This is a genomic window from Ramlibacter montanisoli, assembly GCF_013087525.1.
Taxonomy (GTDB): Bacteria; Pseudomonadota; Gammaproteobacteria; order Burkholderiales; family Burkholderiaceae_C; genus Ramlibacter; species Ramlibacter montanisoli.
The window spans coordinates 168,182-224,442 of record NZ_JABFCS010000001.1; the positions used below are offsets into that span (position 1 = coordinate 168,182).

At 70.5% G+C, this 56,261-nt stretch carries 45 protein-coding genes and 12 pseudogenes (2 of these 57 running past the window's edge); 34 read left to right on the forward strand and 23 right to left on the reverse strand.

What is annotated here, in order from left to right:
- A protein-coding gene (locus HK415_RS00830; RefSeq protein ID WP_171556423.1) for an SDR family NAD(P)-dependent oxidoreductase crosses the window boundary here: on the forward strand, positions 1–105 show its final stretch. The gene continues 633 nt to the left of window position 1, outside the view; 105 of the gene's 738 nt are visible here — the last part of the coding sequence; its start codon lies beyond the left edge, outside the window; the stop codon is at positions 103–105.
- A gap of 13 nt (positions 106–118) precedes the next feature.
- Here HK415_RS00830 and HK415_RS00835 read toward each other — a convergent pair whose 3' ends face one another.
- From HK415_RS00835 to HK415_RS00845, 3 genes and pseudogenes are all read right to left on the reverse strand, one after another.
- On the reverse strand, positions 119–1,033 hold the full coding sequence (locus HK415_RS00835) for a LysR family transcriptional regulator (RefSeq protein ID WP_171556424.1): 915 nt from the start codon (positions 1,031–1,033) through the stop codon (positions 119–121).
- Positions 1,034–1,077: 44 nt separating this feature from the next.
- Positions 1,078–2,767, reverse strand: a pseudogene (locus HK415_RS00840) (redoxin family protein).
- 60 nt (positions 2,768–2,827) lie between these two features.
- Positions 2,828–3,246, reverse strand: a pseudogene (locus tag HK415_RS00845) (organic hydroperoxide resistance protein).
- Between the two features lie 233 nt (positions 3,247–3,479).
- On the opposite strand from HK415_RS00845, the gene HK415_RS00850 reads away from it, so the two are divergent.
- From HK415_RS00850 to HK415_RS00900, 10 genes and pseudogenes are all read left to right on the forward strand, one after another.
- Positions 3,480–3,659 carry a hypothetical protein gene (locus HK415_RS00850; RefSeq protein WP_171556425.1) on the forward strand — a complete coding sequence of 60 codons (180 nt, stop codon included), beginning with the start codon at positions 3,480–3,482 and terminating at the stop codon, positions 3,657–3,659.
- A gap of 36 nt (positions 3,660–3,695) precedes the next feature.
- Positions 3,696–4,898 carry an MFS transporter gene (locus HK415_RS00855; RefSeq protein ID WP_171556426.1) on the forward strand — a complete coding sequence of 401 codons (1,203 nt, stop codon included), beginning with the start codon at positions 3,696–3,698 and terminating at the stop codon, positions 4,896–4,898.
- 51 nt (positions 4,899–4,949) lie between these two features.
- Positions 4,950–5,765 (forward strand): SDR family NAD(P)-dependent oxidoreductase, encoded by an 816-nt coding sequence (locus HK415_RS00860; RefSeq protein WP_171556427.1) that lies wholly within the window; start codon positions 4,950–4,952, stop codon positions 5,763–5,765.
- 28 nt (positions 5,766–5,793) lie between these two features.
- The gene (locus tag HK415_RS24250; RefSeq protein ID WP_309246532.1) at positions 5,794–6,513 is read left to right on the forward strand and encodes a GNAT family N-acetyltransferase; all 720 of its coding nucleotides are present in this window, start codon (positions 5,794–5,796) and stop codon (positions 6,511–6,513) included.
- Between the two features lie 93 nt (positions 6,514–6,606).
- Positions 6,607–6,987 carry a hypothetical protein gene (locus HK415_RS26000; protein WP_171556428.1) on the forward strand — a complete coding sequence of 127 codons (381 nt, stop codon included), beginning with the start codon at positions 6,607–6,609 and terminating at the stop codon, positions 6,985–6,987.
- A 59-nt stretch (positions 6,988–7,046) separates the two neighbouring features.
- Positions 7,047–7,400 carry a DUF4148 domain-containing protein gene (locus HK415_RS00880; RefSeq protein ID WP_171556429.1) on the forward strand — a complete coding sequence of 118 codons (354 nt, stop codon included), beginning with the start codon at positions 7,047–7,049 and terminating at the stop codon, positions 7,398–7,400.
- A 28-nt stretch (positions 7,401–7,428) separates the two neighbouring features.
- Positions 7,429–7,830 (forward strand): cupin domain-containing protein, encoded by a 402-nt coding sequence (locus HK415_RS00885; protein ID WP_171556430.1) that lies wholly within the window; start codon positions 7,429–7,431, stop codon positions 7,828–7,830.
- 55 nt (positions 7,831–7,885) lie between these two features.
- Positions 7,886–9,198 (forward strand): annotated as a pseudogene (locus HK415_RS00890) (epoxide hydrolase family protein).
- Positions 9,199–9,200: 2 nt separating this feature from the next.
- Positions 9,201–10,138 (forward strand): annotated as a pseudogene (gene trxB, locus HK415_RS00895) (thioredoxin-disulfide reductase).
- Between the two features lie 88 nt (positions 10,139–10,226).
- Positions 10,227–10,949: an SDR family oxidoreductase gene (locus tag HK415_RS00900; RefSeq protein ID WP_171556431.1), complete on the forward strand. Its 723-nt coding sequence runs from the start codon at positions 10,227–10,229 to the stop codon at positions 10,947–10,949.
- Positions 10,950–11,009: 60 nt separating this feature from the next.
- Here HK415_RS00900 and HK415_RS00905 read toward each other — a convergent pair whose 3' ends face one another.
- The 3 genes from HK415_RS00905 to HK415_RS00915 form a co-directional block, all read right to left on the reverse strand.
- Positions 11,010–12,590, reverse strand: a complete 1,581-nt coding sequence (locus HK415_RS00905; protein ID WP_171556432.1) for a GAF domain-containing sensor histidine kinase — start codon at positions 12,588–12,590, stop codon at positions 11,010–11,012.
- Between the two features lie 111 nt (positions 12,591–12,701).
- Positions 12,702–13,151, reverse strand: a complete 450-nt coding sequence (locus HK415_RS00910) for a DUF5329 family protein (protein WP_171556433.1) — start codon at positions 13,149–13,151, stop codon at positions 12,702–12,704.
- A complete protein-coding gene (locus HK415_RS00915) occupies positions 13,148–14,707 on the reverse strand; it encodes a phospholipase D-like domain-containing protein (RefSeq protein ID WP_171556434.1) in 1,560 nt (519 codons plus the stop codon). Before HK415_RS00915 ends, HK415_RS00910 begins: the two co-directional genes overlap by 4 nt.
- A 326-nt stretch (positions 14,708–15,033) precedes the next feature.
- On the opposite strand from HK415_RS00915, the gene HK415_RS00920 reads away from it, so the two are divergent.
- From HK415_RS00920 to lpdA, 4 genes and pseudogenes are all read left to right on the forward strand, one after another.
- Positions 15,034–16,269: a 3-methyl-2-oxobutanoate dehydrogenase (2-methylpropanoyl-transferring) subunit alpha gene (locus tag HK415_RS00920; RefSeq protein WP_171556435.1), complete on the forward strand. Its 1,236-nt coding sequence runs from the start codon at positions 15,034–15,036 to the stop codon at positions 16,267–16,269.
- Positions 16,270–16,327: 58 nt separating this feature from the next.
- Entirely contained in the window at positions 16,328–17,332 is a 1,005-nt protein-coding gene (locus tag HK415_RS00925; RefSeq protein WP_171563035.1) for an alpha-ketoacid dehydrogenase subunit beta, read from the forward strand.
- Between the two features lie 2 nt (positions 17,333–17,334).
- Positions 17,335–18,656 (forward strand): annotated as a pseudogene (locus HK415_RS00935) (dihydrolipoamide acetyltransferase family protein).
- 3 nt (positions 18,657–18,659) lie between these two features.
- Positions 18,660–20,058: pseudogene (gene lpdA, locus HK415_RS00940) on the forward strand (dihydrolipoyl dehydrogenase).
- On the opposite strand, the gene HK415_RS00945 reads toward lpdA, so the two are convergent.
- A complete protein-coding gene (locus HK415_RS00945) occupies positions 19,979–20,728 on the reverse strand; it encodes a GntR family transcriptional regulator (RefSeq protein WP_171556438.1) in 750 nt (249 codons plus the stop codon). The pseudogene lpdA and the gene HK415_RS00945 overlap by 80 nt on opposite strands.
- 147 nt (positions 20,729–20,875) lie before the next feature.
- Here HK415_RS00945 and HK415_RS00950 point away from each other — a divergent pair, with 147 nt between their 5' ends.
- The 3 genes and pseudogenes from HK415_RS00950 (at position 20,876) to HK415_RS00960 (ending at position 23,595) form a co-directional block, all read left to right on the forward strand.
- A complete protein-coding gene (locus HK415_RS00950) occupies positions 20,876–21,553 on the forward strand; it encodes an RraA family protein (protein WP_171556439.1) in 678 nt (225 codons plus the stop codon).
- Positions 21,550–22,589 (forward strand): annotated as a pseudogene (locus HK415_RS00955) (hydroxyacid dehydrogenase). The gene HK415_RS00950 and the pseudogene HK415_RS00955 overlap by 4 nt, the downstream one beginning before the upstream one ends.
- Positions 22,590–22,617: 28 nt before the next feature.
- Positions 22,618–23,595: a tripartite tricarboxylate transporter substrate binding protein gene (locus HK415_RS00960; RefSeq protein ID WP_171556440.1), complete on the forward strand. Its 978-nt coding sequence runs from the start codon at positions 22,618–22,620 to the stop codon at positions 23,593–23,595.
- 50 nt (positions 23,596–23,645) lie between these two features.
- Here the strand turns inward: HK415_RS00960 and HK415_RS00965 are convergent, their stop codons facing one another.
- The 3 genes from HK415_RS00965 to HK415_RS00970 form a co-directional block, all read right to left on the reverse strand.
- Positions 23,646–23,987: a cyclophilin-like fold protein gene (locus HK415_RS00965; RefSeq protein WP_171556441.1), complete on the reverse strand. Its 342-nt coding sequence runs from the start codon at positions 23,985–23,987 to the stop codon at positions 23,646–23,648.
- A gap of 129 nt (positions 23,988–24,116) precedes the next feature.
- Positions 24,117–24,248 (reverse strand): hypothetical protein, encoded by a 132-nt coding sequence (locus HK415_RS25825; protein ID WP_256373034.1) that lies wholly within the window; start codon positions 24,246–24,248, stop codon positions 24,117–24,119.
- Positions 24,212–25,423 carry an alpha/beta hydrolase gene (locus HK415_RS00970; RefSeq protein ID WP_309246533.1) on the reverse strand — a complete coding sequence of 404 codons (1,212 nt, stop codon included), beginning with the start codon at positions 25,421–25,423 and terminating at the stop codon, positions 24,212–24,214. Before HK415_RS00970 ends, HK415_RS25825 begins: the two co-directional genes overlap by 37 nt.
- Here HK415_RS00970 and HK415_RS00975 point away from each other — a divergent pair.
- Positions 25,359–26,252, forward strand: coding sequence for a LysR family transcriptional regulator (locus HK415_RS00975; protein ID WP_171556442.1), 894 nt, complete (start codon positions 25,359–25,361; stop codon positions 26,250–26,252). The two genes, HK415_RS00970 and HK415_RS00975, sit on opposite strands and share 65 nt — an antisense overlap.
- 31 nt (positions 26,253–26,283) lie before the next feature.
- On the opposite strand, the gene HK415_RS00980 is transcribed toward HK415_RS00975, so the two are convergent.
- Complete coding sequence (locus tag HK415_RS00980) at positions 26,284–27,834, reverse strand: class I adenylate-forming enzyme family protein (RefSeq protein ID WP_171556443.1); 1,551 nt, start codon at positions 27,832–27,834, stop codon at positions 26,284–26,286.
- Between the two features lie 121 nt (positions 27,835–27,955).
- On the opposite strand from HK415_RS00980, the gene HK415_RS00985 reads away from it, so the two are divergent.
- Both HK415_RS00985 and HK415_RS00990 read left to right on the forward strand, forming a co-directional pair.
- Positions 27,956–29,677: a 2-hydroxyacyl-CoA lyase gene (locus tag HK415_RS00985; protein ID WP_216369702.1), complete on the forward strand. Its 1,722-nt coding sequence runs from the start codon at positions 27,956–27,958 to the stop codon at positions 29,675–29,677.
- Between the two features lie 10 nt (positions 29,678–29,687).
- Positions 29,688–30,419, forward strand: coding sequence for a GntR family transcriptional regulator (locus tag HK415_RS00990; protein WP_216369703.1), 732 nt, complete (start codon positions 29,688–29,690; stop codon positions 30,417–30,419).
- Here HK415_RS00990 and HK415_RS00995 read toward each other — a convergent pair.
- The 4 genes and pseudogenes from HK415_RS00995 to HK415_RS01010 all read right to left on the reverse strand — a co-directional run bounded on the left by HK415_RS00995 (position 30,416) and on the right by HK415_RS01010 (position 34,252).
- Positions 30,416–30,631 carry a CsbD family protein gene (locus HK415_RS00995; protein ID WP_171556444.1) on the reverse strand — a complete coding sequence of 72 codons (216 nt, stop codon included), beginning with the start codon at positions 30,629–30,631 and terminating at the stop codon, positions 30,416–30,418. The genes HK415_RS00990 and HK415_RS00995 overlap by 4 nt on opposite strands.
- 136 nt (positions 30,632–30,767) lie before the next feature.
- Positions 30,768–31,478, reverse strand: coding sequence for a ribonuclease activity regulator RraA (locus HK415_RS01000; protein WP_171563041.1), 711 nt, complete (start codon positions 31,476–31,478; stop codon positions 30,768–30,770).
- A 232-nt stretch (positions 31,479–31,710) separates the two neighbouring features.
- A pseudogene (gene araD / locus HK415_RS01005) lies at positions 31,711–33,237 on the reverse strand (L-arabinonate dehydratase); the annotation flags it as partial.
- 7 nt (positions 33,238–33,244) lie between these two features.
- Positions 33,245–34,252, reverse strand: coding sequence for a Bug family tripartite tricarboxylate transporter substrate binding protein (locus HK415_RS01010; protein ID WP_171556445.1), 1,008 nt, complete (start codon positions 34,250–34,252; stop codon positions 33,245–33,247).
- A gap of 49 nt (positions 34,253–34,301) precedes the next feature.
- Between HK415_RS01010 and HK415_RS01015 the strand changes: the two genes are divergently transcribed.
- Positions 34,302–35,018, forward strand: a complete 717-nt coding sequence (locus HK415_RS01015) for a GntR family transcriptional regulator (protein ID WP_171556446.1) — start codon at positions 34,302–34,304, stop codon at positions 35,016–35,018.
- Here the strand turns inward: HK415_RS01015 and HK415_RS01020 are convergent.
- From HK415_RS01020 to HK415_RS01035, 4 genes and pseudogenes are all read right to left on the reverse strand, one after another.
- Positions 34,967–36,477: pseudogene (locus HK415_RS01020) on the reverse strand (efflux transporter outer membrane subunit). The gene HK415_RS01015 and the pseudogene HK415_RS01020 overlap by 52 nt on opposite strands.
- A 16-nt stretch (positions 36,478–36,493) precedes the next feature.
- The gene (locus HK415_RS01025) at positions 36,494–39,724 is read right to left on the reverse strand and encodes an efflux RND transporter permease subunit (RefSeq protein ID WP_171556447.1); all 3,231 of its coding nucleotides are present in this window, start codon (positions 39,722–39,724) and stop codon (positions 36,494–36,496) included.
- A gap of 19 nt (positions 39,725–39,743) precedes the next feature.
- Positions 39,744–40,957: pseudogene (locus HK415_RS01030) on the reverse strand (efflux RND transporter periplasmic adaptor subunit).
- A 104-nt stretch (positions 40,958–41,061) separates the two neighbouring features.
- Entirely contained in the window at positions 41,062–41,880 is an 819-nt protein-coding gene (locus tag HK415_RS01035; RefSeq protein WP_171556448.1) for an alpha/beta hydrolase, read from the reverse strand.
- A 148-nt stretch (positions 41,881–42,028) separates the two neighbouring features.
- Between HK415_RS01035 and HK415_RS01040 the strand changes: the two are divergent.
- Together HK415_RS01040 and HK415_RS01045 are read left to right on the forward strand one after the other, a co-directional pair.
- A pseudogene (locus tag HK415_RS01040) lies at positions 42,029–42,942 on the forward strand (LysR family transcriptional regulator).
- A 173-nt stretch (positions 42,943–43,115) separates the two neighbouring features.
- Complete coding sequence (locus HK415_RS01045; protein WP_171556449.1) at positions 43,116–43,463, forward strand: DUF4148 domain-containing protein; 348 nt, start codon at positions 43,116–43,118, stop codon at positions 43,461–43,463.
- Positions 43,464–43,477: 14 nt separating this feature from the next.
- Here HK415_RS01045 and HK415_RS01050 read toward each other — a convergent pair whose 3' ends face one another.
- From HK415_RS01050 to HK415_RS24260, 4 genes are all read right to left on the reverse strand, one after another.
- Positions 43,478–45,046, reverse strand: coding sequence for an ATP-binding protein (locus tag HK415_RS01050; RefSeq protein ID WP_171556450.1), 1,569 nt, complete (start codon positions 45,044–45,046; stop codon positions 43,478–43,480).
- A 313-nt stretch (positions 45,047–45,359) separates the two neighbouring features.
- Positions 45,360–45,497 (reverse strand): hypothetical protein, encoded by a 138-nt coding sequence (locus HK415_RS01055; protein ID WP_171556451.1) that lies wholly within the window; start codon positions 45,495–45,497, stop codon positions 45,360–45,362.
- Positions 45,449–45,931, reverse strand: coding sequence for an AAA family ATPase (locus HK415_RS01060; protein ID WP_253262011.1), 483 nt, complete (start codon positions 45,929–45,931; stop codon positions 45,449–45,451). The genes HK415_RS01055 and HK415_RS01060 overlap by 49 nt, the downstream gene beginning before the upstream one ends.
- Positions 45,870–46,355, reverse strand: coding sequence for a winged helix-turn-helix domain-containing protein (locus HK415_RS24260; protein ID WP_253261716.1), 486 nt, complete (start codon positions 46,353–46,355; stop codon positions 45,870–45,872). Before HK415_RS24260 ends, HK415_RS01060 begins: the two co-directional genes overlap by 62 nt.
- A 125-nt stretch (positions 46,356–46,480) precedes the next feature.
- Between HK415_RS24260 and HK415_RS01065 the strand changes: the two genes are divergently transcribed.
- From HK415_RS01065 to HK415_RS01105, 10 genes and pseudogenes are all read left to right on the forward strand, one after another.
- Positions 46,481–46,714 (forward strand): hypothetical protein, encoded by a 234-nt coding sequence (locus HK415_RS01065; RefSeq protein WP_171556453.1) that lies wholly within the window; start codon positions 46,481–46,483, stop codon positions 46,712–46,714.
- The gene (locus tag HK415_RS24265) at positions 46,711–47,454 is read left to right on the forward strand and encodes a TolC family protein (protein ID WP_253261717.1); all 744 of its coding nucleotides are present in this window, start codon (positions 46,711–46,713) and stop codon (positions 47,452–47,454) included. Before HK415_RS01065 ends, HK415_RS24265 begins: the two co-directional genes overlap by 4 nt.
- Positions 47,448–48,125: a TolC family protein gene (locus HK415_RS24270; protein ID WP_309246534.1), complete on the forward strand. Its 678-nt coding sequence runs from the start codon at positions 47,448–47,450 to the stop codon at positions 48,123–48,125. Before HK415_RS24265 ends, HK415_RS24270 begins: the two co-directional genes overlap by 7 nt.
- Before the next feature lie 178 nt (positions 48,126–48,303).
- A pseudogene (locus tag HK415_RS01075) lies at positions 48,304–49,131 on the forward strand (efflux RND transporter periplasmic adaptor subunit); the annotation flags it as partial.
- A 118-nt stretch (positions 49,132–49,249) separates the two neighbouring features.
- Complete coding sequence (locus HK415_RS01080; RefSeq protein WP_171556454.1) at positions 49,250–52,342, forward strand: efflux RND transporter permease subunit; 3,093 nt, start codon at positions 49,250–49,252, stop codon at positions 52,340–52,342.
- Between the two features lie 34 nt (positions 52,343–52,376).
- Positions 52,377–53,768 (forward strand): patatin-like phospholipase family protein, encoded by a 1,392-nt coding sequence (locus HK415_RS01085; protein WP_171556455.1) that lies wholly within the window; start codon positions 52,377–52,379, stop codon positions 53,766–53,768.
- 82 nt (positions 53,769–53,850) lie between these two features.
- Complete coding sequence (locus HK415_RS01090) at positions 53,851–54,504, forward strand: MgtC/SapB family protein (protein WP_253261718.1); 654 nt, start codon at positions 53,851–53,853, stop codon at positions 54,502–54,504.
- Between the two features lie 15 nt (positions 54,505–54,519).
- Positions 54,520–55,113: an acyloxyacyl hydrolase gene (locus HK415_RS01095; protein WP_171556456.1), complete on the forward strand. Its 594-nt coding sequence runs from the start codon at positions 54,520–54,522 to the stop codon at positions 55,111–55,113.
- A gap of 15 nt (positions 55,114–55,128) precedes the next feature.
- The gene (locus HK415_RS01100) at positions 55,129–55,569 is read left to right on the forward strand and encodes a PRC-barrel domain-containing protein (RefSeq protein WP_171556457.1); all 441 of its coding nucleotides are present in this window, start codon (positions 55,129–55,131) and stop codon (positions 55,567–55,569) included.
- Positions 55,566–56,261, forward strand: partial view of an MlaA family lipoprotein gene (locus tag HK415_RS01105; protein WP_171556458.1) — the 5' portion only. 54 nt of this gene lie beyond the right edge of the window; only the first 696 of its 750 coding nucleotides appear in the window; its start codon is at positions 55,566–55,568; the stop codon falls past the right edge of the window. The genes HK415_RS01100 and HK415_RS01105 overlap by 4 nt, the downstream gene beginning before the upstream one ends.

A 56,261-nucleotide genomic window follows, 5' to 3' on the forward strand; every position in this document is an offset into this window, starting at 1 on the left:
CGGGTGGAGGAGATTGCCGATGCTGTGCTGTACCTGGCGGGAGCCGAGTTCACCACCGGCGTCGTGCTCCCCGTGGACGGCGGCGCGGCGGCCGGCAACTGCTGACGGATCCGCGCAATCAGTCCAGCTTCAGGTGGTGGTTGCGCTCGAACAGGGCCACCGTCCAGTCGATGAACACGCGTACCTTGGCGCCGAGGAATCGGTTGGGCCGGTACAGGACGTGGACGGGCACCGCCGGCGTGGTCCAGTCCTGCAGTACGGCGACGAGCTGGCCGGCGCGCATGGCGGGTTCGACCATGTACGCGGGGGCCTGCAGGATGCCCAGGCCGGCGAGCCCTGCTGCCAGGTAGGCGTTCGTATCGTCCACGCTCAGGCGCGGGTGCGGCGCGATCTCGATGTCCTCCGCGCGGCGCTGGAAGCGGAAGGGGATCGCCTTGCCGGTGCGGGTCGACACCAGTCCGAGCAAGCGGTGCTTCCCGTCCAGGTCGCCGGGCGCGGCCGGCGTGCCGAATGCGGACAGGTAGCCGGGCGATGCGCAGGTGACGAAGCGGAATTCGCCGACGCGCCGGGCCACCACGAACTGCTCCTCCACTGCCCCGACGCGCACGGCGCAGTCGACGTTGTCGGCGACCAGGTCCACGTAGCGATTGGTGATGCCCAGGTCCAGCTCGATCTCCGGATAGGAGCGATAGAACTCGGGCAGCGCCGGGATCAGCACGCTGGTCGCGATCGCCGTCGCCACGTCCACGCGCAGGCGGCCGGAGGGCCGCGCGATCGATTGCTTGGCCGTGGATTCGATGTCGGAGAGGTCCGCCAGCAGGCGGACCACCCGCTCGTAGTAGGTGGCGCCCTCCGCGGTCACGGTGACCGAGCGCGTGGTGCGGTCCAGGAGGCGCACCCGCAGCTCGCGCTCGAGCCCCTGGATCAGCCGGGTCACCGTGGGCTTGGGCAGGTCCATGGTTTCCGACGCCTTGGTGAAGCTGCCGGCTTCGACTACGCGCACGAAGGCGCTCATGGCAAAGAAGCGGTCCATGCCGGCCTTTCGTCAGCCCCGAAGGCGCCCGATGATAAGGCCCCTCACCCGAAGGTGAAAGCGTACGCCTCGGCGCCTTCGTCGAGGAACTCGATCTCGAACAGGCGCGCGGCACCGGGGCTGCGCTGGCGCACGAGCTGGTACAGCTTCTGCCGGTCGATGACGCCTTCGCCCTTCGCATCTGCATCGGTGCCGTGGTCCGCGCCCGCGGGCTGGCCGTCGATCAGGACCCGGAAGCGCACCGGCTTGCCGTCGGGGCCGGGGCCCAGCACCATGTGCAGGTCGCGCGCGTGGAAACGGTGCGCGATGCGCCCCTGCGGGCGGGCCAGCACGATGCGCTCGGCCTCGACGCGCCAGTGACCCCCGAGGGTCCATTGCCCCGTGCGCAGCCGTGGCTCCGGGGTGTAGAGGCTGTCGACGTCCTTCTGGATGCGCGTGCCGGAGAAGCCGCTGGCACGCTCGTAGCCGACGTAGGTTTCGCCGGAGCGCAGCGACGCGAGGTCGGGAGCGGCCTGGGTGCCCCTGGCTTCGGGCCGCACCGGTCCCCCTGCGGGGCGACCTGCCCCGCCTCGGCCAGCAGCGCGCGGATCGCCTGTTCCGAGCGCTCGTAGGCGTGCTCGCCGGCGACGTGGTGGCGCAGGCGGCCCTCGGCGTCGAAGAAGTGGAAGGCAGGCCACGACTGGTTGCGCAGTCCGCGCCAGACCTGGAAGCCGTTGTCCGTCGCCACCGGGTAGGTGATGCCCAGGTCGGCCATGGCCCGGCGCACGTTCGCGGCGGACTTCTCGAACGCGAACTCCGGCGTGTGGACCCCGATCACCACCAGACCCGCGTCGCGGTACTTCTCCGACCAGGCGCGCAGGTAAGGCAGGCTGCGCAGGCAATTGATGCAGGAGTAGGTCCAGAAGTTGACCAGGACCACCTTGCCGCGCAGCGATTCGGCGTCGAGCGCGGGGGAATTCATCCACCCGGTGGCCCCGGCGAGTGCCGACAGCGGTCCGGTGGACACCACGGGCCGCTCGCGGGCGGCGGCGGGCTGCGCTTCTCGAGGAGTTTCTGCTCCGTGGCCGTGGTCGCCGGAGAAGGAAGGCGCGCCAGCAGCGTCGCATCCAGCCCGAGCGCGGGAACGGCCACCCCGGCCAGGACGGCCGCTCCGGCGATGCGGCGCAGGCGGTCGGCCGCGGGCAGGAAGGGACGCAACGCGCCGCCGGCGCGTCGGCCGAACCACCACGCCCCGGCCAGTGCGGTGGCCGCGCCGCCCGCATACGCCAGCAGCAGCAGCGAAGTGCCCACGCCCGGGCCATGGAGGGCGGCGCCCGCGAGCAGCACGCCGAGGATGGGCCCCGCGCAGGGGAGCCACAGCAGCCCCGTGCCGATGCCGAGCGCCACGGGCGCGAAGCGGGAGCGTGCATCGCCGGACACCACGCGCTCACCCAGGCGCACGAGCGGGCGGGTGAGCCGCTCGGCCACTTGCGGCAGCAGGAGCGCGAGCCCGAAGAGGGCCAGCAACGCGATCGCCAGCCAGCGGACGGAGGAATGCAGGGTCACCGCCCACGCGCCGCCCACGGCCGCGAGCGTCGTGACGGCCGCGAAGGCCACGGCCATGCTGGCCAGCATGGGTGCCGTGTGCGAGCGGAACGAGCGGCCGCCATTCGCCAGCAGGAAGGGCAGGACCGGCAGGATGCAAGGGCTCAGCACTGTGAGCACGCCGCCGAGGAATGCGAGGACGATCAGCATGGTGTTCCAGGTTGGTGGTGCGCCACGCGCGCGCGGCGCGTGCCGCACCGGGCGCTTCGGTCAGACGAGACGGACCGCCACTTCGATGTTGCCGCGCGTGGCCTTGGAGTAAGGGCAGGTCTGGTGCGCGGCGTCGACCAGTTCCTGCGCGAGCCCGCGCTCGACGCCGGGCATGGACACGTTCAGGCGCGCCTGCAGGTAATAGCCGCCGGTGCCGTGCCCAAGGTCCATCTCCGTGTCCACCGCGAGATCGCCGGGGAGCTTGACGTTCCTCGCCTTCGCGGCGCCGCCGATCGCGCCGATGAAGCAGGCGGACCAGCCGGCGGCGAACAGTTGTTCCGGGTTGGTGCCCTTGCCGGTGCTGCCCGGCGTGGAGAGCTGGACGTCGAGGCGTCCGTCGGAGCTGCGCGAGGCGCCGTCGCGGCCCCCGAGGTGGTGTGGGTGTGGGCCGTGTAGAGGATCTTGTCGTTGCTGGACATGGTGTTCCTTGTGGGTGGGTGGATGGAGGGGAGACGAGATGGTGGGGGTGGGCGGACGCAGCAGCTCCCTTCATTGGTCGCAGTCGTGCATCCGCCTTTCGCCGGCTCAGGGCCCGCGCCGCCGGCGTGGACCGTGTTCCGCGGACGCGGTGATGCAGTGGCAATGCGTGGGAGTACGCCATTCGTATGCCACGCCGCCCCCGAAAAAGAGCAGCGCGATCCAGAGCTTTCGCATGTCAACCTTCGCTGGTGGTGAACGCCGCGCAGCTTGGGTCGAAAGCGCGGAGTTTCACCCCGCGCAGGAACCAATGGACCTTTTCACTTTTGCCAACAATGCCGCCCCTGGCGTGTTGCCGCGCTGGCAACAGATCTTTGTCGCGCCGGCCCTTTTTCATGCCGTGGACACCGCCTAGATTGCCCGGACCGCAACCGGAAAACGAGAGACCGCCATGAACGACCCAGCCATCACCTACCCCACGCCTCGCCGGCTCGATGCCACGCAGGCGCTCTGGCTCAAGGGCGCGATCCTCATGACCTTCCTCGCCGCCTCCACCGTGCCTTCGCCCTTGTACGCGCTGTATCGCGCGATGTGGGGCTTCTCCCCCGTGATGCTGACGGTCGTGTTCGCGAGCTACGCCATCGCCATGCTGCTGGCCCTGCTGGTGTTCGGCGCGCTGTCCGACTACCGCGGGCGGCGCGAGGTGGTGCTGGCCTCGCTCGTGCTGGAGATCGGCGCCCTCATCCTGTTCTGGCGCGCGGACTCGGTGGGCTGGCTGCTCGCCGCGCGGGTGCTCCAGGGGTTCGCCACCGGCATCGCCACCAGTGCGCTCGGAGCGGGACTGGTGGACCTGCACCGCGAGCGCGGCGCGCTGATGAACAGCGTGGCCCCGATGGTGGGGCTCGGCGTCGGCGGGCTGGGCTCCAGCGTGCTCGTGCAGTTCGCGCCGGCGCCGACCCGGCTCGTCTTCGACGTGCTGCTGCTGGTGTTTGCCGTGTTCCTGGTGGCGGCCGCCTTCCTGCCGGAAACGGCGCAGCGCCGCCCCGGTGCCTGGAAGTCGCTGCTGCCGTCGGTCGACGTTCCCGCGAAGGCTCGCGCCACGATGCTGCGCGTGCTGCCCGTGAACACCGCCCAGTGGGCCATGGCCGGGTTCTACCTTTCGCTGGGCCCGACGCTGGCGCGCACCGTCACGGGCGACGATGCGCCGGTGGTCGGGGGCTTCATGATCGCCGCCCTGTCCCTCACGAGCGCCGCGGCGATCGCGCTGGCGCGCCGCATCGCCCCGCGCCAGGCGAGTTCCGCAGGCGCCGCGGGGCTGGCCGTGGGCGTCGTCGTCACGCTGGCCGGCCTGCACTGGCGCTCGCCCGGCCTGGCGCTGGCGGGCACGGTCGTTTCCGGCGCCGGCTTCGGTTCGGCCTTCAGCGGGTCCCTGCGCAGCCTGGTCCCGCTCGCGCTGCCGGCCGAGCGTGCCGCGCTCATGGCCGCCTTCTTCGTCGCGAGCTACCTGGCCTTCAGCCTGCCGGCGATCGCGGCCGGACTCCTCACGAGCCGCCTGGGCCTGGAGCCCACGGCCATCGTCTACGGACTCGGCGCCGCCCTGCTGGCGCTGACGGTGTTCCTTCCCGCCAGGGTGCCTCGGCCGGCCGGCAAGTAGCGGGCCCGCACCTTCACAGCACGCAATGCATTTCCCTCACCGAGACACGACATGACCTCTTCCCCCATCCTTCCCGGCACCGCCATGATCACCGGTGCGTCCGGCGGCATCGGCGCCATCTATGCCGACCGGCTCGCCAGGCGCGGCCACGACCTGGTGCTGGTCGCGCGCAGCGCGGATCGCCTGCGCGCCGTGGCCTCGCGCATCGCGCGGGAGACCGGCCGCAAGGTGGAAGTGCTGGTTGCGGACCTCACCGCCAAGAGCGAACTCCTCGAGACGGAGCGGCGGCTGGCCGGCGATCCCGCCATCCGGCTGCTGGTGAACAACGCCGGCTTCAACATCGGCACGCCCTTCAGTGAATCGGACCCGGACCGGCTGGAGATGATGGTGCAGCTCAATGCCGTGGTGCTCACGCGCCTGTCGCGCATCGCCGCGCCCGCGTTCGTGGCGCGCGGAGGCGGCACCCTCATCAACATCGGCTCCATCGTTGCCGTCGCGCCGAAGATCCTCAATGGCGCCTACAGCGCGAGCAAGGCTTACGTGCTGAACCTGTCGCAGGCCCTGCACCACGAGCTCGGCGCCAGGGGACTGCGCGTGCAGGCCGTGCTGCCCGGCGCGACGCGGACCGACTTCTGGGACGCATCGGGCATCCCCGTGGACGCGCTGCCCCGGGAGCTGGTGATGTCGGCGGACGACCTGGTGGATGCCGCGCTGGCGGGGCTGGACCTCGGCGAGACCGTCACGATTCCCTCGCTGCCGGATGCCGCGGACTGGGAGCGCTTCGACGGCGCGCGCGAGGCCCTGGCGCCCCACCTGTCGCTCAGCCAGCCGGCCGAGCGCTACAGGGTCGTGTCGAAGAGCGCGTGAGGGCCTGCACGTGGAGACGGCCGCGCCGGTGACATTCCGCTCGATCCGTGCGAGCGACCTCGAGCTGCTGCGCGAGTTCGTGCGCAAGCTCTCGCGCGACACGGCGTACAGGAGGCTGCTGTCCGGGCGGACGCCGAGCGAGGAGGAGCTGGTGCGCTGGACCGCGATCGATCCCGCGCGCGAAGCGGCGGTGGTGGCCACCACCGGTCGCGGGCCGGACGAGCGCCTGGCGGGCGTCGCCCGCTACGTCATGGAATCGCCGGACGACACCGATTTCGCCATCGTGCTGGCGGACGCCTGGCAGCGGCGCGGCCTGGGCCGCGCCCTGCTGGAGCGCCTGGTTGCCATGGCGCGAGTGCATGGCGTGCGGCGCCTGAGCGGCCTCACGCTGTCCACGAACATTCCCATGCTGTCGCTCGCGCGCGCACTCGGCTTCCGTGCGCGGCGCCAGGCCGATGCCTTCACCACGATGCTCACCCTCGACCTTCCAGGAGAAGCGATGCCTGCCGCCTACCACCCCGTCAGCTGCGAATTCCACGATGTCCTCGAGGCCCTCGCGACCACGCGGCGGCGGACGCAGATCCGCTTCAACGGAAGCGATGGCCTCCCACAGCAGCGCGACGCGGTGATCCAGGACGTCTTCAGCCGCGAGGGCGCCGAGTACATCGTGATCAGCTCCGGCGAGACCTTGCGCCTCGACCAGCTGGTGGCGGTCGATGGCGCGCAAGCGGCGCAGGCCGCGCGCTAGACACCATCGTCCAATTGCGGGCGCGGCGATGCGATGCGATCTTCGGTCCGTGGCGCAACCGCTCCACCCATCCACCACCGAAAAGGAACTCGCATGAACCGCACCACCGCCATCGTCGCCGCCGCACTGGTCACCCTGTCCGGCGCCGCCTCCGCCAACACCGGGCTCGCCGGCGACATCACGATCGAGACCCGGCCCTTCACGTCCAGCCGCGCCCCCGACGAAGTCCGCGAGGAACTCCGCGCCTTCAAGAAGTCGGGAGTGAACCCCTGGTCCCGCAGCTACAACCCGCTCCTGCACTTCATGAGCCTCCAGACGCGCGCGCAGGTCACCGCCGAATACACCGCCAATCGCGAAGCCGTCGCGGAATTCAACGGCGAGGACAGCGGCTCCATGTACCTGGCCGAGACCGCCGCCGCGGCGCGCCGGGCCGCCCGCATGGCTGGCGCGCAGCGCGACCCCAGCCAGCAGTGAGCACGCCTTTCCACCCCAAGCCGGGCCTTCCTGCCCCCGGTTCACCCACAGGACCCACCATGAAACGCTTTCTCGCACTCTCCGCCATCGCCCTCGGCCTTGCCGCCGGACAGGCCGGCGCCCAGTCCATCCAGTTCCACGTTCCCTCGAACATCGAGCCGGTGCAGTCCGGGCTGACGCGCGCCGAAGTCATCGCCGACTACCACGTCTGGCGCCTGGCCGGCCTGCAGGACCTCACGCGCGGCGACATCGGCGTCGACACCAGCAGCTACCAGTACCGCAAGGCCCACGCCACCTACCTCCACCTGCGCCAGTCGCCCCAGTTCGCGCAGCTGGTGAACGAGCTGCAGCAGCGGCCGAATGCGCGCGTCGTGGCCGGCCCCGCGCATCCGCCGACGCACGCGGCCCAGTGATCGCGCCCGCATGGCAATGGAGATCCACATGAGACTCATCAGAGGCATGGCCGGCGCCGTGCTGCTCGCCGGCACCGGCCTGGCCGTCCACCCGGCGCATGCCCAGCAGCCCGGCTTCCACCGCCACGATGTCCTGCAGCACGACCTGAGCGTGCCGGGACGCGAGGTGGTCCAGGTGCGGGTCGACTTCGACCCGGGAGCGGTGTCGGTGAAGCACTCGCACCCCGGGGAAGAGATCGCGTACGTACTGGAGGGAACGCTGGAGTACGAGATCGAAGGCAAGCCTCCGGTCACGCTCCAGGCCGGGCAGGGGTTGTTCATTCCCGCCGGAGCGAACCACGTGGCGCGCAACGTCGGCAAGGGCAAGGCATCGGAGCTCGCCACCTACGTGGTGCGCAAGGGCCGCCCGATCTTCGTCGTCGCCGACTGAGCACCGTTGGAGGGACCGCGTTGGGACCTCTCCCGCAAGAAAAGGATCCACACCCATGACCGCACCCGCAAGCCTCCCGGCACCCGATCTCTCGCGCCGCACGCTCCTGTTCAACGGCGCTGCCACCGCCGCGCTCGCCGCGTTTCCTGCGGTCGCCATGGCTGCCGCGCCGGATGACGGCCGCCGGTATCGTGCCGACAGCATCCGCCCGTTCCGTGCGCAGATTCCCGCCGCGGACGTCACGGACCTGCGGCGGCGGCTGGCCGCCGCGCGCTGGCCGGATGCCGAGACCGTGCAGGACCGCTCGCAGGGCGTGCAGCTCGCCAAGCTGCAGGCGCTCGTCGGCTACTGGGGAGGCGGCTACGACTGGCGCAAGGCCGAAGCGAAGCTCAATGCCTTGCCGCAGTTCGTCACGCACATCGACGGCCTGGACGTCCACTTCATCCACGTGCGCTCCCGCCATCCGAATGCACTGCCGCTGGTCATGACCCACGGCTGGCCGGGATCGGTGTTCGAGCTGCTCAAGGTCGTGGGACCGCTCACCGATCCGACCGCCCACGGTGGTGCGGCGGAGGATGCGTTCCACCTCGTGCTGCCCTCGATACCCGGCTACGGCTTCTCCGGCAAGCCGACCGGCACGGGCTGGAATCCGGACCGCATCGCCCGTGCCTGGGACGTGCTCATGAAGCGCCTCGGATATGCCCGCTACGCCTCGCAGGGCGGCGACTGGGGTGCGATCATCTCCGACGTGATGGCGCGCCAGGCTCCCGAGGGGCTGGTCGGCATCCACGTGAACCGGGTGGAGCGCGCGACCACCGTTCCCCGGAGATCGCGAAGGCCCTGGGTGCCGGCGAGCCCGCGCCCGCGGGACTGACGCCGGAAGAGCGGGTGGTGTACGACGAGATCCGCGATTTCTACAAGAACGGCCTGGGCTACGCGGCGATCATGGCCACGCGGCCGCAGACCGTCGGTTACGGCCTGTCGGACTCGCCGGTGGCGCTCGCGGCCTGGTTCTACGACAAGATCGCGGACTGGGTGTACACGCGCGGCGAGCCCGAGAAGTCCCTGACCCGCGACGAGATCCTGGACAACATCAGCCTGTACTGGTTCACCAACAGCGGAACCTCGGGCGGGCGCATCTACTGGGAAAGCGGCGCCGGTGGCTCGAAGCCGGCACCGGTGTCGGTGCCCGCGGCCGTCACGGTGTTCCCGGGCGAGGTCTACAAGCCGCCGAAGGCCTGGGCGCAGCGCGCCTACCGCAACCTCGTGTACTACAACCGCGTCGACAAGGGCGGCCACTTCGCAGCCTGGGAAGAGCCGCTGCTGTTCAGTGCCGAAGTGCGCGCCGCGTTCCGCACCTTGCGCTGATCATGGCCAGGCACTCGAAGCTCCTGATCCTGGGCTCGGGGCCCGCGGGCTACACGGCCGCCATCTACGCCGCGCGCTCCAACCTGGCTCCGATGCTGGTGACCGGCATCGCCCAAGGCGGGCAGCTCACGACCACGACGGCCGTCGACAACTGGCCGGCCGACGTGCACGGCGTGCAGGGGCCGGAGCTGATGCAGCGATTCCTGGAGCACGCCGAGCGTTTCGGCACCGGCATCGTCCTCGATCACATCCACGAGGTCGACTTCAGCCGCAGGCCCTTCGTGCTCGCGGGCGATGGCGGCAGCTACACCTGCGATGCACTGATCATCGCCACCGGCGCCTCGCCCAGGTTCCTGGGCCTTCCCTCCGAGCGGCAGTTCCTGGGCAGGGGGTGAGTACCTGCGCGACCTGCGACGGGTTCTTCTACCGCGACCAGGTCACCTGCGTGATCGGCGGCGGCAGCACCGCCGCGGAAGAGGTCCTGTACCTGTCGAACATCGCGCGCAAGGTGTACCTGGTGCACCGGCGAGACCAGTTCCGCGCCGAGCCCATCCTGGTGGACAAGGTGATGCAGCGGGTCGCGCAAGGGAGGATCGAGCTGAAGCTGTTCGCGACGCTGGACGAGGTGCTGGGCGACGCGAGCGGCGTCACCGGCGTGCGGCTGAAAGACACGCGCACGGGCGGCACCGAGGACGTGACGCTCCAGGGCTGCTTCATCGCCATCGGCCACCAGCCGAACACCGGCATCTTCGAAGGCCAGCTGGAGATGAGGGACGGCTACATCGTCACCCGGTCCGGGCTGGACGGCTTCGCCACCATGACCAGCGTGCCGGGCGTGTTCGCCGCCGGCGACGTGCAGGACCACGTGTACCGGCAGGCGATCACCAGCGCGGGCACCGGCTGCATGGCCGCGCTCGACGCGCGGCGCTTCCTGGAGTAGGTGCAGCGCCATCCTGCACCTTGGTGCAATGGACCCGCGCCGACCCTTCAGGCCTGATGCACCCTTTCAGGCCTGCAAGGAGACAAGCATGCGAATCGATGGTGCCGTTGCATTCGTGAGCGGAGCGAACCGGGGCCTTGGCCTCGCGCTGGCACGCGAGCTGCTGGCGAGGGGTGCACGCAAGGTGTACGCCGGCGTGCGGTCTCCGGAGAGTGCGGGCGACCCGGTGCCCGGCCTGGTGCCCGTGCGCCTCGATGTCACTGATCCCGCATCGGTCGCCGCTGCCGCGGCGCAGTGTGGCGACGTGAACCTCCTGGTGAACAACGCCGGCATTGCGCGGGTGCTGGAAGGCACCCTGGATCCGGCGTGGATCCGCACGGCGCGCGAGATCCTGGAGACCAACTTCTACGGCATCGTGCTGGCCACGCAGGCGTTCGCCCCGGTCGTCGAGGCGAACGGCGGCGGCGCGATCCTCAACGTGCTCTCCGAAGTGACCTGGCATTCGCCGCCGCCGGTGTCCGCGTACGCGGCCAGCAAGTCCGCGGCCTGGAGCTTCACCAACGCGTCGCGGACGGACCTGCGGCCCAGGGGCATCCAGGTGCTGGCGCTGCACGTGGGTTTCATGGACACGGACATGACCCGGGGCTACGAGATGAAGAAGTCGAGTCCGCGCGAGGTTGCCGCCCGTGCGCTGGATGCGCTGGAACGCGGCAAGGAGGAAGTGATCGCGGACGAGCAGACGCAGTCCATCAAGGCGGCCCTGGGCAGCGAGGGCGCGCAGTACCTCGCGGCGCAGGCCGCGCAGCCGTGAGGGACAGCTACGTCGAGGTGATGCCGCCGACTTCGCCGAAGCGGTGTGGCAGCTCGCCTCTCAAGCGTCCTGATGCTTCGCTTCGGGCAGGGAGAACGAGAAGCTGGCCCCCGAATGACCTGGTGTGGCCCAGATACGTCCCTGGTGGCTTTCGACGATGGTCCGGCTGACGGACAGGCCGATGCCCATTCCGTTCTGCTTGGTCGTGTAGAAGGGCTCGAAGACGCGTTCGGCCAGCTCGGTGTCGAGCCCGAGGCCGGAATCCTTCACTGTGAGCAGGACGCGTCCACCCTCCTCGCGGGCCGTCCTGATCAGGAGCTCCCTGGGACGATGGTCGACGCGGCGCATGGATTCCAGCGCGTTGAGCAGCAGGTTCAGGATCACCTGCTGGACCTGGACCCGGTCGGCGCGCACTGCAGGCAGCGAGGAGGGCAGGTCCGTCAGCAGGATCACGCGGTGACGCTGCAATTCACCCAGCGAGAGGGCAATCACTTCCCGGCTTGACTCGCTCAGGTCGATCAGGTCGGTTCTCGAGGGCTTTCCGCCGAAGAGCGCGCGCAGGCGCGCGATCACGTCCGAGGCGCGGTTCGCATCCCGCAGGATCCGCTTGACCGTCTCCTCGGCGTTCTCCACCCTGGGTGGCACGGAGGACAACATGCGCAGGCCCGCGCCTGCGTTGCTGATGATGCCGCACAGCGGCTGGTTCACCTCGTGCGCGATGGAGGCAGCCAGCGTCCCCAGGCTCGTGACCCGCGCGACGTGTGCGAATTCCGAACGCACCTTCTCCAGCGCTTCCTCTTCCAGCACCCGCATGATGGCAATGCTGGCCAGGTGCGTGAACTGTGCGATCAGTTCCTGGTGAAGCGGCGTGGGTGTGGCGGGGCGAGCGTAGTGCAGGCCGAAGGTTCCCACGACCTTGCCGGTGCTCGAACGGATCGGCGTGGACCAGCAGGCGCGCACGCCGAAGGACAGCGCCAGCCTGCACCAGCCGTAGGAAGACCAGCGGGTTTCCGTGGCCACGTCGGCGCAAACCACTTGCTCGTTCAGGGTGGCCGCCATGGCACACGGGCCGTTTTCCACATCGACGGGCCGACCGTCGATGGATCTCGTGAACTCCGGGTCGAGGCTCGGGGACGCGCCTTGCTGGAGATGCGTTCCGCCGGCATCCACCAGGATGACGCTGCAGGTGCATTCATCCGTGACCTGCTCGAACACGCGGCACAGCGCGTCCAGCACGACCGGCAGCCGGCAGCCGCTGGCGACCATTTCGAGGAGCTTGTTCTCTCCCGCCAGCAGCGCCTGCGCGCGCTTGCGATCCTCGATATCCGTGTTCAGCCCGCACCACCCGTCGACGGCTCCGGAAGCGCCCATGGACGGAGCCACCCGGAACCGGTGCCATCGGTACGCGCCGTCCGACCGGCGCAAGCGCGCCTCCATCTCGCCTGCGCGTCCGGAGGCATGGATGCTCGCCCATTGCTGCTGGACGGCGGCGCGATCGTCGGGGTGGATCGCCTTCCAGCATCCCCGGCCGGAGGACTCCCCTGCGCTCATCCCCGTGTATTCACGCCAGCGCGCGTTCACGAAGTCCACGTCGCCATCCGCGCCCGCGGTCCATACCAGCCCGGGGATCGCGTCGACCACGTGATCGAGGTCGCCTGACATACGGAGCCCTTCGCGAAGCTGGCACCGCAGCGAGCATGCGCGCCTTCCCGCGGACCGTCCAGCACTTTCAGCCGGCTCCGGCGCTCGCGCTCAACGCGACGGTTGAGATGGCCGGTCGGCAGGCGGGGCCGGGGATGCTCTCTCCGGCAGGCCCGCTGCGCGGACCGCCGCGAGCTGGCCCGTCATCCACGCGGCGCCGGTCTGCTCCGGCGTCCCCTTGCACCGGACCTTGTAGGGCTGGCCCGTGGTCGAACTCGCGCTTGCCCCGAGGGTGATGAACTCTTCCGTCGTGAGCGCCGGGCGCGAACGCAGGATGTGGCGGTGCTTCATGCGCAGGTGTTCGCTGGCCCTGCCGGCATCGTGCCATTCCCCATGGCGGCGAAACTCGCAGCCGGATTCCGCCAGCCGTCGCAGCAGCGCCTCGACCTCGCCGGGGTTCGCCCGCGCGCTGGCCGGAAGCACAAGCAGCAGCCAGCAAAGGACCGCCACGGCGCGCCCGGGCCACGCGTGGTCGCAGTGCCTGGCGGATGCAGCGTTCATATCTCGCCTTCCGGGACCAGGCGGCCGAGCAGCGAACTCCTGACGCGCTGCCACAGGGATGTGCCGGGCTCGACATCCTGCACGTGCGGCGGCGAGGCGCGCCGGTCCACCCACTCGACGCCGGGTCCATCTTCCTTCAAGCGCAGGTGGTAAGCAGGGGCGGCTTCCATCAAGGACAACACCTCGGAAGCCAGCGCGGGGCAATCGAGGATGAGGCCCAGCTCCGTGTTGATCCGCTCTGAACGGCCGGTGAAGTTGAGGGAGCCGATGTACAGGTAGCGGTGATCGATCACCGCGAGCTTCGCATGGAGCCCGCTGGCGCTGATGCCGGAACCCTCTCTCTCGGCGGCAGGGGCCGCCGGGGCCACGAACTCCCGCAGGTCGACGCCTGCCTCGATCAGGCGCCGCCGGTAGCGGAGGTACACGGCGTGCGCCAGTGGTTCATCGGTGGAGGATGCGGAGTTCGTCAGGAGCCGGAGGCGGACGCCGCGGTTCCGCAGCCCCTCGATGCGGGCGAGGCCGACACGGCCACGCACGAAGTAGGGAGAGGCCACGTACAGGTCGTGCTGCGCCATGGCGAGCACGTCGACCACGCGGTGGTGCACCGTTCCGGTCGAGTCGGCGAGGTTCGCGCCGAGAACCTTGTCCGTGGTGTCGAAGAACAGCCGCGCCTTGCAGACCTGCAGGGACACGCTGCCGCCGGCGATCTGGCGGGCTGCGCTGGAGTCCATTGCGGACGCGCCACCCATGTCCGGGTGCCGGGACACCGGTGGCATCGGGCCGATCGCATCGGCGAATCGCGCGCGCCGGGCCGCGGCGGGAGAGTCGCCCCAGAACAGCGCGCCGGGGAAGGCGTGTTCGCTGTTCCAGTAGTGGTCGAAGCTGCCGGACATGTCCCGCACCACAGGACCGATCGCGAGGATGTCGGTGTCGAAGAAGCTCGACTGGCCGGCGGCGAGGTAGCGGTCCCCGATGTTGCGCCCGCCGGTGATCGCGGCGATGTTGTCGGCCACCAGCAGCTTGTTGTGCATGCGGTGCCGGATGCGCCTGTAGTCGCCCACCGAAGCCACGATGCGCCCGGCCAGGGATCCGCGACCGGCAGGAAAGGGGTTGAACAGCCGCACTTCGACGCCGTCGAAACCCGTGAGGCCTTCCAGGAGCGCCTCGAGGTCCGTGGTGTACAGGTCGTCGAGGAGGAGGCGCACCCGCACCCCGCGCAGGGCGGCATCGCGCACGGCGGCCAGCATGGTGCGGCCGGAACCGTCGGCGTTCCAGATGAAGTACTGCAGGTCCAGCGTCCGCTGCGCCTGGTCGATCAGGGCCAGGCGCACGTCCAGCGCATCCGCCGGTTCGCTCAGGAGCCGGAAGCCGTTCTGGCCCGCGGGCACGGAGCGCACAGCGAGGTCGGCCAGTGCCGTGCCCCCGGTCTCGCGCAGTGCGTGCGAGGCAGGCTGCACGTCCCTTGACGGCAGTGATGCGCAGCCGGCGAGGAGTGCCGCCAGGAGCAGAACGCAACAGCGGTGGCCGAGGGCGTACCTGACGAGGCGCAACTCCATCGTGCGGTCCTTGTGTCACCGGGCTGATCCAGGGCAGCACGGAAGGTTGGGAAGATGGGGCCAGTCTGGTTCCCGCCGGCGGGCGCTGCATTGCCTCCCCGGCAGATGCCGGAATCCGCCCTTCGCCCTAGGCCGCTGCCTTCCAGGATGGACGCTGCTGGCACGGCCCGCCCGCCCGGACCTGCCGCCGAGCCGCCCTGAAATCCCCTAGACTTCCCCGACCACGCGCGTACCCCCGCGTGGTCCAAGAGGAAAGTCAGCGGCTACCCGCCGCCGCCTTTCTCGCCGAAACTGTGGCGCGCCACCCGCGCCAGGAGACGACAGACATGAGCGAGCACCAGGCCCTGCGCCTGCACGTGCCGGAGCCCTCGGGGCGCCCCGGCTGCACGACCGATTTTTCCTACCTCCACCTCTCGGAAGCGGGTGCCGTGCGGCGGCCGCCGGTGGACACCACGCACTTCGATACGGCGGACCTCGCCTACCTGATGGTCCGCGTGCTCGATCGGGACGGGCAGGCGGTGGGCCCCTGGGCGCCGCAGCTTCCCACGGCGCAGATGCGCAAGGGGCTGCGCACGATGATGAAGACGCGCATCTTCGATGCCCGGATGGTGATCGCGCAGCGGCAGCGCAAGATTTCCTTCTACATGCAGGCGCTGGGCGAGGAGGCCATCGCGACCGCGCAGGCCATGGCGCTGGAGCCGGGCGACATGTGCTTCCCGACCTACCGGCAGCAGGGCCTGCTGCTCGGGCGCGACGAGGTGTCGATGGTGGAACTCATGTGCCAGCTCATGAGCAACGAGCGCGACCCGATCAAGGGCCGCCAGCTGCCGGTGATGTATTCGTTCAAGAAGGCCGGCTTCTTCTCGATCTCCGGCAACCTCGCGACGCAGTTCATCCAGGCGGTGGGCTGGGCCATGGCTTCCGCCATCAAGGGCGACACGCGCATCGCCTCGGGCTGGATCGGCGATGGCGCCACCGCCGAAGCCGACTTCCACACCGCGCTCACCTTCGCCCATGTCTACCGCGCGCCCGTGGTGCTCAACGTGGTCAACAACCAGTGGGCGATCTCGACCTTCCAGGCCATCGCCGGCGGCGAGGCCACCACCTTCGCCGCCCGCGGTGTGGGCTGCGGCATCGCCTCGCTGCGGGTGGACGGCAACGACTTCCTCGCCGTATATGCCGCGTCGCAGTGGGCGACGCAGCGCGCGCGGCAGAACCTCGGCCCGACGCTGATCGAGTGGGTGACCTACCGGGCCGGTGCGCACTCCACCTCCGACGACCCCAGCAAGTACCGGCCCGCCGACGACTGGGAGCGCTTCCCGCTGGGCGACCCGATCGAGCGGCTGAAGAAGCACCTGATCGGCCTGGGTGCGTGGTCGGAAGGGGAGCACCAGCAGGTGCAACTGGAGCTGGAGGCCGAAGTGGCGGCCGCCCAGAAGGAGGCCGAGAGCCACGGCACCTTGCTGGACGGGCACATACCGAGTCCGGCGACGATGTTCGACGACGTCTACGCCGAGATGCCGGAGCACCTGCGGCGCCAGCGCCAGGAACTGGGGATCTGACATGGAAGCCGCCATCCGCGAGAGTTCCGCCGCTGCCGAAACGGGCGCGCTCAAGTCCATGACCATGATCCAGGCGCTGCGCTCGGCGATGGACGTGATGATGCAGCGCGACGACAACGTGGTCGTGTTCGGCCAGGACGTGGGCTACTTCGGCGGCGTGTTCCGCGTGACCGAAGGCCTGCAGGCCAAGTACGGCAAGCCGCGCTGCTTCGACACGCCGATCAGCGAGGGCGGCATCGTCGGCATTGCGGTCGGCATGGCGGCCTACGGGCTGCGGCCGGTCGCCGAGATCCAGTTCGCCGACTACTTCTATCCGGCATCCGACCAGATCGTGTCGGAGGCGGCGCGCCTGCGTTCGCGCTCGGCCGGCGACTTCACCGCCCCGATGGTGATCCGGATGCCGTGCGGGGGTGGCATCTACGGCGGCCAGACCCATAGCCAGAGCCCGGAGGCGCTGTTCACGCATGTGTGCGGACTGCGCACCGTGATGCCGAGCAATCCGTACGACGCCAAGGGCCTGCTGATCGCGGCGATCGAAAGCGACGACCCGGTGATCTTCCTGGAGCCCAAGCGCCTGTACAACGGGCCTTTCGACGGCCACCACGACCGGCCCATGGTGCCGTGGTCCTCGCACGCCACCGGCAAGGTGCCCGAAGGCTATTACCGGGTGCCGCTCGAGTCGGCTTCGGTGTTCCGCGCCGGCGCCCAGGTGACGGTGCTGACCTACGGCACCATGGTCTGGGTCGCGGAGGCCGCTGCGCGCGAAAGCGGCGTCGACGCCGAGATCATCGACCTGCGGTCGCTGTGGCCGATGGACCTGGACGCCGTGGTCGCCTCGGTGAAGAAGACCGGCCGCTGCGTCATCGTGCACGAGGCGACGCGCACCAGCGGCTTCGGCGCCGAGCTGTCGGCGCTGGTGCAGGAGCACTGCTTCTACGAGCTGGAAGCGCCGATCGAGCGGGTGGCGGGCTGGGACACGCCCTATCCGCACGCCCAGGAATGGGCCTACTTCCCCGGGCCGGACCGCGTGGCCGCGGCCCTCAAGCGCACGCTGGAGGCCTGACCATGGGCATGTACGCGATCAAGATGCCGGACATCGGCGAGGGCATCGCCGAAGTCGAACTCGTGGCCTGGCGGGTGCAGCCCGGCGACCTGGTGAAGGAAGACCAGGTCGTGGCCGACGTGATGACGGACAAGGCGACGGTGGAGATTCCTTCGCCGGTGGCGGGAAAGGTGGCGGCGCTCGGTGGGGAGCCCGGCAAGCTGATGGCGGTGGGCTCGGAGTTGATCCGCCTGGAGGTGGAAGGAGCGGGGAACGTGAAGGACGCACCTTCCGCCATGGCTGCTTCTGGCTCCCTCCCCCTCCGGGGGAGGGCGGGGGAGGGGCGCAGGCGCCGCCGCAAGCTGCACGTGCCACGGAGCGCCCCCACCCCAACCCCTCCCCGGAGGGGGAGGGAGTAAGACCCGAAGCGCAGCCGCCGCTGCGCACGCCCGCGCCCATGCGCGCGCCCGGCGACAAGCCGATCGCCTCGCCCGCCGTGCGCCGCCGCGCGTGGGAGCTCGGCATCGAGCTGCAGTTCGTGCACGGCAGCGGCCCCGCCGGCCGCATCGTGCACGAGGACCTGGACGTCTACCTCGCCGCGCGCGGGCAGCCGGCCGCCGGCGCGGCGCCGCGGCAGCGCGAGCGCCACGGCGAGGAGGCGATCCCCGTCATCGGGCTGCGCCGCAAGATCGCCCAGAAGATGCAGGAAGCCAAGCGCCGCATCCCGCACTTCAGCTACGTCGAGGAGATCGACGTCACCGAACTCGAGGCGCTGCGCGGGCAGATCAACGCCAGGTACGCCGCGAGCCGCGGCAAGCTGACGCTGCTGCCCCTGATCGCCCGCGCCGTGGTGCTGGCGCTGGAGGAGTTCCCGCAGATGAACGCGCGCTTCGACGACGATGCCGGGGTGGTGACGCGCCACCGGCCGGTGCACCTGGGCATCGCCACCCAGACCGACAACGGCCTGATGGTGCCGGTGCTGCGGCACGCCGAGGCGCAGGACCTGTGGGGCTTCGCGCGCGAAGTCACGCGGCTGGCGGAAGCGGCGCGCAGCGGCAAGGCGGGACGCGAGGAGCTCACCGGCTCCACCATCACCATCACCAGCCTGGGCGCGCTCGGCGGCCTGGTGACGACGCCGGTGATCAACCACCCGGAGGTCGCGATCATCGGTGTCAACCGCATCGTCGAACGCCCCATGTTCCAGGGCACCGCGGTCGTGCCGCGGCAGCTGATGAATCTCTCGTCCTCCTTCGACCACCGCGTGGTGGACGGGATGGATGCCGCCCGCTTCATCCAGGCCGTGCGGGCGCTGCTCGAGCAGCCGGCCATGCTCTTCGTGGAGTAGCCGATGACGACCAACACCACCACGCTGCTGGTGATCGGCGGCGGCCCGGGCGGCTATGTCGCGGCCATCCGCGCGGGCCAGCTGGGCATCCCGACGGTCCTGGTCGAAGGCGACCGGCTGGGCGGCACCTGCCTCAACGTCGGCTGCATTCCCTCGAAGGCCTGGATCCACGCCGCCGACGAATTCGAGCGCGCCGCGGGCTTCGCGGGCCAGTCCCCGCTGGGCATCCACGCCGCGGCGCCCACCATCGACCTGGCGCGGACCCTGCAGTGGAAGGACGGCATCGTGCAGCGCCTGACCTCGGGCGTCGGCGCGCTGCTGAGGAAGGCCGGCGTGCAGGTGGTGAAGGGCTGGGCCCGCATCGTCGACGGCAAGACCGTGGAGGTCACCGGCCCGAACGGCGATCCGCAACGCATCCGCTGCGAGCACCTGCTGCTGGCGACGGGCTCCCGAGCCCGTACAGCTGCCGCACCTGCCCTTCGGCGGACCCGTGATCGGTTCCACCGAGGCGCTCGCGCTGGCGGCGGTGCCCAGGCACCTGGTGGTGGTCGGCGCGGGCTACATCGGCCTGGAGCTCGGCATGGCCTGGCGCAAGCTCGGTTCCGAAGTCGCGGTGGTCGAGGCGGAAGGCCGCGTGCTGCCCGCCTACGACGAGGAACTCACGCGGCCGGTGCTCGCCAGCCTGCGCCGCCTCGGCATCACCTTGCACCTGTCCTGCAGCGCGCAAGGCATCGCCGAGGGCGGCAAGGGCCTGCGGGTGCGCAGCAGCCAGGCCGACGAGTACGTGCTGCCGGCCGATCGCGTGCTGGTCGCGGCCGGCCGGCGGCCGCGCACGCAGGGCTTCGCGCTGGAATCGCTGGGGCTGGAAATGCGCGGCCGCGCCGTGAAGATCGACGAGCAGTGCCGGACCTCCATGCGCAACGTCTGGGCCATCGGCGACCTCACCGGCGAGCCGATGCTGGCGCACCGCGCCATGGCCCAGGGCGAGATGGTGGCCGAGATCGTTGCCGGTCGCCGGCGCCGGTTCGCGCCGGTCGTGATTCCGGCGGTGTGCTTCACCGATCCCGAAGTGGTGGTGGCTGGCATGGGCCCCAGCGAGGCCGCTGCGCAGGGACTCGAATGCCAGGTGGCCAGCTTCCCGTTCTCCGCCAACGGCCGGGCCATGAGCATGGAAGCCACCGAAGGCTTCGTCCGGGTCGTGGCGCGCAAGGACACGCACCAGGTCCTCGGCTGGCAGGCGGTGGGGCGCGGCGTTTCCGAGCTGAGCGCGGCGTTCTGCTACGCCCTCGAGATGGGCGCGCGGCTGGAGGACGTGGCGGGCATCATCCACGCCCACCCGACGCTCGGTGAGGCGGTGCAGGAGGCGGCGCTGCGCAGCCTGGGTCACGCCCTGCACATCTGAACGTAGATGCCCTGCGGGTCGCGCTGAACTCGCTGCGCTGCCGCTTGAAGCGGTGCGAGGCCACGCGCAGGTGCAGCTGCATCACCTGGCGCGCCAGCTCCGCGTCGCCCGCGCGCACCGCCGACGCCAGGTCGCGGTGGTGCTGCAGGCTCTGGACCTTGTCCTGCAGCGTGCTGATGAAGTGCGAGCGGATGACGATCGGCATGTCGATCAGGCCGGCCAGCATCGCGCGCAGCCGCGGCGAGCCGCTCGCCTCCAGGATGGCGCGGTGGAACGCGGAGTTCACCTGCTGCAGGCGTTCCGGCAGCGCGCTGCCGCCCCGGGCGATCGCGCGGTCCATCTCTTCGTTCAGCGCGTCCAGGCGATCCGCCAGGGCAGGGCCGCCGCGCCGGGCCGCCAGCTCCGCCGCATGCGACTCGAGCAGCCCACGCAGTTCGAAGGTCTCCTCGATGTCGTACTCGGTCCATTCCGCCACGCGCACGCCGCGGCCCGGATCCGCCGTCGCCAGGCCGTCGTCCACCAGGCGCTTGAGCGCGGCGCGGATCGGCGTGCGGCTGATCGCGAGCTCGCGCGCGATGGGCTCTTCCTTCAGTTGCGCACCGGGCGCGTAGGTCCCGCCGACGATGCGCTGCTTCAGGCTCTCGTAGGCCTTGTCGGAAGCGGCAGCCATGGTTTGTTCCTTTCCTGTACAGCCAGGGAGCCCGACGCCGGGCGTTTTCCCTCTATGCGTACTTACCCTCGAATCCAGCTCTGGTCCGGATTGTTCTTTTATTGTACATTTCTTCCGCCCCCACGAACCCCTGATTGCACACACCCCATGGTCGGACTCCAGATCCTCAAGCGCCGCCGGCAGGTCCCGGCGCAGCTCGTACAGGCCTTCAAGGGCCTGCCCGTCGCCAACATCAGCGACTGCATGACGCGCCTGACGGCGGGCGGTGCGCGCCTGCGCCCCATGCACAAGTCGGGCTACCTCGCCGGCCCCGCGCTCACCGTGAAGTGCCGCCCCGGCGACAACCTCATGATCCACAAGGCGCTGACCATGGCCCAGGCCGGCGACGTCATCGTCGTCGATGCGGGCGGCGACCTGACCAATTCGCTGTTCGGCGAGATCATGGTGGCCACCGCGCTGAAGATCGGCGTGGCCGGTGTCGTCCTCAACGGCGCCGTGCGCGACTCGGAGGAGATCGGCGAAGGCAGCTTCCCGCTCTATGCAGCCGGCGTGACGCACCGCGGTCCCTACAAGGACGGTCCCGGCGAAGTGAACGTGCCCGTTGCCATCGACGGCATGGTGATCCATCCGGGCGACCTGGTCCTGGGCGACCGCGACGGCCTGCTGTGCGTGCCCTTCGACGACGCGGAGGAAATCCTCGCGGCCACCCGCAGGAAGATGGAGCTGGAGAAGAAGATGCTGGCCGACATCGCCGCCGGCAAGCTCGACACGTCCTGGATCGACGCGACCCTGAAGCGCATCGGCTGCAACACGGAACCGCTGTGAGGGCCGACTACAAGCGCGTGGTCCGCACGGACCTCTGGATCGCCGACGCCTTCGACCAGCGGCTGGCCCGCGAGCCCGGCGTCTCGCTGCGCGTCTTCCCCGTGCGCGGCAACCCCGCCGCGGCCTGGGATGCGCTGGCGGGCGCCCACGTGTACCACATCTCCGCCGCCAAGGACGAACTGCCCAAGGAGTGGTTCGCCCGGGCGGAACTGCTCGCGCGCTGCCGGACCTGCTGTGCGTATCGTCCGGCGGCGCCGGCTACGACACCGTGGACGTGGCGGCCTGCACCGCGGCCGGCGTCGCCGTGGTGAACCAGGCCGGCGGCAACGCGGTATCCGTCGCGGAGCACACGCTCGGCTTCATGCTGGGCATCTCCCGCCGGATGCTGGAAGGCGACCGCCGCATGCGGCGCGAGGTCGGCTACCCGCGCGAGGAAGTGATGGGCCATGAAATCCAGGGCCGGACCGTGGGCCTGGTCGGCATCGGCCACATCGGCACCCGCGTGGCCGCACTGGCGCGCGCCTTCGGCATGGACGTCATCGCGACCGACCCCTTCCTGCCGGCCGAGGAGATCGCGCGGCGCGGCGCCAAGGCCGTGTCCTTCGACGAACTGCTGGCCCGCTCGGACTTCGTCTCGCTGCACTGCCCGCGCGACGCCGGCACCCTGAAGATGATGAACGCGGACACCTTCGGCCGCATGAAGAAGGGCGCCATCTTCATCACCACCCGCGCGGCGGGCATCCATGATGAAGCCGCGCTCGTGCAGGCGCTGCGCTCGGGCCACCTGGCCGGCGCCGGCATCGACGTGTGGGACCAGGAGCCGCCTCCGCTGGACCATCCGCTGCTGGCGATGGACAACGTGTACGCCACCTTCCACACCGCCGGCGTCACGCACGAAGGCCGCCGCAACGTCGCCGCCATCGGCGCGGAGCAGATCGCCGGCATCCTGCGCGGCGAGCGGCCCCCGCGCCTCATCAATCCCGAGGTCTGGCCCGTGTTCGAACAACGGCGCGCGCGGATCCTCGGCCAGGCCTGATCACCACACCAACTCCGGAGACATTCCCATGCAAGCCCTTTCCTTCCTGCGCCGGTTCGCGCCCGCGCTCGCCCTGTGCGCCGCGGCGATCGCGCCCGCGCATGCCGCCTATCCCGAGGCCCCGATCAAGATGGTCGTGGCCTATGCGGCCGGCGGCGGCACCGACATCATCGCCCGCCTGATGGCGCAGTACATGCAGAAGCACCTGGGCGGCAACGCCTCGGTGGTGGTGATCAACCGTCCGGGCGCGGGCGGCGGAATCGGCTTCACCGAGCTGACCAGCGCCCAGCCCGACGGCTACACCATCGGCTTCATCAACACGCCGAACGTGCTCACCATCCCGATCGAGCGCAAGTCGAACTTCCATTGGCAGAACTTCGACCTGCTGGGCAACATCGTCGACGATCCGGGCAACTTCTCGGTGCACGCGGACACGCCGATCAAGTCCCTGGCCGAGCTCGTCACGTATGCCAAGGCGAATCCCGGCAAGGTGACCTACGGCACCACCGGCATCGGCTCTGACGACCACCTCGCCGCCCTCATGTTCGAGCGCACCGCGGGCGTCAAGATGACGCACGTGCCGTTCAAGGGCGCCGCCGAAGTGCACAACGCCATCGCCAGCAAGCAGATCATGCTGGCCGCCATGAACATCGGCGAGGCGCTCCAGTACCAGAAGGGCGGCACGCCCTTGCGCCACCTGGGAACGATGAGCGAGAAGCGCTCGAACCTCGCGCCGAACGTGCCGACCTTCAAGGAGCAGGGCTACGACGTCATCATGGCGTCGCTGCGCGGCGTGGCCGCGCCGAAGAACCTGCCGCCCGCGGTGCGCGAGCAATTGGTGAACGCCGTCCAGAAGGCGGTTGCGGATCCGGAGTTCCAGGCCAAGGCGGCCGGCTACTTCGCGCCCCTGCGCTACCTGGCTCCTGCCGCCTACGCGGCGGAGCTGAAGGAGGACGAGGCGGGCTTCAAGCAGCTGTGGCAGGCCATGCCCTGGACGGACAAGTGAAGCTGGGTCTGCGAGCGCACGAGAAGATCGCTCCGTGACAGCTGCCTGGCCTACTTCTTCGTGAACACGGCGCGAACCTGCCCCGGGCCCAGCACCCGGGAGAGCGAGGCCGGATCGTCGATGCGGCCCAGGCGCGTGTACGAATAGGGCGAGTCGAACGTGACATAGAAGACGACCAGGGTGTCCGCTCCCCACAGCATGAGGTCGCCATTGCGGATCGTTCCCGGCCTGCTCGCCTTGGCCGGAAGCGGCTTCGGCAGTTTCACGTGCTTCTCGTTGCCGTTCAGGTCGGGCATGTCGAGCGTGAGCGGCAACAGTGCAGCGAACGCACGCGCGGCTTCGCTGTCGGCGAGCGTGACGGAGAACCTGCGTTCGCCGATGGTCATCCACATGCGTCGTTCCTCCGGTGTGTTAGCGTCCCCGGCGGCAGCCGCCGCCGGAAGGACGAATGCGTGCAGCAAGGCCAGGCAAAGTGCCGCTGCGGCGAAGGGTCGGGACTTCATGGCTCAGGCGGCCGTCTGCTACCGAAGACTTTGCTGGAAGAAGGCTGCCAGCCGGTCGAACGGAATCTTCTTCACGTCGTCATACAGGTCGACGTGGTCGGCATCCGGAACGATCACCAGCTCCTTCGGGCCGCTCGCCGCCTTGTACACGTCCTCCGAGTAGTAGCGCGAATGCGCGTTCGCGCCATGCACCAGCATGATCGGTCGGGGGCGATCATGTCGATGTTCGCCGCCATCGGAAACTCGAAGAAGGACATGGGCGTGGTGGCCGTCCACGCCGCCGCGGAGTTGATCGACCTGGCGTGGAAGCCGCGCGGCGTGCGGTAGTAATCGAAGAACGCGGCCAGGACCGGATCGGCATCCGCCGGAAGCTTCTCCGGAAGCACGCGGGTGCCCTTGACGATCTGTCCGTTCCTGTCGAAGGGGACTTCGTGATAGCCCACGGCATGCGTCCCCTTCGCGGCGTCCGCCCAGCGCTGCTGGCCCAGGTAGTCGATCACCTTCTGGCGTTGCTCTTTCGTATAGCCGTCCTTGTAGCTGCGGCTGATGCTGCGCGACATGTCGTACATCGAAGACGTCGCCACTGCCTTGATGCGGGAATCGCCGGTCGCCGCCGTCAGCGCCATGCCGCTCAGGCCGCAGATCCCCATGGCCCCGATGCTGTTCCGGTCGACGTCGGCAAGCAGGCCCACGTAGTCGACGGCGGCGCTGAAGTCCTCCGTGAAGAACTCGGGCGACGCCACGTTGCGCACCTCGCCGCCGCTTTCGCCGGTGAACGACGGGTCGAACGCCAGCGTGACGAAGCCGCGCTCCGCGAGCGTCTGGGCATAGAGGCCGGCCACCTGCTCCTTCACCGCGCCGAAGGGGCCGCTGAGGACCAGCGCCGGCAGCTTGTCGCCGCCGCGGTTCTTCGGGCGGTACAGGTCGGCAGCAAGGGTGATCCCGAACCGGTTCCTGAAGGTCACCTTGCGGTGATCCACCTGCTTGCCTTGCGGAAAGGTCTTGTCCCAACGCGCGGCCAAAGTGATCTTCCTGTTCGAGGGGTTCTGCGGGCTTGTCGCGGCAGCGGCCGCGGTCACCAGGGGAGCGGTGCCTAGCGCCAGGCCGGCTTGCAGCGTCCTGCGTCGCGAGAGATTCGAGGTCGTCATGTGCTTTCTCCTTCGTTCCTGGCGGCAAGTTTGCCGCCGGCGCCCGCGGGCGACTAGATAATGAATCCTGAAAGGATCCAGTAGCCAGGCTGATGAATAGGAGGAAGCCGGTATGGCCAGGAGGAACCTGAACGAACTGCTGGGCTTCGTGACCGTTGCGCGGGAAGGAAGTTTCACGCGGGCGGCGGCAACCCTGGGCGTCACGCAGTCCGCCCTGAGCCAGTCCATCCGCGGCCTGGAGGAACGCCTCCAGATCCGCCTGTTGACACGCACGACGCGCAGCGTGTCCCCAACCGAGGCCGGTGATCGGCTGATGCGCGCGATCGGGCATCGCTTCGACGAGATCGAGTCCGAACTGGAAGCACTGACCGCACTGAGGGACAAGCCTGCGGGCACTGTCCGCATCACCTCCGGCGACCATGTGCTGCATCGCGTGCTGCTGCCCAAGCTCACGCCGTTGTTGCGGGACTACCCGGACATCGCGGTGGAGTTCGACATGAACTACGGCTTCCGCGACATCGTGGCGGACCGGTTCGATGCCGGGGTTCGCATGGGAAACACCATCGACAAGGACATGATCGCCGTCCCCATCGGCCCGCCGCTGCGCATGGCGGTGGTCGCATCACCCGCCTATTTCGCCGCGAACCCGCCCCCGAAAGTGCCGCAGGACCTCACGACGCATCGTTGCATCAACCAGCGCATGCCGACCTCCGGCGGGCTCTACGTGTGGGACTTTGAGCGGCGCGGCCGCAAGGTGAACGTTCGCGTCGAGGGGCAACTGATTTTCAACACGTCGCCGCCGCAGGTGGACGCGGCGCTGGCCGGCCTCGGCATCACCTTGCTGCCGGAGGACGAACTGATGCCCGACATCGTCGCGGGAAGGCTGGTGCGCGTGCTGGACGACTGGTGCCCGAAGTTCTCGGGTTACCACCTGTACTACCCGAGCAGGCGGCAGCCTTCGCCCGCGTTTTCCCTCGTCGTGGAAGCCTTGCGCTTTCGCGCGTGACGCACGCGCTGCACGCGATCCTGGTCCCGCGTCAGCCCACCACGCGCTGGCGCAGCACCCGGTGCAGGATCTTGCCCGTCGCGGTACGCGGCATGTCGCCGTCGGCCACGAAGCTCACCACCGCGGGGCACTTGAAGCCCGCCAGGCGCTGCTTGCACCAGGCGCGCAGTTCCTCCGCGGTGGCCGGCTGGCCCTCGTGCAGCACCACCACGGCCTGCACCGCCTCGCCCCACTTCTCGTGCGGCACGCCGATGACGGCGACGTCCTTCACCGCGGGATGCGCCCCGAGCACGCCTTCCACTTCCGACGGGTAGACGTTCTCGCCGCCGCTGATGATCATGTTGCTCTTGCGGTCCACCAGCCAGATGTAGCCGTCGGCATCGCGCCGCGCCATGTCCCCCACCGTGCACCAGTCGCCGCGGAAGGCCTCGGCGGTCTTCCCGGGCAGCTTCCAGTAGCCGTCGAACACGTAGGAGGTGCGCGAATACAGCTCGCCGACCTCGCCGTCGGGCACTTCCTTGCCTTCCGGGTCGAGCAGGCGGATCGCGCCGCTGCCCGCCCACTCGCGGCCGACCGAGCCCAGCTTGTCCAGCTGTTCGTGGGGGCGCAGCAGCGTCACCCAGCCGTGCTCGGTGGAGCCGTACAGCTCGTAGAGCCTGCCGTTGCGGAAGAACTCGAGGATGCCCAGCTTGGTGTCGCGGCGCGCCGGCGCCGAGGAGATCATCAGCTTGCCGACCGCGGAGACGTCGTACTTGCGCTTCACCGCCTCGGGCAGCGCCAGCACCATGATGTAGTGGGTCGGCACCAGCGAGGTGAAGGTCACCTTTTCCTCGGCCAGCGTGCGCACCAGCGCCTCGGGGTCGAAGCTGCGGCGGTCGTCGACGACGATGGTGGCGCCCACGTGCATGAAGGTCGTGCCGAAATACAGCGAGTTGGCATGGCATAGCGGCATCACCAGCAGCCCCACGTCCTCGCGCGTGAAGCCCATCTCGAGCGCGGTGGCCAGGGCGATCAGGCTGCTGCCGCCATGCTTGCGGATCGCGCCCTTGGGCCGGCCCGTGGTGCCGGAGGTGTACATCAGGGCACAGACGTCCTCCTGGGTGACGGCGGGGAAGACGGCATCGGCCCGGCCCTGCGCGATCACCGATTCGTAGCTGCGCCAGCCGTCGTGCGGCGCATCGCCCAGCACGATGAAACGGGCCTTGGCCAGCGGCACCTCGGAGCGGATCGCGTCGACCGTGGCGCAGAACTCCGGCCCCGCGATCACGGCGCCGGCTTCGGCGTCATGGAGGATGTAGGCCACCTCCGGAGCGGACAGCCGGAAGTTCACCGGCACGGCCACCAGGCCGGCGCGCGCCAGTGCCACGTACAGCTCCAGCCATTCGATGCAGTTGGCCGCCACGATGCCGACGCGGTCGCCCTTGGCGAGGCCCAGGCCCTGCAGGCCGGAAGCCAGCCGCCCGGCCCGTGCGTCCCAGTCCGCGAAGGTCAGGCTGCGGTGCGAGTCCCGTGCCCCCAGCTTGCCGGGCGTCAGGCGCGCGTGGGTCGAGATGGCGTCGGCGATGGTGAGCAGTCGGGTCATGGGCGGGTCCGGGTTGATCGGTTAATGAACTCTGAATTCAGAATCCAGAATTCATGTATGATACGGGCCAGCGCCGGGCCTTGGCAAGGGCCGGGACATCGACCACCCCAAGGAGACCCCCATGCCCCTGATGCCCGTCCACGAACAGTCCGCCGCGGCCGTGATCGCGCGCTTCCTCAAGCAGCGCGGGGTGAAGCGCGTCTATGCCCTGTGCGGCGGGCACGTGATGCCGATCTGGATGCGGCTGGACGCCGAGGGCATCCGGATCGTCGACGTGCGCGACGAACGGGCGGCCGTCTACATGGCGCACGCCGATGCCCAGCTCACCGGCGGCTTCGGGGTGGCCCTGGTCACCGCCGGACCCGGCGTGACGAACGCCATGACCGGCATCGCGAACGCGCACGTCGCGCGCGTGCCGGTGCTGGTGCTATCGGGCACGCCGCCGCGGCCGCAGGAGAACCGCGGCGCGCTGCAGGACATGGTGCACACCGACCTGGTCCGCTCGGTCACGCGCTATGCGCGCACGGTGCGCGAGCCCACGCTGGTGCTGCAGGAACTGGACGAGGCGGTGTCGCGCGCAATGGGCAGCGGTGGCGACCCCGGGCCGGCCTACCTGGACTTTCCGGTCGACACCTTGCGGGCCGAAGTGCCGGCGGCCGTGCAACTGCCCGAACACTTCGCGCCCAGGAAGCCGCCGCGGATCGCGCCCGACGAGGAGGCGGTGCGGGCGGCGGTGGAACTGCTCTGGACGGCGAAGCGCCCGCTGGTGATCTCCGGCCGCGGCGCCCAGGGCGCGGGCGACGCGCTGGCGCGGCTGCTCACGGCCCTGAAGGCTCCCTACCTGGACACGGGCGAAAGCCGCGGGCTGGTGCCCGACGAGCATCCCTCGGTGGTGGCGGCCATGCGCGGCTCGGTCATGGGGCAGGCCGACGTCGTCGTGACGGTCGGCCGCCGGCTGGACTTCCAGCTCGCCTACGGCTCGCCCGCGGTCTTCGGCGCCGCGAAGTTCCTGCGCATCTCGGACGCCGCTTCCGAGCTGCGCGACAACCGCCGCGGCGCGGTGGAGCTGCTCGCCACGCCGGCGCTGGCGCTCGAAGCCATGCTGCGCATGGCGGGAGACCGGGTGCCCGCGACGGACACCGAATGGGCCGCGCAGCTGCGCCGGCAGCATGCCGAGCGCTCGGACAAACTGGTGAGCACCATGCGCACGGCCCCCGCGGGGGCCGACGGTCGCATGCACCCGAACCGCGCGCTGGCCGCGCTGCGCGATGCGCTGCCGAAGGACGCGATCGTGGTCGCCGACGGCGGCGACTTCCTGAGCTTCGCGCGGGTGGGCCTGCCCGCCTCGACCTACCTGGATCCCGGCCCGCTCGGCTGCATCGGCGTGGGCACGCCCTTCGGCATCGCGGCCAGCCTGGCGTGTCCGGACCGCACCGTGGTGGTGGCGACCGGCGACGGCGCCTTCGGCTTCAACGCGATGGAGGTCGACACCGCCGTGCGGCACAAGGCGCCGTTGCTGGTGATGGTCGCCAACAACGGCTCCTGGGCGATCGAGGTGCGCGACCAGCGCGAGACCCACGGCAAGGTGGTGGGCACGCAGTTGCAGTACGCGGACCACGCGGCCATGGCGCGCGCCTTCGGCATGCATGCCGAGCGCGTGGAGAGGGCCGAGGACCTGCCCGCCGCGATCGGGCGTGCGCTGGCGAACCGGCCGGCGCTGCTCGACGTGGTGGTGACGCCGGACGCCGCATCGTCGGATGCGAAGTCAGGCCTGGCCTGGGTGCCGGACCTGCAGCCGCTGCAGGCCTGGGACGAGGCCGAGCGCAAGTGGCGCAACGGTTAGCATCGGGGTCATGAAGATCCTCGCGGCGCAACCCAAGCTGGTCGAGCTGGTCCAGGACGCCATCCTGACCGAGATCGCCTCGGGTCGGCTGCCGCCGGGCAGCCGCATCATCCAGGAGCAACTGGCCCACGAGCTGGGCGTCTCGCGCCAGCCCGTGCAGCAGGCCTTGCTGGTGCTGCGCAACCTGGGCGTCCTGCGCGAAGCGCCGGGCCGCGGCCTGCAGGTCGCGCCGCTGGATCCGGACCACGTGCGCAACATGTACGACATGCGCGCCGTGATCGAGGGCCTGGCCTTCCGCAAGGCCGCCGAACGCAACGCGGAGCGCGCCGCCCGCGAGGGCCGCGGCTACATCGAGCGCGGGCGCGAAGCCGTGGCACAGGGCGACGTGGCGCGCATGATCGAGGCCGACATGGCCTTCCATGCCTTCATCTACGAGCTCGCGGCCAATCCCCTGATCGGCCCCGCGATGGAAACGCACTGGACCAACACGCAGCGCGTGATGGGCGAGGTGCTGATGCGCGACGAGCGCCCGCGCGACATCTGGGACCAGCACGAGGTGCTGCTGGCCGCGATCATCGCGAAGGATGGCCGCAAGGCGGAGCTCTCGCGCGCGAGCACATCCAGCAGGCGGCCGACTTCATGTTGCAGCGGATCGAACGGGAGACGGCGCCGTCGTGACACGGCGGGCGTGCCGCTGCACGCGTCCCGCCTGCCGCCTCCCGCGGGGGTGCCTGGCGGCTAGCGCCAGCGGGTGTCCGGATTGCGGGTCTCGAAATCCTTGATCTGGCGCTCGGCCTCGTCGCGCGCGACGCCGTGCCGTTCCTGGATCTTGCCCGCCAGCTGGTCGCGCTGGCCGGCGATCACGTCGAGGTCGTCGTCGGTGAGGCGGCCCCACTGCTCCTTCACCTTGCCCTTGAATTGCTTCCAGTTGCCTTCCATGCGGTCGTCATTCATCTCTATGGCTCCTTGTGGGCCGCGGATGCGGCTTCCCTGAGAAGATGGGTGCGGGGAGGCTGCCTTCCCATCAGGGTTCTTCCGCGCGCCGCGTCAGAGGGTTCGCACAGGGCGGGCCGCACGGCCAGCCCGGCAGTCAGCGGCTCTTTGCCTTCCGCCAAGCCTCGAAATCCTCCTTCGCCTGCGGATCGGTCGGGGGATAGAGCCCCAGGATGCTGCGCCCCGCCAGCACCTGCTCGCCCACGAAATCCTCGAACACCGTCATCTCCGTGGCCTCCTTCGCCACCTCGTCGGCGATGCCCGCCGGGATGACGACCACCCCTTCGCGGTCGCCCACCATCACGTCGCCCGGGAACACCGGCGCATCGCCGCAGCCGATCGGCACGTTGATGTCCAGCGCCTGGTGCTGCGTGAGGTTGGTGGGCGCGCTGGGCCGCTGGTGGTAGGCCGGGAAGGACAGCGCCGCGATCTCGGGCGAATCGCGGAAGCCGCCATCGGTCACCACGCCGGCGCAGCCGCGCACCATCAGGCGCGACACCAGGATGGCACCGGCGGACGCAGCGCGCGCGTTCCTGCGGCTGTCGAACACCAGCACCGCACCGGGCGGGCACTGTTCCACGGCGACCCGCTGCGGATGGTTGCGGTCGAGGAAGACGCCGATCGGGTTCAGGTCCTCGCGCGCCGGGATGTAGCGCAGCGTGTAGGCCTCGCCCACCATGTTGGGCAGCGTGTCGTTCAGCGGCCGCACGTCCTGGATGAACTGGTTGCGCAGGCCGCGCTTGAACAGGGCGGTGCACAGCGTCGCCGTGCTCACGCCCATCAGGAGGGCTTTCGTTTCGGGGTTCAGCGGCATGTGTATGTTCAGTAGATCGACGGCTCGTCGACCGGCGCGCCGAACTCCGTTTCCAGGTAGTCGAAGTCGCAGCCGTCATTGGCCTGCAGGATGTGCTGGCTGAACATGTAGCCGTAGCCGCGCTGGTAGCGGCGTGCGGGCGGCTTCCAGGCGGCGCGGCGCCGCGCCGCTCCTCGTCGCTCACTTCCATGTGGATGCTGCGCCTGGCCACGTCCACCGTGATCAGGTCGCCGGTGTGCACCAGCGCCAGGTTGCCGCCGATGTACGACTCCGGCGCCACGTGCAGCACGCAGGCGCCGTAGCTGGTGCCGCTCATGCGCGCATCGCTGATGCGCAGCATGTCGCGTACCCCCTGCTTCACCAGCTTGGTCGGGATCGGCAGCATGCCCCACTCCGGCATGCCGGGGCCACCTTGCGGGCCGGCGTTGCGCAGGACCATGACGTGGTTCGCCGTGACGTCCAGGTCCGGATCGTCGACCGCCTTCTTCATGGACGGATAGTCGTCGAAGACCAGCGCCGGGCCCGTGTGCTTCAGCAGGTGCGGCGCCACGGCGCTCGGCTTGATGACGCAGCCGTCCGGCGCGAGGTTGCCGCGCAGCACGGCCAGCGCGCCTTCGTCGTAGATCGCGTTCGACAGCGGCCGGATCACGTCGTCGTTGTAGACCTCGGCGCCTTCCAGGGTTTCGCCCAGGGTCTGGCCGCTGGCGGTCATCGCATCGAGGTGGAGCAGGCCGCCGTCCGCCAGGGTCTTCATCAGCCCGCGCATGCCGCCGGCGTAATAGAAGTCCTCCATCAGGTACTTGTCGCCGCTCGGGCGGATGTTGGCGATCACCGGCACCTTGCGCGAGTACGCGTCGAAGTCCTCCAGCGTCACCGTGCATTCGCCGCCCGCGCGCCGCGACATGGCGACCAGGTGGATGATGGCGTTGGTCGAGCAGCCCTCGGCCATCGCCACGGTGATCGCGTTCTCGAAGCTCTTGCGCGTGAGGATCTTCGCGGGCGTGAGGTCCTCCCACACCATGTCGACGATGCGGCGGCCGCAGTTGGTGGCCATGCGCTGGTGGTTGGCGTCCACCGCGGGGATGCTCGATGCGCCGGACAGCGTGAGCCCCAGCGCCTCGGTGATGCCCATCATCGTGGCGGCCGTGCCCATGGTCATGCAGGTGCCGGCGCTGCGCGCGATGCTGCCTTCGATCTCCATCCACTGGGTCTCGGTGATCTTGCCGGCGCGGCGCTCGTCCCAGTACTTCCAGCTGTCCGAGCCGGAGCCGAGCGTGTGGCCCTTCCAGTTGCCGCGCAACATCGGGCCGGCCGGCAGGTAGATGCTCGGGATGCCCATGCTCAACGCGCCCATCAGCAGGCCGGGGTGGTCTTGTCGCAGCCGCCCATGAGCACGGCGCCATCGATCGGGTGGCTGCGCAGCAGCTTCCTCCGCCTCGATGGCCAGCAGGTTGCGGTACAGCATGGTCGTCGGCTTGACGAAGCTCTCCGACAGCGAGATGGCCGGCAGTTCCAGCGGGAAGCCGCCGGCCTGCAGCACGCCGCGCTTGACCTCCTCCACCCGCTGCTTGAAGTGCGAGTGGCAGGTGCTGATGTCGCTCCAGGTGTTGAGGATGGCGATCACCGGCTTGCCCTGCCAGTCGGCGTGGTCGTAGCCGATCTGCATCGCCCGCGAGCGATGGCCGAAGGAGCGCAGGTCGTCGGGCGCGAACCAGCGCGCGGAACGGAGTTGGTCGTAGGTCTTGCGGGTCATCGGGCGATTATTCCTCCTTGATGCCCGCGACCTTGATGACGCGCACCCAGCGATCGAGTTCGTCGGCCACGAATTTCGAGTACGCGGCGGAACCCTGCTGCGGCACCACGAAGCCCTGCGACTCCATGCGCTGGCGAATCGCCGGCGAGTTCATGGCCGCGACCAGCGCGGCTTCGAGCTTGTCGACGATGGGCTTGGGCGTGCCCTTGGCCACCGAGATGCCGGACCACGAGAGCGCGCTGAAGCCGGGGAAGCCCGCCTCGTGGATGGTGGGCACGTCGGGGTACAGCGGGTTGCGTTGCAGGCTGCTCACCGCCAGCGCCTTGAGCTTGCCGGCCTTCACGTGCTGCAGCGCGACGTCCTGGTTGATGAACATCACGGGGATCTGGCCGCCCAGCAGGTCGGTCATCATCGGGCCGCCGCCGCGGTAGGGGATGCCGACCATGAACAGCGGCTTGCAGTTCTCCTTCCTCGGGCCGGTGCAGGTGCTGGCCGTCTGCTTGAGCAGCTCCATCGCCATGTGGCCCGATGCCGCCGGCGTGTAGCCGTAGTTCAGCTTGCCGGGATTGGCGCGGCCATAGGCCAGGAATTCCTGGAAGGTGTTGAAGGGCGCGGTGGGGTGCGCCACCAGCACGTTGGGCCCGGAGTGGACCTGCGTGAGGTGGATGAAGTCGTTGTTGGAGTGGTAGGGCACCTTGGAGTTGATGCCGTGCGCCACCGCGTTCTGGCCCACGCCCGTCTGGATCAGCGTGTAGCCGTCGGCCGGCATCTTGAGCGCGCGGTCCGTGCCGATCACGCCGCCGGCGCCGCCGACGTTTTCCACCAGCACCGGCTGCTTCAGCTGCCTGCCCAGCTCCTCGGACAGCATGCGCGCCATCACGTCGCTGGTGCCGCCGGCGGGGAAGGGGGAGATCAGCTTGATCGGCTTGCTCGGGTAGTCGGCCTGCGCGAATGCCGTCACGGGCAGCGCGCACGCGGCCGCGAGGGCCAGCTGGAGGATGGATCGTCTGCTCATGGTTTCTTCCATTCACGCCGTTGGGGAATACTAGTATCCTACTTGGCACATGGCCCGCCCACGTCCGCAGATTCCCTTACTCGCGCCGGCTGCCGCCCCCGATGAGCAGCGCGGCGCCATCGGCCGCAGCGCCTACCAGACCTTGCGCGGCGCGATCCTCGACTGCACCTTCGCTCCCGGCATGGCCCTGTCGGAACAATCGGTCTCCGAACAGCTGCAGATCAGCCGTGCCCCGGTGCGCGAGGCCTTTCGCCGGCTGGTGATGGAAGGGCTGCTGGAGTCGGCGCCGCAACGCGGCACCTACGTGGCCCGCCTGCACCGCGGCCGCATCGCCGACGCGATCTTCGTGCGCGAGGCCATCGAATGCCGCGCGGCCGAACTGGCGGCGAAGGCGCCGGTTGCGCAGCGGCGCGGCCTGGAGGCCATCGTGCAGCGCCAGGCGCGGGCGCAGGCGCGCCGCGACTACGGCGAGCACCTTGCCGCCGACGAGGAGTTCCACCACCGCATCCTGGAGCTCGCCGGGCATCCCCATGCCTGGCCTGCGCTGCGGCTGGCGCGGCTGGGCATGAACCGCATCCGGCACCTCGCCATTCCGGTGGTGGGCTCACCCCGGCTCGCCGTCGACCACCACCGCGCGATCGTGCGGGCGATCGTGGAGGGCGACGCCCGTTCGGCCAGCCGCCTGATGCGGCTGCACATCCACTCGCCGCTGGACTACCTGGAGGCGATCCGGCGCGAGCATCCGGAATACTTCGAGGACGGCTGAGGGGTCGCCGGGACTTGCCGCCTAGCGCGCGGCGGCGAGCCGGTGCTCGGCGCCGCCCTTCGCGGGCGCCTCGCCATCCCACCCCCGCCGATGGCGCGGATCAGCGCCACCGTCGCCTGGTACTGCGCCGAGCGCACCTGCAACGCCAGCCGCCGGTTGCGCAATTCGCTGCGCCGCGCATCGAGCAATTCCAGCTGGCTGACCATGCCGTTGCGATAGCGCGTTTCCGAGATCGCGCTGGCGCGGCGCGCGGCATCGACGGCGCGGCCCTGGGCCTGCGCCTGGTCGTTCAGCAGCCGCAGCGACGCGAGCTGGTCCTCCACTTCGCGGAAGGCATCGAGCACCTGCCCGCGATGCCGGGCCAGCTGCGCGTCCAGCTGGGCCTGCGCCTGCTGCACGCCGGCTTCGCGCTTTCCGCCGTCGAAGATCGGCAGCGAGAGCAGGGCGCCCACGCCCCAGGCGCGCGCGGACCACTTGAACAGGTCGGCCAGGTCGGCCGAGGCGAAGCCGCCGTCGGCGGTGAGCGCGATGTTCGGGAACCACGCCGCCTTCGCCACGCCCACGCGCGCCTGGGCCGCCAGCAGCGCGGATTGCGCCGCGGCCACGTCGGGCCGCCGCGTGAGCACGGTGGCCGGCACGCCTGCCGGGATGACAGGCAGCCGGGCCTCCCACGTGCCAGGTGCCAGCAGGAACGCCGACGCGTTCTGGCCGACCAGCACGGCCAGCGCGTGCTCCATCTGCGCGCGTTGCCGGTCGAGGCCCACGGCGTCGGCTTCGGTGCTGGCCAGCTCCGCCTGCACCCGCATCACGTCGAACTCCGCCACGTCGCCCGCCTGCTGCCGGCGCTGCGTCAGGTGCAGCGTGGCCTCGTAGGCCGCCACCGTTTCGCGCATGAGGGCGCGCTCCGCGTCGAGGGCGCGCAAGGACAGGTAGAGCTGAGCGGTCTCGGCCTGCACCAGCAGGCGCGTGCTTTGCCAGAGCGCCTCGCTCGCCTGCGCATCGAGCGCCGCCGCCCGCTGCGCCTGCGACAGGCGGCCGAACAGGTCGAGTTCGTACGACAGGCTCGCACCCGCCTGCAGCAGCGTGCCCGGCGTCGCGCCCTGCGCGGTGTTCGCGCCGGCCTGGCGCACGGCAGCGGCGCCCACCCCCAGCTGCGGCAGGCGGTCCGCCTGCGCGCTGCGCACGAGCGCGCGGGCCTGCGCCACGCGCGCGGCCGCTTCCTGCAGCGAGGTGTTGCGCTCGGCGGCCTGTTCGACCAGCCGGTCCAGTTGCGGATCGCTGAACGCTTTCCACCAGCTGCCGCGGTCCTGCGATTCGGTCGGCGCCGCCACGGTCCATTTCGCGCCTTCCCGGAACTGCGCGGGGGCGGGCGGGGGTCGGGCAGCGGCGGCAGCGCGGTGGCGCAACCCGCCAGCAGGAGCACGGCGAACAGCGGGGCGAGTGCGAAACGGTTCTTCATGGGAATCTCTCCGGGTTCAGTGCTGGTGCGGGGCCGCGGGCAGGGGGCGCGCGTCGGCGCCGCCGCCCGCCGGCACCGGCAGGTCGATGTGGGTGGAAGGCTGGTGCTGGCGCAAGGGCCGGTTGCCCGCCAGCCGGCGCAGCGCCACGTAGAACACCGGCGTGAGGAACAGCCCGAAGGCCGTCACGCCGATCATTCCCGCGAACACCGCCACGCCCATGGCCTGCCGCATCTCGGAGCCCGCGCCGGTGGACAGCACCAGCGGCAGCACGCCCATCACGAAGGCCAGCGAGGTCATGAGGATCGGGCGCAGCCGCAGCTTCGCGGCCTCCAGCGCCGCCTGCACGGGCGTGCGTCCCGCGAACTCCAGCTCGCGCGCGAATTCCACGATCAGGATCGCGTTCTTCGCCGACAGCCCCACCAGCACCATCAGGCCGATCTGGGTGAACATGTTGTTGTCGCCGCCGGAGATCCACACGCCGGTCATCGCCGCCAGCAGGCCCATGGGCACGATCAGGATGATGGACAGCGGCAGCGTCAGGCTTTCGTACTGCGCCGCGAGCACCAGGAACACCAGCAGGATGGCCAGCGGGAACACCCACACCGCGGAGTTGCCGGCCAGGATCTCCTGGTAGGTCAGGTCGGTCCACTCGAATGCCATGCCGGGCGGCAGCGTCTCGGCGGCGATGCGCTCGATGGCGGCCTGCGCCTGGTGCGAGGAGAAGCCGGGCGCGGGGCCGCCGTTGATGTCGGCGGTGAGGTAGCCGTTGTAGCGCATGGCGCGCTCGGGCCCGTAGCTTTCGCTCACCTTCATCAGCGCCGCCAGCGGCACCATCTCGCCGGTGGACGAGCGCACCTTGAGCGCGCCCACGTCCTCCGGCCGGGCGCGGTAGGCGGCGTCCGCCTGCACGCGCACCGAGTACGTGCGGCCGAACTTGTTGAAGTCGTTCACGTACAGGCTGCCCAGGTAGATCTGCATGGTGTCGAAGATGTCCTGCACCGGCACGCCGAGCTGGCGCGCCTTGGTGCGGTCGATGTCGGCCCACAGCTGCGGCACGTTCACCTGCCAGCTGGTGAACAGCCCGGCCAGCTCCGGCGCCTGCGACGCCTTGCCCATGAAGGCCTTCACCGCCGCATCCATCGCGTCGTAGCCGAGCGAGGCGCGGTCCTCCAGCTGCAGCTTGAAGCCGCCGGTGGTGCCTATGCCCTGGACGGGCGGCGGCGGGAACATCACGATGAAGGCGTCCTGGATGCCGCCGAAAGCCTGGTTCAGCTGCATGGCCACCGCGGCACCGCTCTGGTCGTCGCGCCGGCGCTGCTCGAAGGGCTTGAGCATCGCGAACACGATCCCCGAGTTGGAGCTGTTGGTGAAGCCGTTGATGGACAGGCCGGGGAAGGCCAGCGTGTTCTCCACGTTGGGGTTCTGCTGCGCGATCTCGCCCATGCGGCGGATCACCGCCTCGGTGCGGTCCAGCGTGGCGCCGTCCGGCAGCTGCGCGAAGCCGATCAGGTACTGCTTGTCCTGCGCCGGCACGAAGCCGCCCGGCACCGCCTTGAACACGCCGAAGGTGGCGACCGCCAGCACCGCGTAGAGGCCCAGCATCAGCGCCTTGCGGCCGATCACGCCGCGCAGCCCCTGGCCGTAGGCCTGGGCGCCGCGGCCGAAGGCGCGGTTGAAGCCGCGGAACAGCCAGCCGAGCCAGCGGTCCATGAAGCGGGTGAGCGCGTCGCGCGGCTGGTCGTGGCCGCGCAGCAGCAGTGCCGCCAGCGCCGGCGAGAGCGTGAGCGAGTTGATCGCCGAGATCACCGTGGAGATCGCGATCGTCACGGCGAACTGCCGGTAGAACTGGCCCGTCAGGCCGCTGATGAAGGCCAGCGGAATGAACACCGCCGCCAGCACCAGTGCGATGGCGATGATGGGGCCGGACACTTCCCGCATGGCCTGGTAGGACGCTTCCAGCGGCGTCAGCCCCGCCTCGATGTTGCGCTCCACGTTCTCCACCACCACGATGGCGTCGTCCACCACGATGCCGATGGCCAGCACCAGCCCGAACAGGCTCAATGCGTTGATCGAGAACCCGAGCAGGTGCAGCACGGCGAAGGTGCCCACCACCGACACCGGCACCGCCAGCAGCGGGATGATGGACGCGCGCCAGGTCTGCAGGAACAGGATCACCACCAGCACCACCAGCGCGATCGCCTCCAGCAGCGTCTGCACCACCGACTTGATGGAAGCGCGCACGAACTGCGTGGGGTCGTAGGCGATGCGGTACTCCACGCCTTCGGGCATGGTGCGGGCGATCTCCTGCATGGTGGCGCGCACCTGCGCCGAGATCTCCAGCGCGTTCGAGCCGGGGGCCTGGAACACGCCGATGCCCACGGCCGGCTGGTTGTCCAGCAGCGAACGCAGCGAGTAGTCGGCCGCACCCAGCTCCAGCCGCGACACGTCGCGCAGCCGCGTCACGGCGCCGCCGGCATCGGTCTTGACGATGATGTCGGCGAACTGGTCTTCGGTGGTCAGGCGCCCTTGCGCGTTGATCGACAGCTGGCGGTCGATGCCGGGCAGCCCGGGCGATGCACCCACCACGCCGGCCGCGGCCTGCACGTTCTGGCCGCGCACGGCGGCCACCACGTCGCCCGCGGACAGGCTGCGCTGCGCGACCTTCTGCGGATCGAGCCAGATGCGCATGGCGTACTCGCCGCCGCCCCAGATGCCCACCTGCCCCACGCCCTGGATGCGCTCGAGGCGGTCCTTGACATTGAGCACCGCGTAGTTGCGCAGGTAGTCCATGCCGTAGCGGCCGTTGGGCGACACCAGGTGCACGACCATCGTGATGTCCGGCGAGCTCTTGACCGTCGACAGGCCGAGTCGCCGCACTTCTTCCGGCAGACGGGGCTCGGCCTGGGACACGCGGTTCTGCACCAGCTGCTGCGCCTTGTCCGGGTCGGTGCCCAGGCGGAAGGTGACGTTGAGCGTGAGCAGGCCGTCGGTGGTGGCCTGGCTGCTCATGTAGAGCATGCCTTCCACGCCGTTGATGGCCTCCTCCAGCGGGGTGGCCACCGTCTCGGCGATCACCTTCGGGTTGGCGCCGGGGTAGTTGGCGCGCACCACCACCGTGGGCGGCACCACCTCCGGGTATTCGGAGATCGGCAGGCCGCGCAGGGCGATCAGGCCCGCAAGGAAGATCAGCACCGACAGCACGCCCGCGAAGATGGGGCGGTCGATGAAGAAGCGAGAGAAGTTCATGGCATCCGCTCCCTGAGGCTCACTTGGCGGCGACGGCCTGCGCCGCCGCTTCGGGGCGCGCCGCCATCTCCACCATCTGCGGCTGCACCACGGCGCCGGGGCGCACGCGCTGCAGGCCGTTGACGACGATGCGCTCGCCGGGCTGCAGGCCGCTGCGCACCACGCGCAGGCCGTCCACCGGCGCGCCGAGCGCGATTTCGCGGTATTCCGCCTTGTCGCCCGCGCCCACCACCAGCACGAACTTCTTGTCCTGGTCGGTGCCGACGGCGCGCTCGCTCACCAGCAGCACGCGCGCCGGCTTGGGCTGCCCCATGCGGATGCGCGCGAACTGGCCGGGGATGAGGCTGCCGTCCCGGTTGTCGAAGGCGGCGCGCACGCGGATCGTCCCGCTGCGTGCGTCGACCTGGTTGTCGATCAGCTGCAGCCGGCCCTCGTGGGCCTGGTCGCCGGCGGCGCCCGTTTCCATGCGCACCGGGATGCGCTCGATCAGCTGGCGCGCGCTGGCGCCGCTGGGCAGCTCGCGCAGCGCGCGCACGATGGTCTGCTCGTCGGCCTCGAAGCTCGCGTAGATGGGGCTGACCGAAACCAGCGTGGTGAGCACCGGCGCGCCCGGGCCGGCCGCGACCAGGTTGCCGACGGTCACTTCCAGCCGGCCGATGCGGCCGGCCACCGGCGCGCGCACCTGCGTGTACGACAGGCTCAGGCGCGCGGCCTGCAGCTGCGCCTGCGCCGCGCGCAGGTTCGCCTCGGCTTCGCGCAGCGCGTTGACGCGCTCGTCCACCTCGCGCTGGGCGATCGCGCTTTCCTCCCACAGGCGGCGCGCGCGGGCGTGCTCGCTGCTCGCGTTCGTCAGGCGGGCCTGCGCCGCGGCGACCTGCGCTTCCGCGCGTTCGGCTTCCGCCGCATAGGGGCGGGGTCGATGCTGACCAGCAGGTCGCCGCGCTGCACGATGGCGCCTTCGCGGAAGTGCACGGCCTGCACGGCACCGGCGACGCGCGAACGCACGTCGACGCGTTCGACGGCTTCGAGCCGGCCGGAGAACTCGTCCCAGGTGGTCACGTCGCGCTCGGCGACGGTGGCCACCGACACGGGGACGGCGGGCGGCGCGCTGGCGGGCGCACCGGCGCGGGCGCCGCCTTGCGGCGTGAGCACGATGGCGCTGGCGGCGGCGATGGCGGTCACGCTGGCGGCAATCCACCAGGGGTAGGACAGGCGTTGGATCAGTTTCTTCATTTCGGTTTCCTCGCGGAGCTTTCTGGAATCAGGGGACGAGTGCATCCCGGCCGTGCCAATGTCAGGCTTGCCACGATGGGAAGGTCAAGGGGGTGGCCGGGGCGCTAGCCGGGCGGGGGCATCGGCGGCTGGAAGAACTCGGTCAGCCAGCCTTTCGCCTGGCCGGCGCAAGGACAGTCGTCGGTCGCTGCCTGCTCCAGGGATTCGGGCCAGCCGGTGGGCACCTGCAGCATCGCGCAGGTGACGTCGACGCCGGCGGCGCGCAGGCGGCGCGCGTAGGTTCCGGCCTCGTCGCGCATGGGATCGTCCGCGCCGGTCAGCACCAGCGTGCGCGGCAGGTCCACCAGGCGCTGCGCGCGGCCGGGCACCGCATAAGGATGTTCCGCGTCCATGGGGCCGCGCAGGTAGTTCTCCCAGCCCTGCGCCCAGCGGCATTCGAGCTGTTCGCCCAGCTTGTCGCGCAGCGAGGGCGTGGCCGTGCACGGATCCAGCATGGGCGCGACCAGCACCTGGCCGGCGAGCGGAGGATGCCGGCGGTCGCGCGCCATCATCGCCACGGCCGCGGCCAGGTTGCCGCCCGCCTCCTCGCCCGCCACGTACAGCGGCGCATCGCGGCCGGCCAGGGCGGTGCGCTGGCGGTACAGCCATTCGAGCGTCGCGTAAGCCGCCTCCGCCGCATCCGGGAAGCGGTGCTGCGGGGCCAGCGGGTAGTCGAAGGAAGCGACCACTGCGCCGGCCGCAGCGATGAGGGTGGCGAGCTGCTCGCCGCTGTCCAGGTCACCCGTGGTGAAGCTGCCGCCATGCAGGTGCAGCACCAGGGGCAGGGTCTTGCCGCGCACCTTGGTGCCCCAGACGCGCACGTCCCGGCCCAGCCCGGGCACGGGGAGCGTGCGGAACGCGGTGGAGGACGCAGGAGCAGCCATGGGCATGAAGGATAGGCATGCAGGCTCTGCGGATAAAGGGGCCGGCCACCAGTTGTCTGTTTCCGGCCGGTGAACAATGGCGGCCTGGAGAAGAACCGGCCCACCAGGCCAACATACCAGCGCCCACCAGGCGCACAGGAGAGAGGGAATGGACAGGATCCAGGCCATGCAGGTGTTCGCGCGCGTGGTGGAAACCGGCAGCTTCACGCGCGCGGCCGAATCGCTGAACCTGCCGAAGGGCTCGGTCACAAGCTGGTGCAGCAGCTCGAGGCGCGGCTGAAGGTGCGGCTGCTGAACCGCACGACGCGGCAGGTCACCGTGACCGCCGACGGCGCCGCCTATTACGAGCGCACGTCCCGCGTGCTGAACGACCTGGAGGACATCGAGGCGAGCATGGGCAATGCGCAGGCGAACCCCAGCGGGCGCCTGCGCGTGGACGTGGGCACCTCGGTGGCGCGGCTGATCGTGATCCCGGCCCTGCCGGAGTTCTATCGCCGCTATCCCGACATCCAGGTTGACCTGGGCGTCACCGACCGGCCGGTGGACCTGATCAGCGACAACGTGGACTGCGTCATTCGCGGCGGCGAGCTGGTGGAGCAGTCGCTGGTGGCGCGCCGCGTGGGCAACATGCGGCTGGTGACGGTGGCGGCGCCCTCGTACCTGCGCGAGCACGGCACGCCGCAGCACCCCTCGGAGCTGGAGTTCGACGGCCACCGCACGGTGAACTACTTCTCCACCCGCACCGGCCGGCCGTATCCGCACGTGTTCGAACGCGACGGGGAAAAGCTGGAGTTGTCGGGGCGCTACCGGCTGGCGGTCAACGAGGCGAACGCGCACACGGCCGCCGTGCTGGCCGGCCTGGGCGTGTCCCAGGTGGCGCTGTTCGGTGCCGCGCCGCACCTGCGCAGCGGCGAACTGGTGCAGGTGCTGGCCGACTGGACGCGGCCCGCCATCCCGCTGCACATCGTCTACCCGCCCAACCGCCACGTCAGCGCCAAGGTGCGTGCCTTCGTGGAATGGGTGGTGGACCTGTTCGAGGCGCAGGACCACGTGCGCGCCTGAGCGGGCGCCACGCGGACCCAACCCGGACCGAACCGGGACCCTCGCGGGACGACGCCGCAACGCCCGATCCCTAGGCTACATGCATGGCCGAAATCCAGATCCCTTCGGTGTCCGCCCGGCACGGCCAAGCCGGGAAATGTCCGGACGCCGTGCATGTTCCAAAGGAAAACACCATGCAACGCCTCGTCATCACCGCCGTCCTCGTCGCCGGCTTCGCGGGCTCCGCCTTCGCCGAATCCCCCAACGCCGTCCCCGAGGCGCCCTTCGTGTCGACGAAGACGGTCGCCGAGGTGCAGGCCGAACTGGCCGCCTACCAGCGCGCCGGCGTGAACCCCTGGTCCGCCAGCTACAACCCGCTGCGCAGCTTCCGCAGCACGAACACGCGCGATGCGGTCACCGCGGACTACGTCGCTGCGCGCGAGCAGGTGCACGCCGTCACGGGCGAGGACAGCGGCGCGGAGTGGCTGCGCACGGCCGCCCGGCCCGCGCCGATTCCGCCGCGCGCGCTCGCGGGACGTTAAGCCTGGGAGGCGTCTTAGGGCGCGACCGATGCCACCGCGCGGATCTCCGCGATCCGCGGCGAGGGATCGCCCTCGTACAGCGCCAGCAGCTCGCGCAGCCGCGCGGGGTCGCTGGCCGGGTTGCGCCTTTGCTGCGCACCGGCCAGCGCCAGCAGTTCGAAGAAAGCGGATCCGTTAGCGCGCGCCAGTTCCAGTGCGGCGCGGATTGCTTCCGTGGCAGCCTCCTCCTCACCGGCCATCGCCAGCAGGTCCGCCCTTTGCGCCAGCAGGCCGGGCAGCACCATGTGCCCGCCGAGCCGCGTGGCCAGCGCGATGCCGGCCTCTGCCGACGCGCGCGCCTGCGCGACCTGGCCTGCTTCCAGGCAGGCCTGCACGTGGTGGTGGTGGTAGCCGCACAGGCCGAAGCGCATGCCGAGTTCCTCGGCGCTCTCGGCCGCCTCGCGCATCTCCCGCAGCCCTTCTTGCACCAGCCCGCGGGCGACGAGCGCCCGTCCGTGCAGCCAGGCGAAGTCGCTGCGGCCCGTGGGCAACCCATGCTCGCGGATCACCGCCAGCAGGCGCTCGGTGAGCTCGTACACGGTGTCGAACTCGCGCGCGAACGCGTGGAGGATCGCCTGCGCGGACAAGGCCGTGGTTTCGCTCAACGCATGCCGGTTGCACGCTGCGCGTGCGGCCGCGTGCTGCGCGAGTTCGCGCGCCCGTCGGGGCTGGCCGCTGAGCCAGCACGCCAGGGCCAGGCCGCTTTCCAGTGCGACGCCGGGATCCTGGACGAACTGCGAGGGCGCCAGGCGCAGTCCCTCGCGGGCGTGGATGTCCTGGGCGGCTTCCAGTTCGGCGAGCCCACCCCGGGTGTCGCCCTGGAGGATCTGGACAAAGCCCTCGGCCGTGCGTGACGCGAGACCCTGGCCTGCGTCGCCCGCGAGGGCGAGCCGCTTCATCTCGCCTGCGAGCGCGCGTGCCTGGGCGAATTCGCCCCGTGCGCAGTGCACCCACCAGGCGCCTTGCAGCGCGCGCGTCCAGGCCGGCGCCTGCTCCGCGCGCAAGGCGAGGGCGCGGCCGAACGCGGCCGCCACCTCCGGATCGGCCACCACGTGCAGGCGGGTCAGCGCCACGCCTTCCAGCACGCGCAATTCGAGTTCCAGTGCCGGCGCGAGCTGGCCCGCGGCCAGTGCCAGTGCGCGGCGCGCTGCCGCCAGCGCTTCGTGCGCCGCGCCGCGCTCGAGCGCGCGCGCCGACACGATGGCGAGCTGCTCCGCCGCGGACGTGGGCAACTGCCCCCGCTCGAAGTGCAAGGCGAGCTCCGCCGCCATGTCGGGTGCGGCCGCGGCATAGGCGGTGGCGAGCGCGGCCGCCCACTGGCGGTGCCACTGCATCTTCTGCGCGGCCGGCACGCTTTCCAGCAGCACCTGGCGGTACATCGTGTGGCCGAAGGCGTAGCGCGAAGCGATCCTGCCATCTGCCAGCGGCCGGGCCCCGGCCGATCGCAGCCAGCCCACGCGCCGGGTGGCGTCGTCCAGCAGCGCCTGCAGTGCGTCGGCCGGCGTGCCCAGCACCTCGGCCAGTGGAAGGTCGAGGAACTCCACGCCGCAAAGGCTCGCTGCCCCGAGCACGCGCCGGTAGTCGGGGGCAGCCGGCGGATCTGCGCATCGATCAGCCCCAGCACGTTGCGCGGCACGGTGAGCGCGCCGGGCTCCGGCACTTGCCAGCCGCCGCCATCGTGCCGCAGGGCGCCTGCACCCACCAGTTCGTCGACCACGTTGACGACGAACAGCGGCAGCCCCGCGGTGTGCAGGTGCAGCGAATGCACGAAGCTCTCCGGCGGGGCGGCACCGAAGCGCTGCGCCAGGTAGGCTCCGATGTCCGCTTCGGCCAGGAACTCCAGATCCACCTCCACGCTCAGGCGGCGCGTGCGTGCTGCTGGCGCAGGGCCGCGAGCGGATGATCCTCCAGGATCAGCTCGGTCTCCCGGAAGCTCCCGAGCAGCATCAGCGCCGCCGGCCCGCGGCGGTGCGCGAGGTAGCCGAGCAGCTGCACGGTGGCGTGGTCGCTCCAGTGCAGGTCCTCCAGCACCAGCAGCACGGGGCGTCGCGCGCCACGCGGTCGATCAGTTCGCCGAACTCGCGCAGCATGCGGTCCTGCGCGGCGCCGCCGGCTTCGTGCTGCAGCTTCAGGCGGTCCTCCTCGGAGAGGTACCAGGGCAGCTGCAGCAGCCAAGTGGGCGCCACCTCGCGCATGGTGCGAACCACCGCTTCGCCGCCGTCCGCCCGGCACAAGGCATTGAGCGCTTCCAGCACCGGCATGTAGGGCTCGCCGCTGCCGTAGTGTTCGATGCACTGGCCGAAGGCGACCCTGGCGCCGCAACCGCCCGTGAAGCGTTCGATCAGCGCGCTCTTGCCGGCCCCCGCTTCACCCAGCACGAACACCAGCTGGCGCTGCAGGCCGCGCGCCGCCGCCAGGCTGGCCTGCAGCCGGGCGAGCGCCGCGCCGCGGCCGACGAGCGATCCCGCTGCAGACCCGTCGGTTGGCCAGGCGATGGCCGACACGGCAGCAGGGCGCAGCAGCGGCGTCGTCCCGCACCGGGGCAATGAAGCGATAGCCGCGCCGCGGCGCGGTCTGGATGTAGCGCGATTCGCGCGCGTCGTCGCCCAGCGCGTGCCGCAGCTGGTTCACGACGTTCTTCAGTGCCGATTCGTTGATGTGCCGGTGTCCCCACACCGCATCGAGCAGCGCGTCCTTGGTCACCAGCTGGCCGGGGTGCCGCGCCAGTTCGCACAGCACCTGGAAGGCGCGCGGGGGCACGTCGACGGTCTCGCCGTTGCGATGCAGCTGTGCCTCCGCCTCGTCGATGCGGAACGGACCGAACTGCAGTCGCAGCGGCTGTACCTGTTCCATGGAGCGGATTGTGCCAGCGCCCCCGAGCGGCGCAGCGCCGGGCGCCGCGCGGATGACCGAACCGGGACCGAAGCGGGACCGCTGCAGGACGACACCCGTAGCGCCAGCGCAGAGACTTCGTCGCCATGGTGCTCAACCCTCATCCCATCTATCCATCCGCGGGCCGCTACGTACTGCGGCTGCACCGCGACGCGCGGCGGCAACAAGGGCAGTTGTTCGGCCGCATCGAACACGTGGCCAGCGGCGAAGGCACGGACTTCGCCACGGCCGCGGAGCTCCTCGACTGGCTGGCCAGCCACGCCGCGCAGGAATGCGACGGCACGCCGGGCAGCCACCCCAACCGCAAGGACCACCCATGAACCCGAACCGAAGGACCGCGCTCGCCCTGGCCGGCGCCGCCCTGGCGCTCGCGCTCGCCGGCTGCGCCACGCCCCGGGCGCAGTCGTCCGTCGAGATCCCCGCGCAGTTCGCCGCGGCGCCGGCGAGCGAAGGCGAATCCGAACTCGCCTGGTGGGACAGCTTCGGCGATCCGGTGCTGTCGGGCCTCGTGCGGGTCGCGGCCAGCGAGAACCGCGACGTGAAGATGGCGCTGCAGCGGGTGCGCGCCGCGCGCGCCGGCGAAACGATCAGCCGCTCGGCCCTGATGCCCAGCGTCGGCCTGCAGGCCTCCGGCGCCTACAGCGACACCGGGCGCGATGCGGCCTACAAGGCCGGCAACCCGGACACGCGCCGTGGCGCGGTGGGGCTGGACGTCTCCTGGGAGATCGACCTCACCGGCCGGCTGCGCGCCAGCGCATCGGCTGCGGCCGCGGAAGCGGAGGCGGCGGAGCACGGCACGCGCGGCGTGCGCCTGCTGGTGGCCAGCGACGTCGCCACCCATTACTTCACCCTGTCCGGCGCGCTGCGCCAGCTGGCGACCTTGCGTGCCATTGCCGCCGCCCAGGACGAGACGCTGCGCCTGGTCGAGGCGCGCCAGCGCGCCGGCCTGGCCAGCGTGTTCGACGTCGAGCGCGCCCGCACGCTGTCGGCGCAGTCGCATGCGGCGATCCCCCGCTGGAGACGGCCGCGGCCGTCTCGCGCCACCGCATCGCGGTGCTGACCGGCAGCCAGGCGGCGAAGGCCTCGGCGATCGTCCCATGGGACGGCGAGATCCGGCTGGCGCCGCCGCGCGCCGGTCAGCCTGCGGCGCTGCTGGAGCGGCGGCCCGACCTGCTGGCGCTGAAGGCGCAGCTCGAAGCCTCCAACTTCCGCCGCCAGCAGGCCGCGGCCGAATGGTTCCCGCGGCTGTTCGTGGGCGCGCTGTTCGGGCGCGACAGCCTGGAACTGAACAAGATCGACATCGGCGGCGCCCGCTTCACCCATGCCTCGGCGCTGCTGGCCATGCCGATCTTCAACGCCGGCCGCACCCGGGCGCTCAACGAGATCGCCGAGAGCAACCAGGGCGAGGCGTTGGCGCGCTACGAAGACGGCATCGTCCGCGCCCTGGAGGACGTGGAGAACGCGCTGGTGGCGGCGCGCGACGAGCGCCTGCGCGGCGTCTCGCTCCAGGCCGCGGCCGCTTCCGCGGATGCCGCGCTTGCCCGCGCGCAGTCGCTCTACGACCGCGGCCAGGTCGACCTGCTGCCGCTGCTGGACGCCCAGCGCACCCGCCTGGCCGTGCGGCTAGTCGCCAACGACAGCCAGACCCAGCTGCAACTCGCCAGCGTGCGCCTGTTCAAGGCGCTCGGGGGCGGCTGGCAGGTGTTCGAACCCGCTTCGCAAACCCATTGATCGCCTTCGAGGAACCGTCTTGAAAACCACTCACGCCACGGCCCTGCTGGCCGTCCCGCTGGCCGCCCTGCTGGCCGCCTGCAGCCCGAAAGCCCCGCCCGCCGACCCGCTGCGGCCGGTGAAGACCGTCGAACTGCGCTATGACGGCGCCCGCGACGCCAACCGCTACACCGGCACCGTGCGTGCCCGGCACGAGGTCGACGAAGCGTTCCGCGTCGGCGGCAAGATCGTGCAGCGCAAGGTCGACGTCGGCCGCGTCGTCCGCGAGGGCGACGTCCTGGCGGTGATCGACGACACCGATTACCGGCTCGCGCTGGACGCCGCGCGGCAACAGGCCGCCGCCGCCCTGTCGCAGGCGAAGCAGGCCGACTCGGACCGCCGTCGGCTCGCGGCGCTGCGCGCCGACGGATCGGTGAGCGATGCCGACGAGGAACGCGCCCGCACCGCCGCCCAGAGCACGGGCGCGGCCGCCGAGGCCGAGGCCCGCAAGCTCGAACTCGCCGGCAACCGCCTGAAGTACACCGTGCTGCGCGCCTCGCGCAGCGGCGTGGTGACGGCCGTGCGCTTCGAGGCAGGCCAGGTGGTCGCCGAGGGCCAGCCGGTCGTGGCGATCGCGGCCGAAGGCGACCCGGAGATCGTGGTGGACGTTCCGGAAGACCACCTCGCCGCCTTCCGCAAGGCGAAGTACAAGGCAACCTTGGCCAGTGCGCCCGGGGAAGCGTTCGACGTGGTGCTGCGCGAACTGGCGCCGCAGGCCGCCGCCCAGACGCGCACCTACCAGGCGCGCCTGAAGCCGACCTCGGCGCGCTACCTGCCGCTGGGCGCCACGGCGACCTTGGCGGCGGAGCGTGCCGTGTCGGGCACGCCGGTCGCCTCCGTGCCCGCAGCGGCCATCACCCAGACCGGCGGCACGCCCGCGGTGTGGGTCGTGCGCCGCAAGGCCGAGGAAGCCAGCGTCGAACTCGTGCCCGTGACGGTGCACGGTTTCCGCAACGACGACGTGCTGCTGTCCGGGCCGCGCGCCGGCGAGCTGGTCGTGACCGCCGGCGTGCAGAAGATGGCCCCGGCATGCGCGTGGCGCTGCCCGGCGGCGCCGCGGCGGCGGCCCACAAGGTGGCAGCGCAATGAAATCGTTCAACCTCTCCGCCTGGGCGCTGGAGCACCGCGCCGTCGTCCTGTTCCTGATCCTGGTGGTCACCATCGCCGGCGCGCTGGGCTTCACCAGGCTGGGCCAGCTGGAGGACCCCAAGTTCTCGGTGCCTTCCATGACGGCCGTCGTCATCTGGCCGGGCGCCACGGCGCAGCAGATGCAGGACGAAGTCCTCAACCGCATCGAGAAGAAGTTCGAGCAGGTGGACCACTTCGAGAAGGTGGTCACCTATGCGCGCCAGGGCTACGGCGGCATGACGCTCAGCGTCAGGGACGGCACCAGCAAGGCGGACCAGCGCGAAGCCTGGTACCAGGCACGCAAGAAGTTCTCGGACATCCGCAACGAGCTGCCCGAGGGCGTGATCGGACCGCTGTTCAACGACGAGTTCGGCGACGTGTACGGCCTGATGTACGCCGTCAAGGGCGAGGGCATCGCCATGGGCGACCTGGCGGACAGCGCCGAGGAGATCAAGCGCAGCCTGCTGAAGGTGCCCATGGTCAAGAAGGTCGACATCCACGGCAAGCAGGCCGAGCGCATCTACATCGAGTTCTCGCACGAGCGGCTCGCCACCCTGGGGATCACCCCGGCCATGATCGCCGAGAGCCTGCGCAACCAGAACAGCGTGCTGCCGGCCGGCTCGATCGACACCCGCACGGACCGCGTCGCGGTGCGCGTCACCGGCCAGTTCAGGACCGAGGAGGACATCCGCAACGTGCCCATCGCCGCCGGCGGCAAGCTGATCAAGCTGGGGGACTTCACCTCGGTGCGCCGCGGCTACGAGGAGCCGGCCAGCTACACGGTGCGGCACAACGGCCAGCCGGTGCTGATGCTCGCGGTGTCCATGACCGACGAAGGCAACGTGGTGGAACTGGGCAAGGCGCTGGAGAAGGCGGTTGCCAAGGTGCAGGCCGAGCTGCCGCACGGCGTGGACCTCGAGCAGGTGGCCGACCAGCCGACCACGGTCAAGGAAGCCGTGTGGGACTTCGAGCGGTCCTTGCTGGAAGCGCTGCTGATCGTGATCGCCGTCAGCCTGGTGAGCCTGGGCTGGCGCACCGGCATCGTGGTCGCCGCCTCCGTGCCGCTGGTGCTGGGCGGCGTGGCGGTGGTGATGCTGGCCATGGGCTGGAACCTGGAGCGCATCTCGCTGGGCTCGCTCATCATCGCGCTGGGCCTGCTGGTGGACGACTCGATCATCGCCATCGAGATGATGGTGGTGAAGATGGAAGCGGGCTGGGACCGCGTGAAGGCGGCTGCCTTCTCGTACTCGGCCACCGCGATGCCGCGCCTGACCGGCGCGCTGATCACCGTGGCGGGCTTCCTGCCGATCGGCCTGTCGCGATCGAGCACCGGCGAATACGCCGGCGGCATCTTCTGGATCGTCGGGGCGGCCGTGGTGCTGTCCTGGGTGGTCTCCGGCATCTTCACGCCCTATCTCGCCGTCAAGCTGCTGCCCAGGGACTTCGGCAAGCACCACCATGGCGGCGACCCCTACGACACGTCGTTCTACCGCAAGCTGCGCGCCGCGATCGACTTCGCCATCGAGAAGCGCTGGGTCGTGATCGGCGTCACCGCCGGCGCCCTGGTGCTCGCCTTCGCCGGCATGAAGTACGTGCCGCAGCAGTTCTTCCCGAACAGCTCGCGCCCGGAACTGGTCGTGGACCTGCGCATGAAGGAAGGTTCCTCCTTCGCGGCGACCTCGGAGCAGGTGAAGCGGATGGAAGAGGTGCTCGCCAGGGACGAGGACGTGCGCTTCTACACCGCCTACACCGGCGCCGGCTCGCCGCGCTTCTATCTCGCGCTCAGCCCCGAGCTGCCGAACCCGGGCTATGCCCAGTTCGTGGTGATGACCAAGGACCTGGAGGCGCGCGAACGCGTGCGCTCGCGGCTGCTGGCCGGCGCCGACGAACAGTTCGCCCAGGCGCGGGTGCGCGTCACCCGCCTGGAGCTCGGCCCGCCGGTGGGCTTCCCGGTGCAGTTCCGCGTGGTCGGCCCCGACACCCAGAAGGTGCGGGAGATCGCCCGCGAGGTGGAACGCATCGTCGCCTCCAGCCCCAAGGTGCGCGACGTGCAGCTGGACTGGAACGACCCGGTGCGCACGCTCAAGATCGACCTGGACCAGGACAAGGCGCGCGCGCTCGGCCTGGCGCCCGCGGAAGTGGCGATCGCCACCCAGACGCTGATGAACGGCGCGACGCTGTCGCACCTGCGCGAAGGCGAGGACCTGGTCGATATCGTGGCCCGCGCGGTGCCGGCCGAACGCACCAACCTCGAGACGCTGAAGGACGTGAACCTGCACACCCGCCAAGGCACGGTGGTGCCGCTGTCGCAGGTGGCCAGGGTCCGCTACGAGCTGGAGGAGCCGGTGCTGTGGCGGCGCAACCGCGACATGGCGATCACGGTGCGCGCCGACGTGAAGGACGGCGAGCAGGCAGTGTCGGTCACGCAGGAGATCCGGCCGCTGTTCAAGGACATCGAGGCGAAGCTGCCCTCGGGCTACCGCATCGACGTCGGCGGCGCGGTGGAAGAGAGCGACAAGGCGAACCGTGCGCTGCTGGTGATCGCACCGCTGATGATCGTGACCATCCTGCTGCTGCTCATGCTGCAGCTGCAGGACTTCTCCCGGATGTGGATGGTGTTCCTGACCGCGCCGCTGGGCATGGTCGGCGTGGTGCCCGCGCTGCTCGCGTTCCAGGCGCCGCTCGGCTTCGTCGCCATCCTCGGTGTGATCGCCCTGGGCGGGATGATCATGCGCAACTCGCTGATCCTGGTCGACCAGGTGCAGACCGAGATGGACGAGGGCCGTGATCCCTGGAACGCGGTGCTCGACGCGGCGATCCACCGGACCCGTCCGGTGATCCTGACCGCGCTGGCGACGGTGCTGGCAATGGTGCCGCTGACCCGCAGCGTGTTCTGGGGCCCGATGGCGATCGCGATCATGGGCGGGCTCACGGCCGCCACCGTGCTGACGATCTTCTTCGTGCCGGCGCTCTACGCGGCCTGGTTCAAGGTGAAGCGCGTGGCGCCGCGCGGGGAGGCCGCAGCCACGCTCGCGCCGGCCGCCGCCTGACGCCCTGTCCATGTCCGCGCTCCCGCTCCGTCTCATGCGCTCCGCGGCCCTGCTGCTGGCGGGGCTTGCGCTGGCAGGCTGCTCCACGGTCCGCCCGTGGATCAACCAGCCGCTGCCTGACGGCCTGGTGCCGTGGGAGGAGGCGACGCTCGCTCCGGCGCCGCGGCCCATCGTGGCTGCCGTCACCCTGTCGGGCGGCGGCGCCCGCGCGGCGGCCTTCGGCCTCGGCGTGCTGCAGGAGCTCAAGGCCACCCGCATCGTGCAGGACGGCCGCGAGACCACGCTGCTCGACGAGGTGGGGCTGATCAGCGGCGTGTCCGGCGGCAGCATCCTGGCGAGCTACTACGCTGCCTTCGGCGACGAGACCTTCGAGCGCTTCGAGCGCGACTTCCTGCTGGTGAACTTCCAGACCGGTCTGCTGCGCCAGGTGCGCGAGCCCTCCACCCTGTACCAGCTCACCTCTCCCTGGTACGGGCGCAGCAACGTGCTGGAAGAACGCCTGGAAGGCGTGCTGCGCGGCACCACCTTCGGCGAGCTGCGCCGGCGCCGGCCCTGGCCGCGCCTGCTGGTCACGGCGACCGACCTCACCACGGGCGCGCCCTTCGAATTCACGCCCGAGCAGTTCGCGCTGATCTGCTCGGACCTCGGGTCGGTGCCGCTGTCCTTCGCGGTGGCGGCTTCCTCGTCGGTGCCGCTGCTGCTCAGCCCGATGACGGTGCGCAACTACGGCGGCCACTGCCCGCCGCCGGACAGCACGCGGATGGAGGCGCGCGCGGGGCGCAACCTGTCGGCGAAGTTCCTGCGCATGATCGCCGACAGCTACCAGGACGCGGCGCAGCGTCCCTACATCCACCTCGTCGACGGCGGGCTGGCCGACAACCTCGGCGTGCGCGGGCTGGTGGACCACACCATCGCCAGCGGATCGCTGCGCGAGGCGTTCTGGGATCTGCCGCCCGCCTCCGTCCAGCGGATCGTGCTGGTGGTGGTGGACTCGGAACGCGACCTCGCCGACCGGATCGACCAGAGCGACCGCGTGCCCAGCATGTTCCAGGTGCTGAACGCGATGGTATTCGGCGCCGGATCGCGCTGGACCGCGGAAACGACGGAGATCGTCAAGGACGCAGCGCGCCGGGCCGCGGAGGAACTGCGTGCCGCGCGCCTCGTGCAGGGCAGCCCGTTCGCGCCCGGCGCGGAGATCTTCGTCATCAACGTGCGCCTGCGCGACCTGCCCGACGAGGAGCGGCGCAAGACGCTGCTGCAGGTGCCGACCGCCTTCGAGATCCTGCCGGCGCACTCGCGCCAGCTGCAGGAAGCGGGCCGCGCCCTGCTGCGCAGCTCGCCGGAGTTCCAGCGGCTGCGCCGCAGTTTCGGGCCGGATCCGCAGGGATCCGCCGTCCCGGACGCGGGCAGCGGAGACGATCGATGATCTCCTGGAGTCCCTGCGGCTGTACTGGAGCGGCGAGTTCCTGGCGGCCAATGCCTTCATCGGCCTGAACCTGCTCGGCGCGTTGCTCCTGGGCATGGCGGTGGGCTACGAGCGCAGCTTCAACGGCCGCGCCGCCGGCATGCGCACCTACGCGCTGGTGTGCATGGCCTCCACCGCGCTCACGATCTTCGTCGGCTTCGCGCCCCTGTGGTACGGCGGCGCCGCGCAGCAGTCGCTCCCCGACGCGACGCGCGTGGTGCAGGGCGTGGTCACCGGCATCGGCTTCCTGTGCGCCGGCGTCATCGTGAAGGACGGCCTGACGATCAGCGGGCTCACCACTGCTGCCTCGATCTGGACGGCCTCCGCCATCGGCGTGCTGCTGGGGGTGGGGCTCTACGCGTCCGCGCTCCTGCTCGCTGCCCTGTGCATGCTGTCCATGACCCTGGTGCACCACATCGAGCGCACCCTGCCGGGACGCGCCAGCTTCGAGGTGACGCTCACCTTCCGGCGCAACGCGGACCGGCGGCTGGAGGAGCTCGCCGCCACGGCGGAGACCCACGGCTACCGCGTCGTCCCCGGCAGCTTCAGCTTCAGCTTTTCCGACAACCACCCGGTGTGGCGCTTCTGCGTGATCGCGCTGCACCGTTCCCGCTCCACTTCGCCGGCGCTGCTCGCGCACGACCTGGCGACCTCGGAGGACATCACGTGCTTCAGCATCGTTCCGATGCGCAACTGAAATCAAGAACAAGCCATGGGACTCCTTTCCATCGATCGCATCCTCCCGTCCGGGCTGCGTCCCGCGGCCGCGGCCGCTTGCTTCGCGGCGGCGCTGTGCGCCGGCACTTCCGCCCACGCCGACGAGCCCGGCCTGCTGCGCCGACCCGACGCCGTGTTCGTCCAGGTCGGCATCGGCGAGCACGTGAAGTCCATGACCATCGGCGCCGTCTGGGACTGGGAGTGGAAGCGTTCCCATCGCGCGGGGCTGTTGACCGGCTACACCGAGATCTCGGTCGGCCAGTGGCGCGTGCGCGAAGGCGGGGACGAACGCTATTCGACGCAGTTCGGCATCACGCCCGCGCTGCGCCTCTATCCCGCAGGCGTCGCCTACGGCTGGTTCGTCGAAGGCGGCATCGGCGCGAACGCCATCAGCCCGACCTACCGCAACGGCAGCGACCGCTTTTCCAGCGTCTTCAATTTCGGCGACCACCTCGGCGTGGGCCGCCGCTTCGGCACGCAGGGCCAGCACGAGATCGGCCTACGCGTTCAGCACTTCTCGAACTGCGGGCTCGACACGCCGAACCCGGGCGAGAACTTCGTACAGCTTCGCTACACCCAGCGCTTCTGAGCGCAAGGAGGATCCATGAAAGAACCATCGTCATCCCATGCCATGGGCGGCCGTGCCGCGTTCCGCGCACTTGGCGCCATCGCGCTCGCGCTCGCGGCCGGCCTGTCCCACGCCCAGGTGGCTGGCAGCACCGTGGTGGCCACCGCGGTGTTCGAGGTGCGCGACGTCGCGGCCGGCTGGAGCGCCGCGCGCGACATCATCGGCCGCGTGGTGGTCAACGAGGACGGGACGCGGATCGGCCGGGTCGAGGACACCATCCTCACGCCCGAAGCCTCGGTCTCGCACCTGGTCGTCGGCGCCGGCGGCTTGCTGGGCCTGCGCCGGCACGACGTCGCGATCCCCGCGCCGTTCTTCACGGTCAACGCCGAACACATCGTGCTGGAGGGCGTCACGTCCGAGATGCTGATGGCGCAGCCGGTGTTCGAGTACGCGCGCGCCGGGAAGAAACTGCCATGACGAAGAGGCGATCCGTCGTCGCGACGATTCTTGCCGGCGCCGCCCTGCTTGCGGCCGGTGCGGCCGCCGCGCAGGCCGACCCGCGCGACCCGCTGGAACCGATCAACCGCGGCGTCGACGCGCTGAACCAGCGCGTCGACCGGGCTGCGATCCAGCCGGTCGCGAGGGCCTACGAGCGGGCGGTTCCGTCGCTGGTGCGCAGGGGCGCTTCCAACTTCTTCGCCAACCTGGGCGACGTCTGGTCCGCCGCCAACAGCGTGTTGCAGGTCAAGCCCGGCGACGCGGCACAGAACTTCATGCGCTTCGCCGTGAACACCACGGCGGGCCTGGCCGGCGTGTTCGACGTCGCCACGGACATCGGCATCGACCGGCACAAGGAGGACTTCGGCTCCACGCTGGCGCGCTGGGGCGTGCCCGCGGGACCCTACATGGTGCTGCCGCTGATGGGCCCCACCACGCTGCGCGACGCCGCCGGACTGCCGGTGGACTGGGCCGGCCATCCGCTGGGCCAGGTCTCGCCGGCGGCCAGCCGCAACGCGATCGCCGCGGCCGGCGCGGTGGACCTGCGCGCCCGGCTGCTGCCGCTGGATGGTGCGCTGGACCAGGCCTTCGACCGCTACACCTTCATGCGCGACGCGTACCTGCAGCATCGCGATGCGCAGGTGCGGGACGGCGAGGCGGCCGGCGCCGCC

Bases quoted from the DNA above. Each gene is read 5' to 3' on its own strand.
- HK415_RS01025 (WP_171556447.1), bottom strand. From the start codon at position 39,724: ATGAACTTCTCTCGCTTCTTCATCGACCGCCCCATCTTCGCGGGCGTG.
- HK415_RS24260 (WP_253261716.1), bottom strand. From the start codon at position 46,355: ATGGAACAGGTACAGCCGCTGCGACTGCAGTTCGGTCCGTTCCGCATC.
- HK415_RS00965 (WP_171556441.1), bottom strand. From the start codon at position 23,987: ATGTGGATGACCATCGGCGAACGCAGGTTCTCCGTCACGCTCGCCGAC.
- HK415_RS00950 (WP_171556439.1), top strand. From the start codon at position 20,876: ATGGTCGGACTCCAGATCCTCAAGCGCCGCCGGCAGGTCCCGGCGCAG.
- HK415_RS00880 (WP_171556429.1), top strand. From the start codon at position 7,047: ATGAAACGCTTTCTCGCACTCTCCGCCATCGCCCTCGGCCTTGCCGCC.
- HK415_RS01100 (WP_171556457.1), top strand. From the start codon at position 55,129: ATGAAAGAACCATCGTCATCCCATGCCATGGGCGGCCGTGCCGCGTTC.
- HK415_RS01045 (WP_171556449.1), top strand. From the start codon at position 43,116: ATGCAACGCCTCGTCATCACCGCCGTCCTCGTCGCCGGCTTCGCGGGC.
- HK415_RS00960 (WP_171556440.1), top strand. From the start codon at position 22,618: ATGCAAGCCCTTTCCTTCCTGCGCCGGTTCGCGCCCGCGCTCGCCCTG.
- HK415_RS01065 (WP_171556453.1), top strand. From the start codon at position 46,481: ATGGTGCTCAACCCTCATCCCATCTATCCATCCGCGGGCCGCTACGTA.
- HK415_RS00855 (WP_171556426.1), top strand. From the start codon at position 3,696: ATGAACGACCCAGCCATCACCTACCCCACGCCTCGCCGGCTCGATGCC.
- HK415_RS00885 (WP_171556430.1), top strand. From the start codon at position 7,429: ATGAGACTCATCAGAGGCATGGCCGGCGCCGTGCTGCTCGCCGGCACC.
- HK415_RS01015 (WP_171556446.1), top strand. From the start codon at position 34,302: ATGGCCCGCCCACGTCCGCAGATTCCCTTACTCGCGCCGGCTGCCGCC.
- HK415_RS00835 (WP_171556424.1), bottom strand. From the start codon at position 1,033: ATGGACCGCTTCTTTGCCATGAGCGCCTTCGTGCGCGTAGTCGAAGCC.
- HK415_RS24265 (WP_253261717.1), top strand. From the start codon at position 46,711: ATGAACCCGAACCGAAGGACCGCGCTCGCCCTGGCCGGCGCCGCCCTG.
- HK415_RS00850 (WP_171556425.1), top strand. From the start codon at position 3,480: ATGTCAACCTTCGCTGGTGGTGAACGCCGCGCAGCTTGGGTCGAAAGC.
- HK415_RS00995 (WP_171556444.1), bottom strand. From the start codon at position 30,631: ATGAATGACGACCGCATGGAAGGCAACTGGAAGCAATTCAAGGGCAAG.
- HK415_RS00920 (WP_171556435.1), top strand. From the start codon at position 15,034: ATGAGCGAGCACCAGGCCCTGCGCCTGCACGTGCCGGAGCCCTCGGGG.
- HK415_RS00860 (WP_171556427.1), top strand. From the start codon at position 4,950: ATGACCTCTTCCCCCATCCTTCCCGGCACCGCCATGATCACCGGTGCG.
- HK415_RS00910 (WP_171556433.1), bottom strand. From the start codon at position 13,151: ATGAACGCTGCATCCGCCAGGCACTGCGACCACGCGTGGCCCGGGCGC.
- HK415_RS00990 (WP_216369703.1), top strand. From the start codon at position 29,688: ATGAAGATCCTCGCGGCGCAACCCAAGCTGGTCGAGCTGGTCCAGGAC.
- HK415_RS00915 (WP_171556434.1), bottom strand. From the start codon at position 14,707: ATGGAGTTGCGCCTCGTCAGGTACGCCCTCGGCCACCGCTGTTGCGTT.
- HK415_RS00925 (WP_171563035.1), top strand. From the start codon at position 16,328: ATGACCATGATCCAGGCGCTGCGCTCGGCGATGGACGTGATGATGCAG.
- HK415_RS01010 (WP_171556445.1), bottom strand. From the start codon at position 34,252: ATGAGCAGACGATCCATCCTCCAGCTGGCCCTCGCGGCCGCGTGCGCG.
- HK415_RS00985 (WP_216369702.1), top strand. From the start codon at position 27,956: ATGCCCCTGATGCCCGTCCACGAACAGTCCGCCGCGGCCGTGATCGCG.
- HK415_RS00945 (WP_171556438.1), bottom strand. From the start codon at position 20,728: ATGGCTGCCGCTTCCGACAAGGCCTACGAGAGCCTGAAGCAGCGCATC.
- HK415_RS01080 (WP_171556454.1), top strand. From the start codon at position 49,250: ATGAAATCGTTCAACCTCTCCGCCTGGGCGCTGGAGCACCGCGCCGTC.
- HK415_RS00900 (WP_171556431.1), top strand. From the start codon at position 10,227: ATGCGAATCGATGGTGCCGTTGCATTCGTGAGCGGAGCGAACCGGGGC.
- HK415_RS01095 (WP_171556456.1), top strand. From the start codon at position 54,520: ATGGGACTCCTTTCCATCGATCGCATCCTCCCGTCCGGGCTGCGTCCC.
- HK415_RS00975 (WP_171556442.1), top strand. From the start codon at position 25,359: ATGGCCAGGAGGAACCTGAACGAACTGCTGGGCTTCGTGACCGTTGCG.
- HK415_RS00980 (WP_171556443.1), bottom strand. From the start codon at position 27,834: ATGACCCGACTGCTCACCATCGCCGACGCCATCTCGACCCACGCGCGC.
- HK415_RS26000 (WP_171556428.1), top strand. From the start codon at position 6,607: ATGAACCGCACCACCGCCATCGTCGCCGCCGCACTGGTCACCCTGTCC.
- HK415_RS01035 (WP_171556448.1), bottom strand. From the start codon at position 41,880: ATGGCTGCTCCTGCGTCCTCCACCGCGTTCCGCACGCTCCCCGTGCCC.
- HK415_RS01085 (WP_171556455.1), top strand. From the start codon at position 52,377: ATGCGCTCCGCGGCCCTGCTGCTGGCGGGGCTTGCGCTGGCAGGCTGC.